This is a genomic window from Streptomyces sp. NPDC058308 (genome assembly GCF_042880275.1).
GTDB lineage: Bacteria > Actinomycetota > Actinomycetes > Streptomycetales > Streptomycetaceae > Streptomyces.
On record NZ_JBHVZA010000002.1, the window covers coordinates 111,760 to 167,064 of the forward strand.

At 71.1% G+C, this 55,305-nt stretch carries 54 protein-coding genes; 16 read left to right on the plus strand and 38 right to left on the minus strand.

Annotated features, from left to right (window positions below; genetic code table 11):
* Nucleotides 1-104: 104 nt before the first annotated feature.
* Both ACFVYL_RS03095 and ACFVYL_RS03100 read right to left on the minus strand, forming a co-directional pair.
* Complete coding sequence (locus ACFVYL_RS03095) at nucleotides 105-332, minus strand: CarD family transcriptional regulator (RefSeq protein ID WP_055564387.1); 228 nt, start codon at nucleotides 330-332, stop codon at nucleotides 105-107.
* 206 nt (nucleotides 333-538) lie between these two features.
* The gene (locus ACFVYL_RS03100) at nucleotides 539-2,125 is read right to left on the minus strand and encodes a TROVE domain-containing protein (protein ID WP_389712562.1); all 1,587 of its coding nucleotides are present in this window, start codon (nucleotides 2,123-2,125) and stop codon (nucleotides 539-541) included.
* 635 nt (nucleotides 2,126-2,760) lie between these two features.
* Between ACFVYL_RS03100 and ACFVYL_RS03105 the strand changes: the two genes are divergently transcribed.
* On the plus strand, nucleotides 2,761-3,978 hold the full coding sequence (locus ACFVYL_RS03105; RefSeq protein WP_389712563.1) for a protein kinase: 1,218 nt from the start codon (nucleotides 2,761-2,763) through the stop codon (nucleotides 3,976-3,978).
* A gap of 39 nt (nucleotides 3,979-4,017) precedes the next feature.
* On the opposite strand, the gene ACFVYL_RS03110 is transcribed toward ACFVYL_RS03105, so the two are convergent.
* Complete coding sequence (locus tag ACFVYL_RS03110) at nucleotides 4,018-5,532, minus strand: alkaline phosphatase PhoX (RefSeq protein WP_389712564.1); 1,515 nt, start codon at nucleotides 5,530-5,532, stop codon at nucleotides 4,018-4,020.
* Between the two features lie 259 nt (nucleotides 5,533-5,791).
* On the opposite strand from ACFVYL_RS03110, the gene ACFVYL_RS03115 reads away from it, so the two are divergent.
* From ACFVYL_RS03115 to ACFVYL_RS03125, 3 genes are all read left to right on the plus strand, one after another.
* On the plus strand, nucleotides 5,792-6,031 hold the full coding sequence (locus ACFVYL_RS03115; RefSeq protein ID WP_361727140.1) for a hypothetical protein: 240 nt from the start codon (nucleotides 5,792-5,794) through the stop codon (nucleotides 6,029-6,031).
* A gap of 66 nt (nucleotides 6,032-6,097) precedes the next feature.
* A complete protein-coding gene (locus ACFVYL_RS03120; protein ID WP_389712565.1) occupies nucleotides 6,098-7,264 on the plus strand; it encodes a hypothetical protein in 1,167 nt (388 codons plus the stop codon).
* 26 nt (nucleotides 7,265-7,290) lie between these two features.
* Nucleotides 7,291-7,746: a hypothetical protein gene (locus tag ACFVYL_RS03125; RefSeq protein WP_389712566.1), complete on the plus strand. Its 456-nt coding sequence runs from the start codon at nucleotides 7,291-7,293 to the stop codon at nucleotides 7,744-7,746.
* 130 nt (nucleotides 7,747-7,876) lie between these two features.
* Here the strand turns inward: ACFVYL_RS03125 and ACFVYL_RS03130 are convergent, their stop codons facing one another.
* Nucleotides 7,877-9,334, minus strand: coding sequence for a hypothetical protein (locus ACFVYL_RS03130; protein ID WP_389712567.1), 1,458 nt, complete (start codon nucleotides 9,332-9,334; stop codon nucleotides 7,877-7,879).
* 232 nt (nucleotides 9,335-9,566) lie between these two features.
* On the opposite strand from ACFVYL_RS03130, the gene ACFVYL_RS03135 reads away from it, so the two are divergent.
* Nucleotides 9,567-11,420, plus strand: a complete 1,854-nt coding sequence (locus ACFVYL_RS03135; protein ID WP_389712568.1) for an endonuclease/exonuclease/phosphatase family protein — start codon at nucleotides 9,567-9,569, stop codon at nucleotides 11,418-11,420.
* Between the two features lie 22 nt (nucleotides 11,421-11,442).
* Here ACFVYL_RS03135 and ACFVYL_RS03140 read toward each other — a convergent pair whose 3' ends face one another.
* From ACFVYL_RS03140 to ACFVYL_RS03175, 8 genes are all read right to left on the minus strand, one after another.
* The gene (locus ACFVYL_RS03140) at nucleotides 11,443-12,204 is read right to left on the minus strand and encodes an SRPBCC domain-containing protein (protein WP_389712989.1); all 762 of its coding nucleotides are present in this window, start codon (nucleotides 12,202-12,204) and stop codon (nucleotides 11,443-11,445) included.
* A 220-nt stretch (nucleotides 12,205-12,424) separates the two neighbouring features.
* Complete coding sequence (locus ACFVYL_RS03145) at nucleotides 12,425-13,108, minus strand: antibiotic biosynthesis monooxygenase (RefSeq protein ID WP_389712569.1); 684 nt, start codon at nucleotides 13,106-13,108, stop codon at nucleotides 12,425-12,427.
* Nucleotides 13,109-13,236: 128 nt separating this feature from the next.
* Nucleotides 13,237-14,028 (minus strand): SDR family NAD(P)-dependent oxidoreductase, encoded by a 792-nt coding sequence (locus ACFVYL_RS03150; RefSeq protein WP_389712570.1) that lies wholly within the window; start codon nucleotides 14,026-14,028, stop codon nucleotides 13,237-13,239.
* A 106-nt stretch (nucleotides 14,029-14,134) separates the two neighbouring features.
* The gene (locus ACFVYL_RS03155; protein ID WP_389712571.1) at nucleotides 14,135-14,401 is read right to left on the minus strand and encodes a DUF4235 domain-containing protein; all 267 of its coding nucleotides are present in this window, start codon (nucleotides 14,399-14,401) and stop codon (nucleotides 14,135-14,137) included.
* Complete coding sequence (locus ACFVYL_RS03160; RefSeq protein WP_389712572.1) at nucleotides 14,398-15,000, minus strand: DUF3618 domain-containing protein; 603 nt, start codon at nucleotides 14,998-15,000, stop codon at nucleotides 14,398-14,400. Before ACFVYL_RS03160 ends, ACFVYL_RS03155 begins: the two co-directional genes overlap by 4 nt.
* Nucleotides 14,997-15,419, minus strand: a complete 423-nt coding sequence (locus ACFVYL_RS03165; protein ID WP_389712573.1) for a phage holin family protein — start codon at nucleotides 15,417-15,419, stop codon at nucleotides 14,997-14,999. The genes ACFVYL_RS03160 and ACFVYL_RS03165 overlap by 4 nt, the downstream gene beginning before the upstream one ends.
* 50 nt (nucleotides 15,420-15,469) lie before the next feature.
* Nucleotides 15,470-16,135 (minus strand): hypothetical protein, encoded by a 666-nt coding sequence (locus ACFVYL_RS03170; RefSeq protein ID WP_389712574.1) that lies wholly within the window; start codon nucleotides 16,133-16,135, stop codon nucleotides 15,470-15,472.
* A complete protein-coding gene (locus ACFVYL_RS03175) occupies nucleotides 16,132-16,341 on the minus strand; it encodes a hypothetical protein (protein ID WP_389712575.1) in 210 nt (69 codons plus the stop codon). The genes ACFVYL_RS03170 and ACFVYL_RS03175 overlap by 4 nt, the downstream gene beginning before the upstream one ends.
* A 148-nt stretch (nucleotides 16,342-16,489) precedes the next feature.
* Between ACFVYL_RS03175 and dapA the strand changes: the two genes are divergently transcribed.
* Nucleotides 16,490-17,392 (plus strand): 4-hydroxy-tetrahydrodipicolinate synthase, encoded by a 903-nt coding sequence (dapA, locus tag ACFVYL_RS03180; protein WP_389712576.1) that lies wholly within the window; start codon nucleotides 16,490-16,492, stop codon nucleotides 17,390-17,392.
* Here the strand turns inward: dapA and ACFVYL_RS03185 are convergent, their stop codons facing one another.
* From ACFVYL_RS03185 to ACFVYL_RS03255, 15 genes are all read right to left on the minus strand, one after another.
* Nucleotides 17,393-18,628: a WD40 repeat domain-containing protein gene (locus tag ACFVYL_RS03185; protein ID WP_389712577.1), complete on the minus strand. Its 1,236-nt coding sequence runs from the start codon at nucleotides 18,626-18,628 to the stop codon at nucleotides 17,393-17,395. It lies immediately after the preceding gene.
* Complete coding sequence (locus ACFVYL_RS03190) at nucleotides 18,625-19,185, minus strand: SigE family RNA polymerase sigma factor (protein ID WP_389712578.1); 561 nt, start codon at nucleotides 19,183-19,185, stop codon at nucleotides 18,625-18,627. Before ACFVYL_RS03190 ends, ACFVYL_RS03185 begins: the two co-directional genes overlap by 4 nt.
* A 176-nt stretch (nucleotides 19,186-19,361) precedes the next feature.
* Nucleotides 19,362-19,970: a hypothetical protein gene (locus ACFVYL_RS03195; protein WP_389712579.1), complete on the minus strand. Its 609-nt coding sequence runs from the start codon at nucleotides 19,968-19,970 to the stop codon at nucleotides 19,362-19,364.
* A 48-nt stretch (nucleotides 19,971-20,018) separates the two neighbouring features.
* Nucleotides 20,019-21,008 (minus strand): 2,3,4,5-tetrahydropyridine-2,6-dicarboxylate N-succinyltransferase, encoded by a 990-nt coding sequence (gene dapD, locus ACFVYL_RS03200; protein ID WP_389712580.1) that lies wholly within the window; start codon nucleotides 21,006-21,008, stop codon nucleotides 20,019-20,021.
* A 477-nt stretch (nucleotides 21,009-21,485) separates the two neighbouring features.
* Nucleotides 21,486-21,986, minus strand: a complete 501-nt coding sequence (locus ACFVYL_RS03205; RefSeq protein WP_389712990.1) for a hypothetical protein — start codon at nucleotides 21,984-21,986, stop codon at nucleotides 21,486-21,488.
* 129 nt (nucleotides 21,987-22,115) lie between these two features.
* Nucleotides 22,116-22,688 (minus strand): TetR/AcrR family transcriptional regulator, encoded by a 573-nt coding sequence (locus ACFVYL_RS03210; RefSeq protein WP_389712581.1) that lies wholly within the window; start codon nucleotides 22,686-22,688, stop codon nucleotides 22,116-22,118.
* Nucleotides 22,688-23,008, minus strand: a complete 321-nt coding sequence (locus tag ACFVYL_RS03215) for a DMT family transporter (protein WP_389712582.1) — start codon at nucleotides 23,006-23,008, stop codon at nucleotides 22,688-22,690. Before ACFVYL_RS03215 ends, ACFVYL_RS03210 begins: the two co-directional genes overlap by 1 nt.
* Before the next feature lie 118 nt (nucleotides 23,009-23,126).
* Nucleotides 23,127-23,465, minus strand: coding sequence for a metal-sulfur cluster assembly factor (locus tag ACFVYL_RS03220; RefSeq protein ID WP_030358830.1), 339 nt, complete (start codon nucleotides 23,463-23,465; stop codon nucleotides 23,127-23,129).
* Complete coding sequence (sufU, locus tag ACFVYL_RS03225; RefSeq protein WP_389712583.1) at nucleotides 23,462-23,935, minus strand: Fe-S cluster assembly sulfur transfer protein SufU; 474 nt, start codon at nucleotides 23,933-23,935, stop codon at nucleotides 23,462-23,464. The genes ACFVYL_RS03220 and sufU overlap by 4 nt, the downstream gene beginning before the upstream one ends.
* A 16-nt stretch (nucleotides 23,936-23,951) precedes the next feature.
* Entirely contained in the window at nucleotides 23,952-25,220 is a 1,269-nt protein-coding gene (locus tag ACFVYL_RS03230) for a cysteine desulfurase (RefSeq protein ID WP_389712584.1), read from the minus strand.
* Nucleotides 25,217-25,981 carry a Fe-S cluster assembly ATPase SufC gene (gene sufC / locus ACFVYL_RS03235; RefSeq protein WP_030784213.1) on the minus strand — a complete coding sequence of 255 codons (765 nt, stop codon included), beginning with the start codon at nucleotides 25,979-25,981 and terminating at the stop codon, nucleotides 25,217-25,219. Before sufC ends, ACFVYL_RS03230 begins: the two co-directional genes overlap by 4 nt.
* Before the next feature lie 7 nt (nucleotides 25,982-25,988).
* Nucleotides 25,989-26,333: a bifunctional 3-phenylpropionate/cinnamic acid dioxygenase ferredoxin subunit gene (locus ACFVYL_RS03240; protein WP_389712585.1), complete on the minus strand. Its 345-nt coding sequence runs from the start codon at nucleotides 26,331-26,333 to the stop codon at nucleotides 25,989-25,991.
* Nucleotides 26,330-27,550 carry a Fe-S cluster assembly protein SufD gene (sufD, locus tag ACFVYL_RS03245; protein ID WP_389712586.1) on the minus strand — a complete coding sequence of 407 codons (1,221 nt, stop codon included), beginning with the start codon at nucleotides 27,548-27,550 and terminating at the stop codon, nucleotides 26,330-26,332. The genes ACFVYL_RS03240 and sufD overlap by 4 nt, the downstream gene beginning before the upstream one ends.
* A 62-nt stretch (nucleotides 27,551-27,612) precedes the next feature.
* Nucleotides 27,613-29,034 (minus strand): Fe-S cluster assembly protein SufB, encoded by a 1,422-nt coding sequence (gene sufB, locus ACFVYL_RS03250; RefSeq protein ID WP_389712587.1) that lies wholly within the window; start codon nucleotides 29,032-29,034, stop codon nucleotides 27,613-27,615.
* Entirely contained in the window at nucleotides 29,031-29,771 is a 741-nt protein-coding gene (locus ACFVYL_RS03255) for a helix-turn-helix transcriptional regulator (RefSeq protein ID WP_389712588.1), read from the minus strand. Before ACFVYL_RS03255 ends, sufB begins: the two co-directional genes overlap by 4 nt.
* Nucleotides 29,772-30,097: 326 nt before the next feature.
* Here ACFVYL_RS03255 and ACFVYL_RS03260 point away from each other — a divergent pair, with 326 nt between their 5' ends.
* The 3 genes from ACFVYL_RS03260 to ACFVYL_RS03270 are packed head-to-tail and all read left to right on the plus strand — an operon-like array spanning nucleotide 30,098 to nucleotide 34,024.
* A complete protein-coding gene (locus ACFVYL_RS03260; protein ID WP_389712589.1) occupies nucleotides 30,098-31,021 on the plus strand; it encodes an ABC transporter ATP-binding protein in 924 nt (307 codons plus the stop codon).
* Entirely contained in the window at nucleotides 31,018-31,788 is a 771-nt protein-coding gene (locus ACFVYL_RS03265; protein WP_389712590.1) for an ABC transporter permease, read from the plus strand. Before ACFVYL_RS03260 ends, ACFVYL_RS03265 begins: the two co-directional genes overlap by 4 nt.
* Before the next feature lie 40 nt (nucleotides 31,789-31,828).
* Nucleotides 31,829-34,024 (plus strand): glycogen debranching N-terminal domain-containing protein, encoded by a 2,196-nt coding sequence (locus ACFVYL_RS03270; RefSeq protein ID WP_389712591.1) that lies wholly within the window; start codon nucleotides 31,829-31,831, stop codon nucleotides 34,022-34,024.
* Here the strand turns inward: ACFVYL_RS03270 and ACFVYL_RS03275 are convergent.
* A complete protein-coding gene (locus ACFVYL_RS03275; RefSeq protein WP_389712592.1) occupies nucleotides 33,983-35,221 on the minus strand; it encodes a glycosyltransferase family 4 protein in 1,239 nt (412 codons plus the stop codon). The two genes, ACFVYL_RS03270 and ACFVYL_RS03275, sit on opposite strands and share 42 nt — an antisense overlap.
* Before the next feature lie 140 nt (nucleotides 35,222-35,361).
* Between ACFVYL_RS03275 and ACFVYL_RS03280 the strand changes: the two genes are divergently transcribed.
* Nucleotides 35,362-38,076, plus strand: coding sequence for a hypothetical protein (locus tag ACFVYL_RS03280; RefSeq protein WP_389712593.1), 2,715 nt, complete (start codon nucleotides 35,362-35,364; stop codon nucleotides 38,074-38,076).
* Nucleotides 38,077-38,080: 4 nt separating this feature from the next.
* Nucleotides 38,081-39,109 (plus strand): heme A synthase, encoded by a 1,029-nt coding sequence (locus ACFVYL_RS03285; protein ID WP_389712594.1) that lies wholly within the window; start codon nucleotides 38,081-38,083, stop codon nucleotides 39,107-39,109.
* Between the two features lie 36 nt (nucleotides 39,110-39,145).
* On the opposite strand, the gene ACFVYL_RS03290 is transcribed toward ACFVYL_RS03285, so the two are convergent.
* From ACFVYL_RS03290 to ACFVYL_RS03300, 3 genes are all read right to left on the minus strand, one after another.
* Entirely contained in the window at nucleotides 39,146-40,243 is a 1,098-nt protein-coding gene (locus tag ACFVYL_RS03290; protein ID WP_389712595.1) for an amidohydrolase family protein, read from the minus strand.
* A 101-nt stretch (nucleotides 40,244-40,344) separates the two neighbouring features.
* Entirely contained in the window at nucleotides 40,345-40,692 is a 348-nt protein-coding gene (locus ACFVYL_RS03295; protein WP_389712596.1) for a hypothetical protein, read from the minus strand.
* A 71-nt stretch (nucleotides 40,693-40,763) separates the two neighbouring features.
* Nucleotides 40,764-41,717, minus strand: a complete 954-nt coding sequence (locus ACFVYL_RS03300; protein ID WP_389712991.1) for a heme o synthase — start codon at nucleotides 41,715-41,717, stop codon at nucleotides 40,764-40,766.
* A gap of 419 nt (nucleotides 41,718-42,136) precedes the next feature.
* On the opposite strand from ACFVYL_RS03300, the gene tkt reads away from it, so the two are divergent.
* The 5 genes from tkt to pgl are packed head-to-tail and all read left to right on the plus strand — an operon-like array spanning nucleotide 42,137 to nucleotide 48,735.
* Nucleotides 42,137-44,239 (plus strand): transketolase, encoded by a 2,103-nt coding sequence (gene tkt, locus ACFVYL_RS03305; RefSeq protein ID WP_389712597.1) that lies wholly within the window; start codon nucleotides 42,137-42,139, stop codon nucleotides 44,237-44,239.
* Nucleotides 44,240-44,273: 34 nt separating this feature from the next.
* Complete coding sequence (tal, locus tag ACFVYL_RS03310) at nucleotides 44,274-45,392, plus strand: transaldolase (protein ID WP_389712598.1); 1,119 nt, start codon at nucleotides 44,274-44,276, stop codon at nucleotides 45,390-45,392.
* Nucleotides 45,393-45,398: 6 nt separating this feature from the next.
* Nucleotides 45,399-46,922, plus strand: a complete 1,524-nt coding sequence (gene zwf / locus ACFVYL_RS03315; protein WP_389712599.1) for a glucose-6-phosphate dehydrogenase — start codon at nucleotides 45,399-45,401, stop codon at nucleotides 46,920-46,922.
* Complete coding sequence (opcA, locus tag ACFVYL_RS03320; protein ID WP_389712600.1) at nucleotides 46,919-47,959, plus strand: glucose-6-phosphate dehydrogenase assembly protein OpcA; 1,041 nt, start codon at nucleotides 46,919-46,921, stop codon at nucleotides 47,957-47,959. The genes zwf and opcA overlap by 4 nt, the downstream gene beginning before the upstream one ends.
* Nucleotides 47,956-48,735 (plus strand): 6-phosphogluconolactonase, encoded by a 780-nt coding sequence (gene pgl, locus ACFVYL_RS03325; protein WP_389712601.1) that lies wholly within the window; start codon nucleotides 47,956-47,958, stop codon nucleotides 48,733-48,735. Before opcA ends, pgl begins: the two co-directional genes overlap by 4 nt.
* A 52-nt stretch (nucleotides 48,736-48,787) precedes the next feature.
* Here pgl and ACFVYL_RS03330 read toward each other — a convergent pair whose 3' ends face one another.
* From ACFVYL_RS03330 to gap, 7 genes are all read right to left on the minus strand, one after another.
* On the minus strand, nucleotides 48,788-49,276 hold the full coding sequence (locus ACFVYL_RS03330) for a DUF2087 domain-containing protein (protein WP_389712602.1): 489 nt from the start codon (nucleotides 49,274-49,276) through the stop codon (nucleotides 48,788-48,790).
* Nucleotides 49,277-49,390: 114 nt separating this feature from the next.
* Nucleotides 49,391-51,043, minus strand: coding sequence for a glucose-6-phosphate isomerase (gene pgi / locus ACFVYL_RS03335; protein ID WP_389712603.1), 1,653 nt, complete (start codon nucleotides 51,041-51,043; stop codon nucleotides 49,391-49,393).
* 168 nt (nucleotides 51,044-51,211) lie between these two features.
* The gene (locus tag ACFVYL_RS03340) at nucleotides 51,212-51,547 is read right to left on the minus strand and encodes an RNA polymerase-binding protein RbpA (protein ID WP_361727066.1); all 336 of its coding nucleotides are present in this window, start codon (nucleotides 51,545-51,547) and stop codon (nucleotides 51,212-51,214) included.
* Between the two features lie 159 nt (nucleotides 51,548-51,706).
* Nucleotides 51,707-51,937 carry a preprotein translocase subunit SecG gene (gene secG, locus ACFVYL_RS03345; RefSeq protein WP_055702100.1) on the minus strand — a complete coding sequence of 77 codons (231 nt, stop codon included), beginning with the start codon at nucleotides 51,935-51,937 and terminating at the stop codon, nucleotides 51,707-51,709.
* 132 nt (nucleotides 51,938-52,069) lie between these two features.
* The gene (gene tpiA, locus ACFVYL_RS03350; RefSeq protein ID WP_389712604.1) at nucleotides 52,070-52,846 is read right to left on the minus strand and encodes a triose-phosphate isomerase; all 777 of its coding nucleotides are present in this window, start codon (nucleotides 52,844-52,846) and stop codon (nucleotides 52,070-52,072) included.
* Nucleotides 52,847-52,852: 6 nt separating this feature from the next.
* Nucleotides 52,853-54,064 (minus strand): phosphoglycerate kinase, encoded by a 1,212-nt coding sequence (locus ACFVYL_RS03355; protein ID WP_389712605.1) that lies wholly within the window; start codon nucleotides 54,062-54,064, stop codon nucleotides 52,853-52,855.
* Between the two features lie 101 nt (nucleotides 54,065-54,165).
* Entirely contained in the window at nucleotides 54,166-55,176 is a 1,011-nt protein-coding gene (gene gap / locus ACFVYL_RS03360; protein WP_389712606.1) for a type I glyceraldehyde-3-phosphate dehydrogenase, read from the minus strand.
* Nucleotides 55,177-55,305 lie beyond the last annotated feature (129 nt).

The following is a 55,305-nucleotide window of genomic DNA, read 5'->3' on the forward strand; positions in this document are numbered from 1 at the left end:
GCCGGCGCTGTGTGTTTGCCGCGGCGGCCTGTTCGTTTCGTGGGGGGGGCCGCCCCCGCGCGCCCCCCCCCCCGCCCCTCACTCGTATCAAATCGTTATAAGGATCAGAGCTTGGCCAGCTTCGGATAGGGGCTCAGGAACCGTCCCTGGCGGCCCGCGAAGTCGATGACGACCGCGTCCTCTCCCTCGACGCCCACGATCCTTCCGAGGCCGTACTGGTCATGGGAGACCCTGTCACCCACCTCGAAGTGCTCCACGGGTGGCGCGGGCGGGGCGGGCACGTTGAAGGGACTGTTCGGCAGGTGGCGGCGCGAGCCGGGGGGCCTCGTCATATTCGCAGTATGGGGCTTCGGGCGGGCGCGGCACCATGCTCCGTACTCACACTGCCCTCACATCGGTATGGAACAGACACACAAGCCACGGTGTGCGGCACCCGCACCGGCGGGTGGAGACGACCCGAACGGGGGATGCGGGTCACGCACCGCCCCCCTTCGGACACCGGCTGTGACCGAAGGGGTGCGGGCGCCGGTCCCGTGGCTCAGGCCGCGCCGGCCCAGGGCCAGTCGGCGTGCTGTCCCGCCTCCAGGAGCCGCACCATGCGGAACGCCGCGTCCGAGAGGCCGCCGAAGACGTGCCGGTTGCCCTTGCCGGACGCGCCGTGGCCCGCGCGGTATCCCGCCAGGTTCCAGGTGTAGACGGGCACGTCCGCCGGGATCTGCTCGGTCGGGTCGCCGTGGTGGTGGTACGCCGCCTGCTCGTCGGTGACGATCAGCACCCGGTCGTGCTTCTTGTAGAAGCGGCGCACCGCCTCGGTGGTGTTCGTGCCGCCGAGGTCGCCGAAGCGGCCGAGGACCTTCAGGACGGACTCCCCCGCGCGGTACTTCACCCGTGCGCTGCTGGAGCCGAACTCGACCAGGTCCGCGTCGGCGGCCCGCATCGCGAGGGCCGTGCCGAAGACCGCGGCCGCGTCGGCGCGGTTGAGCTGCGAGCGGTCCGACAGCGGCGACCACATCGAGCCGGAGCGGTCGACCAGGATCAGCGTCCGGCCCGGCAGCGACGGCACGTTCGCGAGCGAGTGGCCGAGCGCCTGCTCCAGCGGGTACGACCAGCGCAGCGACGGCGCGTGCCGGTACGCGGCGAGATAGCGGAACGGGAACTGCCGCGACCTCGCGACGGCCTCGGGGTCGGCGAGCCTGGCCGCGACGGTCGCCGCGACCTCGTCACTGACGCCCGCCCCGTCGAAGTTCCGCAGGTTGCGGACGAGCGCCATGGCGCCCATCGAAGGGATGACGGCCTCCCAGGCGGCCCGGTCCATCGGCCCCTGCAGCCAGCCCGCCAGCGCCTCCCAGGTGAGGCCCGCGGCGGCGAGCCGCTCGGCGCCGCCCTCGCCGGTGACCACCGCGCGCCGCTCCGCGACGGGCAGCGCCATCAGCTCGCGGTGCGCGGCGAGCACGCGCGCGCTCCGGGGCGGCACGGCGGTCTCCGGGTGGTGGCGGCGGTCCAGCGCGTACCGGAACAGGTCGCCCTGCCACGGCTTGGCCGGGTCGGGCGACGCGTGCACCAGGTTGAGGACGTCGCCGAAGCGGTAGCCCTTCGACGCCGTGTCGTACTTCAGCAGCGCCTTCTCGTCGTAGAGGCGGCGCACGGCGTCGGCGACGCCGCGCTTCACGGCCTTGGGGACGGCGCGGCCGTACGTCGCCGTCCAGTAGGCGAGGAGCTCGCCGGGCTCGTCGGGCCTGCGCAGCACGGACGCGACGACCTGGCGGCCCGTGGGGCCGTCCGTGACGTGCGCGTCGAGGCGTGCCCTGACGTACTCGGCGGCGCCGACGAGCGAGGCCGTACGCAGGTGGCCGTCGCCGCGCAGCCAGCGGAGCAGGCCCGCGGTCCACTGCGGGTCCTCGACGGCGAGGCGGCGCACGAGCGTGGCGAACCGGTCGTCGCGGCGGTCGCCCGGCTCGTAGAAGGTCTGCTGGGAGACGAAGTTCGCGACCGCGAGCAGGAAGAGCTCGGAGCGGGCGTCGCGCTCGTGTCCGCGGCCGCCCTCGTACGTGTGCGGGGCGTGGCCGGTCGACTTCACCGGCGAGGTGACGAAAGCCTTGACGGACTTGGTGTTGAAACGCGCCATGAGAATTCCCCCGAATTCATGTCGTGCGGCGGTGTCGCGAATCTTTACGCGCATACGTACGGGGGAGACGGGCGGCAGGAGTGTGCCCGAGATCGAAAGCGGCGACGGACTTGTGTCGGATGCTCTACCCAATTGAGCTACACCGGCCCTGGGCCGATGACGGGACTCGAACCCGCAACCGTCTGATCCATGAAGTAACCGTTGCCTGCGCACCGGGCACACACCGGCTGCTGCCTCCCGAGATCAGGATGGCCGCGGTCTGTTTCATGAAAGGAAGGATCCGCTGCCGGCGCACCGGGAGGTGCGAGGAAATGCATGAAATTGTGGTGTCCAGAGTTCATTTCGGCGGAACCGACGATGGCGCTCTGCCACTGAGCTACACCGGCATGTGAGTACCGGCGGCGGGAATCGAACCCGCGGCCTCCCCATGAGGAGTGGAAGTAGGTCCTGCCTTCGCACCTGGACGAGTCTCACTTTAGGAGAGTGAACTGACGGGGCGCCAAGGGTTTTCCCGCACCCTGATTTCCCGGCGGCCGCAACCGTACGATGCCTCCCGGGCGTCGCACAGTACGTACAGGTCTTCCTGTCGCCCTGTCGTCCCGAGGGTCTCCTCGGGGTCTCTGGAAGGAGCATCCGTGGAGGTCGGCGGGTATCGGATCGTCGCATCGCTCAGCGAGGGCGGAAGGGGCCGCGTCCAGCTGGCGCGGTCCGCGTCCGGGCGGCCGGTGGCCGTCAAGACGGTGCACGGGCGGTTGGCCGCGGATGCAGAGTTCCGTGCGCGCTTTCGCCGCGAGGCGGCCGCCGTGCGCACCGTCACGGGCCGGTACGCCACCGCCGTGCTCGACGCCGACCCGGATGCCGCCCAGCCGTGGTACGCCGTCGAGTTCTGCGCGGGCCCCGGTCTGCCGAAGGCGGTGGCCGCGCACGGCCCGCTCGACGGCGCCGAACTCGCCGCGCTGGGCGCCGCGCTCGCCGAGGCGCTCGCGGCCCTGCACGCGGCGCGCCTGGTGCACCGGGACGTGAAGCCGTCCCATGTCGTCATCACGCGCGACGGGCCCAGGATCATCGGCTTCGGCCTCGCGAGGAGCGCGGCCGACGAGGGCCCCACCGCCGACGGCCGGGCCGTCGGCTCGCCCGGCTTCGTCTCCCCCGAGCGGCTGACGCCGGGCGTCCGGCCGGGTCCCGCGGCCGACGTCTTCGCGCTCGGCGCTGTCCTCGCCGTGGCGGCGACCGGGCGCGGCCCCTTCGGGTCGGGCGGCGCCCCCGAGGTCCTGCACTGCACGCTGCACGACGAACCGGACCTGGTGGGCGTGCCCGACGCCGCCTGGCAGGACTTCCTCGGCCGCTGCCTGGCCCGCGACCCCGCGGACCGGCCGACGGCCGCGCAGGTGCTCGCCTGGTGCGCCGGGCGGGCGGCCGGGGAGCCGTGGTGGCAGCAGGAGCCGGTCGCCGGGCAGATCCGGCGCCAGGAGGACAAGGTCGCGGAGCTGCTGCGGCAGGCGGCGCCGGAGGACGGACAGGAGGGCGGGCAGGACGACGGGGCGGGAGGCGCGCCGGGCGACCCGGCGGACGGCGTCACGGGGTGGGGCCCCTACGGCGGCCCGCCCCCGGCCGACCCCGGCCCGCCGCCGCCTCCCGGACCACCGCCGCCTCCCGGCCACGGCCGCGGCCCCGGAACCCCCGTGGACACCCACCCCGCCGACCCGCCGGACGACACCCCGCCGCCCCCGCACCGCACCTCCCGGCGCCGTCTCTTCGGCTGGGGCAGTGCGGCGCTCGCGGCCGTGGGCGCCACCGCGGCGGCCGTCCTCCTCGGCGACGAGGGCGGGCCCGGCGCCGGGGGCGACGGCTGACGGGCCGTACTCAAGGGCAGGCTCTCAGAGCCCAGGCTCTCAGCGCCGCTGGCGCCGCCACGGTCCGGTGATCGCGAGCATGATGCCGGGCGTCTGGATGTTGGCGTAGAGCGTCCTGCCGTCGGGCGAGAACGTGACACCCGTGAACTCGCTGTACTCGGGCTTCTCCGGCGTCCCCGCGTTGAGTTCGTTGCGCGCGATCGGATACGTACGGCCGCTCTCGGTCGCGCCGAAGAGGTGCTGGACGCCCTCGCCGTCCTCGGCGATGACCAGCCCGCCGTAGGGGGAGACGGTGATGTTGTCGGGGCCGTCGAAGGCGCCGTCCTTGCCCGGGTCGGGGTTCACGCCGAGCAGCACCTTGAGGGTCAGGGTGCGGCGGCCCGGGTGGTAGAACCACACCTGTCCGTCGTGCCGGACGGGGCTCTCGCCGCGGGCGAACGAGGAGACGATGTAGACGCCGCCGTCGCCCCACCACATGCCTTCGAGCTTGCGGGCGCGCGTGATGTCGCCGTCGTCGAACTGCTGGCGCACGGGCACGGTCCGCGCGTCGCGGTCGGGGACCTCGACCCAGTCCACGCCGTACACCGTGCCAATCTTCGTGGCGCGGGACAGGTCGTCGACGAAGCGGCCGCCGGAGTCGAAGCACTTGGGGGCCTGCAGGACGCCCGCGTCGTCGGCGAGGGCGCGCAGCCTGCCGCGGCCGTGCTCGAAGCCGTGCGGCGGGGTCCAGCGGTAGAGGAGGCCGTTGGGGCCCGAGGCGTCCTCGGTGAGGTAGAGGTGGCCGCGCTTGGGATCGACGACGACGGCCTCGTGGGCGTAGCGGCCGAGCGCCTTGATGGGCTTGGGGGCGCGGTTGGCGAGGGAGGTCTCCCCTGCCCGGACGGAGTCGCGAGCCTGGGGGTGGTCGAAGGGGTCGACCTCGAAGACGTAGCCGTGGTCCTTGGTCATGCCGTTCCGGCCGGCTCTGTCCTCGGTCTCCTCGCAGGTGAGCCAGGTGCCCCAAGGGGTGCTGCCGCCCGCGCAGTTGGTGGCGGTGCCCGCGACGCCGACCCACTCGGCGACGTGCCCGTCCGGGCGGACCTCGACGACGGTGCAGCCGCCGGACGCGGCCGGGTCGTAGACCAGGCCCTCGGTGAGCGGCACGGGGTGCTGCCACTTGCTGCGGGGGCCGCCCAGCTCGTGGTTGTTGACGAGGAGGGTGGCGCCGCGGGGGCCGCGGAAGGCGGCGGTGCCGTCGTGGTTCGAGGGGGTGAACTCGCCGCTCTCCAGTCTCGTCTTCCCGCTGTGCGTGAGGACGCGGTACGAGAATCCGGCGGGCAGCGCGAGCAGGCCCTCCGGGTCGGGGATCAGCGGACCGTAGCCGGGGCCGTGGTGACCGCGGCCCGGGGCGTCGTCCGCCGTCTCCCGGACGTCCTGGGCCTCCTGGACCTCCTGGAAGTCCGTCGCGGCCAGCGCGCCGGGCGCGGTGGCCAGCGCGCCGACGCTGCCGGCCAGCGCTATGCCCGCGCCGGTGGCTGCGGTGCGTCCGGCGAAATCCCTGCGGGTGAGCGTCACGGTTACTCCTGAGGGCGCGTGGGCGGGTGCGTACGGCCGGGCTGCTTCCGGCGCCACCGTCGCGCTCGCGCGTGAACGGGGGTTGAACCCCGCCCGACGACGGAAGGTCGCGTTCCATGAACCTGCCGGACCTGTCCCCCCGCGCCTGCTCCTTCGCCAGGAAAGCGAAGAATCACCGCAGAACACCTTGACCCGCGATGCCCACGGCAATAGACAGCACGTACGTGCACACGCACCACCGCGCGGGGAGGCGAGCCGAGTGGACGCACATCAGGCACGCAGCCTCCATGAGGGCCGGCTGATGCGGCTGGCCAATGTCACCGGAGTCGGCACCGGCAGGGATGAGCACTCGGGCCAGGACGTGATCGTCGTCTTTGTCACGCACCGAGTGCCCCGGGACCGCCTCCGGGACGAAGACGTGGTTCCGGACACGCTCGACGGCGTCCCCGTACGCGTACTCGCCATCGGCGAAGTCGACGCGCAGGACGGCGGGTCGTAGCGAGAGCGACGCCCGTGCGCGCACCGGAGCTCCCACCCTTCGAAGGGGAAGAGGTGGTCTGGCGTGGTGAGCCAGCCCGAACTGATGCGAGGACCCACCGGCGGTCAGCTGAGCGACAGCTCCCGTCAGCAGGCGATGTCCGACTTCCTGCGGCCCCAGCAGCCGCTGGCCAACGTCGTCGGCTTCGGCCACGGCGTGAAGTGGAGCGACGGGGAGCCCACCGGCGAACCCGCCGTCATCGTGTTCGTCACCCAGAAGGTCCCGGAGTCCATGCTCCCGGAGCGGGACGTGGTCCCGCGCCAGATGGACGACGGCACCCCGACCGACATCGTCGCGGTGGGCCACATCGCGGCGCAGCGCAGCAGGCAGAGCAGGCCCGGCGGCCGGCGGGCCGAGGACCGCGCGCCGGGGGCGTACGACCCGGACGTCAGCATCAGCGAGCAGCTCTCGGGGCTCGGGCAGCCACAGCTCGAAGAGCTCGCCGGACACGGCGCGTTCGAGCCGCAGCTCCTCAAGCGCCGGATGCGGCCGTGCCCCTCCGGGTTCTCGGTCGGCAACGTCCGGGTGACCGCGGGCACGCTCGGCAGCGTGGTCTACGACTTCCTGCCCGGTGCCTCGGTCGACCCGCCGGGCTCCGGTCTCGGCGTCCCGGCGAAGTTCTACATCCTCTCCAACAACCACGTGCTCGCCGACTCCAACCGGGCGCAGCTGGGCAGCGCGATCGTGCAGCCGGGCGTCTTCGACGGCGGGCAGGACCCGGCGGACCGCATCGCGACCCTGGAGCGCTTCATCACCATCCAGTTCGCGCCGCAGATCCCGCTGGAGCGGCACAACAACGTGGTGGACGCGGCGCTCGGCGCGGTCGACTTCCAGGACGCGACGCGGGAGCAGTACTTCAGCGGCGCCCCGCGCGCCTGGCGGCGCAAGGCCAACGTGGCCGTCGGCGACCAGGTGAAGAAGTCCGGCAGGACGACGAACATCAGCTTCGGCCGGATCATCGCGGTCGACGCGACCATCGACGTGAACTACGGCACCGCGGGCACGGCCCGGTTCAAGGACCAGATCGTCACGACGAACATCTCGGCGGGCGGCGACTCCGGTTCGCTGGTCACCTCGCAGGACGACGTCGCGGTGGGTCTGCTCTTCGCCGGTTCCTCGGTCGCGACGATCGTCAACCACATCGAGAACGTCCGCGCGCTGCTGCGCGTGGAGATCGCCGAGCTGCTGGCCTGACGGTCAGGACGGAAGGAGGGTTACCCATGACCACTCAGGCACGCAAGCAGAAGGGCGGCCAGTCGCGGACGTCGGAGCACCGCTTCCACAATCCGCAGGGCGCCGAGGTCAAGACGCGTGACGAGGCGTTCGCCGCGCCGATGGCCGAGGTGTCGGCCGAGGCGCTGTCGACGGACTGCAAGCTGACGCTCCACAACGGCGCCGTCACCTTCGCCATCACGGTGAAGTACAACCCCAACACCTATCCGCACGTGGTGACCGGCGGCCAGATCACGTCCGGCATCTGCGGCGCGCCGTGGAACATCACGGGCGGCACGGTCGGCGAGACGATCCGGCTCGACGCCAAGCGTGCCGGGCAGGGCTCGTGCGCGAACACGATCACGATCGTGGGCGAGTTCCAGAATCCGCCGGCCTACCGGGGGACGTACGGGTTCGACGGCGCGTCGTCGTCGTTCAAGCACACGACGCGGTACGAGTGCTGACGCCTTTGGCGGGGTGAGCGGACCCCGGGTGGGCCTGAACTGTCGGGCCCACCCGGGGTGCTGCCTGTCGCCCTTCGGGCTCGTCCTCAAACGCCGGACGGGCTTCAAGGTGCCCGCGACGGGCTGACGATCACAGGCCCTGCTGCGACCTCGCCTTGAACGCCGCCTTGCGGGCCTCCTTCGCCACCTTCTTGTCCGGGTGCAGGCGGCCCATCGCCTCCAGGACGTCCGCCGTGGCGGGGTGCTCGACCCGCCAGGCCGTGGCGAAGAAGCCGCTGTGCTGCTGTGCGAGGCCCTCGACCAGGCCCTGCAGCTCGTCCGAGTTGCCCTCGGCGGCGAGCTGCGCGGCGAGCGTGTCGATGGTCAGCCAGAAGATGAGGCCCTCGGAGGGCGCGGGCACGTCCGCGGCATCGTGCTCGGCGAGCCAGACCCGGGCGAGACCGCCGAGCTCCGGGTCGTCGAGGACCTCGCGCAGCGCGGGCTCCGCCTCGTTCCCGATCAGGGAGAGCGCCTGCTGGCAGCGGAGCCTGCGCAGCGGCGCGCCCTCGTCGCCGCCGCGCGCCGCGGACAGCAACTCACCGGCTGCGCCCAGCGGTTCGTGCCGGGAGAGCCACTGCTCGATCTCCGCCTGCGCGGCGTGCTGCGGGAAGCCGGAGGTGCCGGCGAGCAGCGCGTCGGCGCCCTTGTCCGCGAGGTCGCCGACGGCGGGCGCGTCGACGCCGGCCTCCAGCATGCGGGCGCGCACGCCGTACAGGCCGAGGGGGGTGAGGCGGACCATGCCGTAGCGGCTGACGTCCTCCTCGTCGAGCGGGGCGGGCTCTTCGGCGCTCTGGTCGTCGATGTCGGCCATGAGTGCCTCGTCGACCGGCTGGTACTCGACGAGCCCGAGCGGTTCGAAGAGCCGGAACTGGTCGTCGAGCTTCATCATCGCGTCCGACACCTGTTCCAGGACGTCGTCCGTGGGCTCGCCCATGTCGTCGGGGACGATCATCGAGGCGGCGAGTGCGGGCAGCGGCACCGGGCCCCCGCCGCCCGCGGCGTCGCCCACGGTGAGCAGGTAGAGGTTGCCGAGGACGCCGTCCAGGAAGTCCGCCTCGGCCTGCGGGTCCCAGCCGAGCTCGCCGAAGTCGACCTCGCCGTTCTCCTCAAGGACGTCCAGGAGGTTCTCCATGTCGGGCACGGTGGCGTCCGCGTACACGGTGTCGAGGGCGCCGAGCCAGACGCCGAGAACGTCCTGCGGGCTGCCCGCGGAGAGCACCGCGAGGTCCTCGCCCTGGGTGACGGTGCCGTCCGCGCCTTCCTCCTCCGCGTCCGTGACCTCGACGAGGCCGGTGTCCACCGCGACCCGCCAGGCCTCGCTCGCGTACGCGGCGGCGTCCGGGTCGTCCGACGAGAGCCCCAGCTCGGCCGCGGCCGCCGGGAGCTGTGCGTCGACGAGCTCGCCGCCCGCGCCGACCCGGGTCCCCGGCCCCGCCCAGCGGGCGAGCCGCACGGCGCGGGACAGCAGCGGAGTGGCGAGCGCGGCCCGCGCGAGTTCCGCTTCGGAGTGCAGCAGCACCGGCGGCAGGGTGGCGGGACTTACGGACATCGTCTGGTTCTCCTCCGAAGGGGCGGGGCGCCGAGTGTTCGGGTCGGCAGAGCGCAAGCCTAGACAATTTGGCAGCATGCCGCCCGGTTCATGTCCCTGTCAGAAGACGTACAGGTAATGCGCCCCCGGAGAACCTTGACAACTCCCCTGGTCACGCAAGAGATTGACGCGCGTAGAGCACCCGTCAGGGCGCCTGCTGTCCTCTCCGCCTTCCCTCACCCGGAGTTTCCCGATGCCGCACATACCGTCGCCCCGCGCCCCGAGATCCGCCGCCGTCGGCGCCGTGGTCGCCACCGCCCTCGCGGCGGGCCTGCTCGTAACCGGCTCCCCGGCCGCCTCCGCCGACGGGGTCCGCGTCCACGACATCCAGGGCACCACCCGCGTCTCACCCCTCGCGGGGCAGCAGGTCACGGATGTCGCCGGCATCGTGACCGGCGTCCGCGGCTACGGCTCCAAGGGCTTCTGGATCCAGTCGGCCGACGGCGACGCCGACGGGAACCCGGCCACCAGCGAGGCGGTCTTCGTCTTCACCGGCTCGGCGGCGCTCACGGTCAAGCCGGGGGACGCGGTCCGGGTCTCCGGGACGGTCGGGGAGTACGTCCCCGGGGGCGCCGGCTCCGGCAACCAGTCCCTCACCCAGATCACCAAGCCGACGGTGACCGTGGAGTCGTCCGGCAACCCGCTGCCCGCGCCGGTCACCCTCGACGCGAAGTCCGTGCCCGCCGCGTACGCGCCCGTCGGCGACCCCGCGCAGGGCGGCAGCATCAACGCGCTGCCGCTGAAGCCCCGTTCGTACGCCCTCGACCTGTACGAGTCCCTGGAGGGCATGAACGTACGGGTCGGCAGCTCGCGCGTGGTCGGCGCGACCGACGCGCACAACGAGCTGTGGGTGACGGTGAAGAAGCACGAGCACCCCAGCCGGCGCGGCGGCACCGTCTACGGCTCGTACGACGCGCAGAACGGCGGACGGCTGCAGATCCAGCAGCTCGCCCCCGTCTCCGAGCGGCCCTTCCCCAAGGCGGACGTCGGCGACGTGCTGCGGGGCGGCGCCGAAGGGCCCCTGGACTTCAACCAGTTCGGCGGCTACACCCTCGCGGCCCGGGACCTCGGCGAGGTCGCGGGCAAGGGCCTCACCCGCGAGAAGACGCGGCGCCAGGCCAGGGGCGAGCTCGCCGTGGCCACGTACAACGTCGAGAACCTCGACCCGACCGACCCGCAGAAGAAGTTCGACGCGCTCGCCGCGGCCGTCGTCTCGAACCTCTCCTCGCCCGACATCGTCGCCCTTGAGGAGATCCAGGACGACAACGGCGCGAAGAACGACGGCACGGTCTCCGCGGAGGCGACCCTGAAGAAGTTCACCGACGCGGTCGTCGCGGCGGGCGGGCCGCGCTACGCGTGGCGCTCCGTCGACCCGGTGAACAACAAGGACGGCGGCGAGCCGGGCGGCAACATTCGGCAGGTCTTCCTCTACAACCCCGAGCGGGTCTCCTTCACCGAGCGCGCGCCCGGCGACGCCACGACCCCCACCGAGGTCGTGCGCGAGGGGAAGCGGGCCGCGCTGAGCCACTCCCCGGGGCGCGTGGACCCCGCGAACGCGGCGTGGGAGGACAGCCGCAAGCCGCTGGCCGGCGAGTTCGTCTTCCGCGGCCGCACGGTCTTCGTGATCGCCAACCACTTCGGGTCCAAGGGCGGCGACGAGGGGCTGACCTCGCACCACCAGCCGCCGAAGCGTTCCTCCGAGGCCAAGCGGCTCCTGCAGGCGCAGGCCGTGAACGGCTTCGTGAAGGACCTCCGCAAGGTCCAGCGCAACGCCGACGTCGTCGTGCTCGGCGACATCAACGACTTCGAGTTCTCGGCGACCACCAAGGCCCTTGAGGACGGCGGCGCCCTGCGCTCGGCCGTCAGGTCGCTGCCCAGGAGCGAGCGCTACTCGTACGTCTACCAGGGCAACGCGCAGGTCCTCGACCAGATCCTGACCAGCCCGGGGGTGGGGGACGACTTCGGCTACGACAGCGTGCACATCAACGCGGAGTTCGCCGAGCAGAACAGCGATCACGACCCGCAAGTGCTGCGCTTCCGGCCGTAGTCCCGGGGGCTGTCGGACCGCCTCAGCCGTAGAGGTGGTCCAGCCAGTCCTGCCAGGCCAGTTCGGCGCCCTTGGCGTCCGCGTGCGCGCCGAAGTCGTGGACGCTGATGCCGACCGGGGCGCCGAAGTGGTTGCGGCCGAAGAACCGGTGGAGCGTCTCGTCCGTGCGCAGGCCGATGAAGTACCGGCTGCGGAAGTCGATCACCGCGTCCAGTTCCCCGCCGGGTGCCTGGGCGCGGACGCGGGCGCCCTCCGTGGCGTCGTCGGGCAGGCCGAGGGCGCGGGCGAGCCTGCCGAAGGCGTCCGGGGCGAGGGAGGCGAGCGGGCCGTTGACGGCGGAGAAGGCGACGGTCCGGCCCGCGAAGTACGCCATGTACTGGCCCAGGGTGTGCAGGTGGAAGTCGGCGTGCCGGACGGCGCTCTCGTACCGCGTGTCCGCGCCGGCGGTGAAGATGCCGCTGCGGGCGTAGCGCAGCAAGGAGCGGCGCCCGCCGTCGCGGGGCTCGATGGTGTGGTCGAGCTGGCTGAGGGTCTGGCCCGGTACGCCGTCGGGGTCCTCGACGCGGGCGGTGAGGCGGTGGGGCGGGTCCCAGCGGGTGACGGTGCCGCCGAAGGGGGCGGCGCCGCCCTCGCGGGGTTCGTACTCCATGGGCCACAGCCAGCCGGCGGTGCCGGTGGTCAGGGCGGCCCAGAGCTGGGCCGGGGTCCCCTCGACCTCGAACTCCCTGACGATCTCGAAGGCCTCACCGGCGCCGTCGGCCGCGCCGGTCCCCTCGGCGGCCATGGACCGGGCGGCACCGGCCTTCCCCCGGCCGGGCCTGCGCCGGGGAGTCCTGCCGGGCCTGCCCCGGCCCGCCCTGTCGTCTCCGCTCATACCGGCCCCCCGGGGGCGGTACCGGGGTACGGGTGCGGAGCAGCGGTGACGTCCAGCATGCCTCCACCGTCCCGCCGACCCCATGCGCTGTCCAGGCGAGCGGGGCGGGAGGCGGGAGGGTGCCGGGAAACTACGCCTTGCTCGGTACGAAGCCGTACGCGAACCGGTACCGGGCGACCGCTCCGTCGCGGGCTTCGTCCCGCGCCCCCTCCTGCGCCGCGTGGGCCTCCTCGCTCTCCCACTCGGCGTAATTGAGGACGCGCCCGCCGTCCGTGCTGAGGTGGAAGTGGGCCGCGTAAAGGCCGCGCCCGTCGGCCGGCCCTGCGTCCAGGGCCTCGATCGCCGCGTCCGCCCAGGCCCGCGGCCGGCCGTCGCCGGGACCCTCGAAGTCGGCCTGCGCGACCACGATCGCGCCGGGCTCGCGCCCCTCGCGCCCGCCGCCGTCGGTCCAACTGCGGTACAGCCGGGTCTTGTTCAGGCCGAGCCGCTCGATGCCCGGCACGGCCGCGTCGATGTCGGTGTTCCTGGCGTCCCTGCCGTTCCCGGAGCTCGCGAAGAAGTCCTGGTAGGCCGCATCGTCCCGCCACTGCGAGCGGTGCATGACGGTCGAGCCGTCGACGCCTGCGTACACCGTGTAGGAGAGCAGCCCCTCGTGGGGCCAGGGGCGGGACTCCCAGGCCTTCGCGATGGCGTCCAGGGTGGCCTGCTGCCGCTCGGGCGTGCCGGTGCTCCAGGTGCTGAGGAAGGTGAGGCCGCCGTCCTGGCGGGCCGGGTCGGGGAGGGTCCGGGTGCGGTGGGTGGAGATCGCGGGCATGGCGGTCCGTCCGTCTCGGTGGTGTCGGTGCCGGGCCGGGCCGTGGCCCGGCCCGGCGGGCCACGGACAACTCTGTGACCTCAACCAAGGTTGAGGTCAAGCCCGTCCGCGGCCCCACCGCCACCGGGTCACAGCAGGTGGCCGCCGCCGTCCACGAGCAGCACTTCCCCGGTGATGTACGAGGAGTCGACCAGGTCGGCCACCGCTCCCGCGATGTCCTCGGGGCGCCCCACCCGGCCCAGCGGGACACGGTCCGCGACCGCCGCCATGGAGGCCTCGACGCCCTCGACGCCGTCGAACCAGGGGGTGTCGATCATGCCGGGGGCCACCGCGTTGACCCGTACGGCCGGGCCGAGCGTCTTGGCGAGCAGCTTCGTCATGTGGTTCACGGCGGCCTTGCTGACCGCGTACGGGATCGAGCTGCCGTTGGGCCGCACGCCCGCCTGCGAGGAGATGGTGACGATGCTGCCCGCGCCGCTCGCCCGCAGGTGCGGGACGGCCGCCGTGATGGTCTGCCACACGCCGATGACGTTGACGTCGTACAGCTCGCGCCACACCTCGGGGCGGGCGGCAGCGAGGTCGTCGTGGTCGATGAACCGGGTGGTACCGGCGCAGTTGACCAGGATGTCCAGGCGGCCGTACGTGTCGACGGCGCTCCGCACGAGACGTGCGGCGTCCGCTTCGTCGGCGACGTTCGCCTGTACGTAGACGGCGTCCGGCAGTTCGTCCGCGAGCTTCTGGCCCGCCTCCACCGACCGGGCGGAGTTGACCACCACACGGATGCCGGCGGCGGCGAAGCGGCGGGCGACGGCCGCGCCGATCCCGGAGGAGGAGCCGGTCACCAGCGCGACCCGCCGCTCGGCACCCTCGCTGCTGCTGTTGTTACTGCTGCTGTTGCTGCTGTCGTTGTTGCCGTTCATCGAGCCTCAAGCCTCTGTGTCCGTCCGGCCTGTCGGCGCCCGCGTCGATCATGCCAGACGGTCGCGGACGAACGGTCGATCGCGGACGAACGGCCGGTCGCGGACGTCAGCCCGGCCAGCGGCCGGTCAGGCGCCGCACGCCGACCGCGCCGCCGCGGTCCACGGCGGCCTTGACCACGGCGAAGATCGCGCCCTGCAGCGCCGCGGCGGCGAGGATCTCGCCCCAGGCACGGTCCTCGTCGTGCGCGTCCGGGGCGTCGTCCTCGCCCGCCACCGCCTTCCAGGTGCGCTGGAACAGCGCGCTCGCGGCCAGGCCGCCCACCATGCCGAAGGCCATGCCGAGCGGCTTGTAGAGCAGCCGGACCCCGCTCATCGGCGGCCCGCCCGCCTGCGACGGCGCAGCGCCGCGTAGGCGATCAGGACGCCCGCTCCCGCCGCGAGGAAGGCCCTCGGGTGGCGCCCGCCGGTCCGTACGACGCCGCTCGCGGCGGCCCGCACGGGCTCGGGCGTGCCGCCCTGCACCCGGCGCGCGGCCTCGGCCACCTTCTCCTCGGCCTGCACCACGGCGCGGTGCTGTTCCGCGCGTGCCTTGCCGTCGAGCACGGCTCCCTTGGCCCGCTCGGCGCCCTGTGCCGCCTTGTCCTTGACCAGGGCCGCGCCTTCGGCCGCCTTGCCCTTGGCGCGCGCCGCGCCCTCGGCCGTCACGCTCTTCGCGTGCTCCGCCTCGTCCGCCGCCTTGCCCTTCGCGCGCGCCGCCTGTTCCGTCACCTTGTCCTTCACCTGTGCCGCCGTCCCTTGTACCTGGTCCTTGACCACTGCCGCCCGGTGCCGGGCGCGGGCCTTCACGTCCGCTTTCACCGCCAGTTCCTCGACGGTCTCGCCGAGGCGCCCGCGGGTGTCCTCGATCTGCCGGCGCAGTTCGTCCGGCCCCTTCACGCCCGTGTTCTCGGAGTCCTTCGGCGTATTCGTCATCGGTGCGCCCTTCCCTTGATCTCTTCGACGTCCGCCTTGACGCTGTTCATCGCCTCCTGCGGCACGGGCGGTACCGCGCGGGCCAGTTGGCCGCGGCCCACCACCGCGAGTACCGCCGCCACGACGAAGAGCACGCCGGTGACGATCAGCGCGGCGGCCCATACGGGCATCGCCAGGGAGAGGGCCGCGGCCGCCGTGGCCGACAGCGCCATGAGGCCGACGTACGAGACCGCGCCAGCCGCTCCGAGGAGTCCTCCGCCGCGCCCCGCCCGTTTGCCCTTCTCGGTCATCTCCTGGGCGGCGAGCCGCATTTCCTGTCGTACGAGTTCCGAAATCTGCGCGGTGGCCTGCTCGACGAGCTCTCCCACCGAGTGCTGCGCACGGTCGTGCGTGGGCTGCTCACCCATGGTCCCGGTCACAGTTTCGCCTCCCTCCTTCTGGGAGGCCCGGGTACCCGGGCAGGGCCGCGCTATCCCCGCTGATCCCCGGTGAACCGCGCCAATTCCGCTTGGAACCAGTCCAGTCGTGCCTGCAGGAGCGCCGCCTCGGCCACCAGCTCGGGCACGCCGAGTCCGGCCGGGGCGCTCCCGGTCGGGGGCGGCGCGGCCGCGTCCACCCGCAGCCCCTCCCCCGCGAGCCGGGCGAACTCCGCGACGGACAGCGCCTGTCGCCCGCCCCGGCACCGCCCGCACGCCGCCTCGACCACCCGCCAGCCGGGCACGCCACGGCCGGCGTCGGCGAGCAGCGGGGCCGTGGCGCCGCACGGGCAGGGCGGCAGGGTCGCGCCGCGCACCCGCTGCCTCGCGTACCGGAAGCCGCGTTCGAAGCGGATGTACGCGCCGAGCACCGTCACTTCGAGGACGGCCGCCCCGCGGTGCTCGGCGGTGCACAGCAGAGCCTCGGCGGTGGCGCGGTCATGGACGCAGTGGAAGCCGCAGTCGCAGCGGCGGTGCGGGGCGCGGTGCCGTCTGCCGTAGCCGCAGCTCGCCTCGTCGAGCACGCCGTACGGCAGGGCCGCGCCGAGGGAGACGCCGGTGAAGCCGGCCCGGGTGCCGTCGTGGGACAGCACCGGGCGGGCGATCTTGTATCCGGTGGGCGGCTCCGTCGGGCGTTCCTCCGGGAGCCGCAGCCTCATCGGGCTGCCGTGGCCTCGACCGGCCCTTCCCGCACGGCCTGCTCGCGCTGTTCCGTATCGGGTGCGGGCACGGCCTTTTCGGACTCCGCGAGCCGCTCCTCGTACTGTTCCTCGCACTGCACCTCGTACCGCTCCTCGTGCCGCGCCTCGTGCCGCGAGGGCCGCTCTTCGGCGATGCCGGTGGAGAGTGCCTTGCCGAGCTTCATGACGCCTCCTGGGGCCGACTGTTCCGCCATAGTGGCCCACACGGGGGCGAGTTGGCACTAGTGCCTGCCCCATCGCGTAGCTCTTCTGTCCATTACCTCGTAGAAGAATTAAGTGGAGCTTCAGCGACGGTGTCCCGAGACTGCACTCATGACCTCCCGAGCCGCAGCACCCCTCGGTCGCGCCCTCTGCGCGATGATCACTCCCTTCACCGCCGAGGGCCTTCTCGACCTCGACGGCGCCCAGCGCCTCGCCGACCACCTGGTGTCCGGGGGCTGCGACGGACTCGTCCTGTCCGGCACGACCGGTGAGTCGCCGACCACCTCCGACGACGAGAAGGCGGCGCTCGTCCGGGCCGTGGCCGACGCGGTCGGCGACCGCGCGTCCGTCGTCGCGGGCGTCGCCAGCAACGACACCCGGCACGCCGTCGAGCTGGCGCGGGAGGCCGAGAAGGCGGGCGCCGACGGCCTGTTGGTCCTCACGCCGTACTACAGCCTGCCGCCGCAGGACGCCGTCGAGGCGCACTTCCGCACGGTCACCGACGCCTGCGGGCTCCCGGTCCTGCTCTACGACATCCCGGGCCGCACCGGCACGCGCATCGCGACACAGACGGTGCTGCGGCTCGCGGACCACCCGCGGATCGTCGGCGTGAAGGACTGCGCGTACGACCTGCTCGGCAGTCAGAAGGCAATGAACGAGACGGAGTTGGCGTATTACGCGGGCTGCGACGAGTTCAATCTCGCGCTGTACGCGGTGGGCGGCGCCGGCTGCGTCAGCACGGTGGCCAACGCGCTGCCCGGCCTGCCGCGGGCGGTCTTCGACGCGTTCGACGCCGGTGACACGGAGCGCGCGCGGCGGCTGCAGCTGGCCGCCACCCCGCTGATCGAGGCGATGATGGCGTCGGGCCTGCCCGGCGCGGTCACGGCGAAGACCGTGCTCGGCGCGGCGGGCCTGCCCGCGGGCCCGGTCCGGGCACCGCTGCTGCCCGCCGGCCGCGCGACGACCGACGGGCTGCTGGCCGTGTACGAGGAGGCGCGGGCCGCGGTGCGGTGATCAGCGCCGGGCGAAGACCGGCGTCCAGCGTCCGACGCCGTCGGCCTTCGACGAGCGGTAGCCGCTGAGCGGGACGGTCTTCTTGCTCCCGACGGTGACGAGGACGAGTCGACTGCGGTACTCGCTCGTGCCGGGCGCGATGTCCCAGGCGATGAGCCGCTTGTCGTCGGCCCAGGCGAGGAGCTGCTGGCCGGGCAGCTTGGCGACCCGCTTGCCGGTGAGAGGGTCGAGGACCTCGGTGGCGGTGGTCCCGCCGCTGCCCGCGAAGTCACCGGCGGCGAGCTTCCCGTCCGGGGAGAGCCGGGCCTCGACGACCCAGGACAGGTGCCTCTCCCGCGCGGGCGCACTCTTCTTCCGCCCCGCGAAGTCGTAGTACTGCTCGCTCGGTTCGCGGATGCGGCCCGAGTGGACCAGCGAGCCGTCCTGGCTGAAGTCGAAGTCCTGCCGGGTGTTGATGTCCGACATCCCCCATCCGCCGGGCTTGGTCTTCACGGTCTTCACCTCGCTCCAACTGCCTTTGCCGGAGGCCACGTCGAGGACGTAGAAGCCGGTCCTGGTCGGATCGGCCGGCCCCGGCTCCTCGTGCTTGCCGTCGTTGATCGGCCGGTCCTTGTCTAGCCGGTCGGGGTCGTCCGCGTACGTCGTCGCGACGAGCTTCCTGCCGTCGGGCGAGAACTCGACGCCACCGACCCCGTGGTCCACCGGGATCCAGCGCTCGACCTCGCCGGTGATCAGGTTCAGCAGGCCGATCCGCCGGGTCGGCAGGCCGCGTTCCAGGACGGCGGCGGTCCGCATGCCGGGCGCGATGTCGAGCCAGGACCAGCGGGGGGCCGCGCGGTAGGTGCCGGTCCGCTGGTCGAGGAGCCGGTAGGTGCGGGTGATGACGGCGTCACCGTCGGGCTCCTCGACCCTCTTGCTCGTGCTGTACGCGGCGAGGGCCGTGTCACCGGCGGCGATCAACTCCCGAGGCGGCGTCTGGCCGGGATGCGCGACGACGTCGTCGCCCTGAAGCTCGCTTGCCGGGCGCGGCTCCTGACTCCCGGAGTCGTGTCCGAGGACCGGCACCGCCACCGCGACGACGGCGGCCGTCGCCGCGACGAGCGAGGTGCCCACGACCGCCCGGCTCCTGCGCCGCTTGCGCGCGGCGAGCACGCGGTCGGCGAAGTCCCCCGGCATGGGCGCCCCTTGGTCCGCCTGTTCGCGCAACGCGTCGCGCACCAGATCTGCCACGTTCACGGTCGTACCTCCAGAGGTGAGAAGTCGGCGGACGCGGGCCGCTCGGCGGTGTCATGGCGGTCGAGGTGCGCGAGCTCGGGCGCGAGGCCCCGCAGCCGGGCGAGGGAACGGTGCGTGGTGCTGCGCACGGTGCCGACGGAGCAGCCGAGGACGGCGGCCACCTCCGCCTCCGGCAGGTCCTCGAAGTAGCGCAGCACGAGCACGGTCCGCTGCCGGGCGGTGAGCTTGGCGAGGGCCCCGCGCATCACGATGCGCAGCTCCGCCGCGGACGTGCCGTCCCCCGACGCGGCACGTTCCGGCGGTTCGGCGACGGCCAGTTCGCGTCGCGGCCACTTCAGCCGCCACCTGCTGACCTGCTGCCGGTACAGGATCCGGCGGACGTACGCCTCCGGCTCGTCGATGCGCTGCCACCGCCCCGCCGCCTTGACGAGCGCGGTCTGCAGCAGGTCCTCGCCCGCGTGCCGGTCGCCCCCGCTGAGCAGTACGGCGGTCTTCAGCAGCGCCGACGATCTGGTCTCCACGAACTCCCGGAAACTTTCCTGCTCATGGGCATCCATCGTCACCTTCGCTCCCTGGTGGGCCTGTTGCCCTCCCGCATGGATGTGGACGGGTCCGGGTGCCTCCCGCTATGCCTGTGTGCGCGGAAAATCCGTGCGCGGAAAATCCGTGACACGCGAAAGGAGCGGCCGCCCCACGTGGGGCGGCCGCTCCTTTCGCGTGTCGAGCGGGCGTCTCAGGCTCCGGCAGGGAAGCCCGCCGCCCTGGTCCAGCGCAGCGTCTCGTCACCCCTGCTGAAGGTGACCTTCTTGCCTCCGGGGGCGACGGCGATCTTCTCCCAGCCGTCGAAGTTCTTCCTGAGGTGCCACGCCCACTTCGTCAGCGGTCCGACGGCGACCGCGGCGACCGACTCGGTCGGCGGCTCGCCGTCCGCGCAGTACGGACCGAAGTCACCGAAGGCCGCGACGGTGCCGTCCTTGGCCTTGAGGGTGATGCCCTGGCAGGCGTCGGTCTTGGTCCTGTACACGACGGCCGGCTTGGACCACCCCTTGGCTCGGGGGCTGTAGTCCTGCACGTAGAGGCCCTTGCCCCGCAGGTAGTACATGGCCACGCGACGCTTGTCGGCGAGCTCGACCGACGCGTTGAACGGGCTCGGGCTGCCGCTCCACGGGATGTCGCTCCTGCCCAGCCGATGGCTGTGGTCACCGGTCGTCGCCCGGCTCACCACCTGCGCCGCGCCGCGGACGTCGTCCCGGGGCTGCCCCACGCTCTGTCCGCACCCGGCGACCAGGCCGAGCACCGCGACGGCGCCGAGGGCCAGGGCCCGTGCACCCGTTCTGTTCATGTCGCTCCCCCTGTGGGACCCGCTGCGGACCCGTGGACCTCACGGGCCTCAGTTGTGGCTGTGCAGTACGTCGTTCAGGCCGCCCCACACCGCGTTGTTCGGGCGGGCCTCGACGGCGCCGGTGACCGAGTTGCGGCGGAAGAGGATGTTCGAGGCGCCGGAGAGCTCGCGGGCCTTGACGATCTGTCCGTCGGGCATGGTCACGCGGGTGCCCGCGGTGACGTACAGACCGGCCTCGACGACGCACTCGTCGCCCAGCGCGATGCCGACGCCCGCCTCGGCGCCGATCAGGCAGCGCTCGCCGATGACGATGCGGACGTTGCCGCCGCCGGAGAGCGTGCCCATCGTGGAGGCGCCGCCACCGATGTCCGAGCCGTCGCCGACGACGACACCGGCGGAGATGCGGCCCTCGACCATGGAGGTGCCGAGCGTGCCCGCGTTGAAGTTCACGAAGCCCTCGTGCATGACCGTGGTGCCCTCGGCGAGGTGCGCGCCGAGGCGCACCCGGTCGGCGTCGGCGATACGGACGCCCTTCGGCGTGACGTAGTCCGTCATGCGCGGGAACTTGTCGACGGAGGTCACCGCGAGGTGCAGGCCCTCGGCGCGGGCGTTGAGCCGCACCTTCTCGACGTCGTCCACGGCGACCGGGCCGAGCGAGGTCCAGGCGACGTTGGCGAGGAAGGCGAACTGGCCGTCAAGGTTCACGCCGTGCGGCTTGACCAGGCGGTGGCTGAGCAGGTGCAGGCGCAGGTAGACGTCGTGGGCGTCCAGCGGCTTGTCGTCGAGGGACGCGATGACCGTACGTACGGCGATGATCTCCACGCCACGGCGGGCGTCCGGACCGATGGCCTTCGCGGCGCCCTCGCCGAGCAGTTCCACGGCGCGCTCGGCGGTCAGCCGCTCGCTGCCGGCGGGGCCGGGCTCGGCGGTGAGCTCGGGCGCGGGGAACCAGGTGTCGAGGACGGTGCCGTCGGCGGTGACGGTGGCGAGGCCTGCGGCGACGGCGCCGGTGGTGCGGGAAGCGTTCGTGTCGGTCATGGGTGAAACCTAACCGGAGGTGCCGCGCGCGGGCGAACCGGTCTCAGCGTCCGGGCCGCCCGCGGCGGCCGTCCGGGCCACCTGCGGCGGAGAGCCCGCGTCGGCGGCCGCGAACCGGGTTTACGCAAAGCCCCGGCGTCCCGCACCGGCACACGCTCAGCCGGTGCGGGACGCCGGGGGAGGCGGACGCCCCTCACCGCGAAAAGATCCAGATGCCCCTCACCGCGAAGGGATCCAGACGCCCTTCAGCGCGAATGTTCGTGTTCGCGCGGCGAATGTCCGCGTGCCCGCATATGGAGGCGGCCGAAGCAGAGCATTCCCACTGCTCCACCCGCCGCACCGACGGCGCACAGTACAGTCGCCCATTGCGCCATTTCCTGCGTCATCCACAGCAAACTCACTGCGAGCAATGCGAGGGAAAGCAGAAAACGCTCCCCATATCCCGGACCGCGGCGCCCCATCAGCGCGTACGCCCCGTCAGTCCCTGCTCGCGGTGCACGAGTACTTGACGCCCTTCATTTTGATGGTCCGCCATCCCGCCATCACCCCTACCGTCGTATTGACCGGGGCGACATCGGTTCCGCCACCGCCGCCACCGCCTTGCTTCCGGCAGTAATAGCCGAGTGCATCAAGCTTCTTGATGTCACTCATGGCCTGGTACTTCTTGTACGACTTGATCATGGCCGCGCGCTTCTGCGCAGGCGTCGCCTGCTTCGCCTTCGTGTACGCGTAGCACCCGACGCTGGCGCCGATCCCTACCCACGATGCCCCCTTGGCCAGCGCCTTGGCAAGGCCCGCCGCCCCACTGCCGATCCCCAGGACGGCACAGATCTCATCCGCGCCCAGAGCCTGGCGGTCCGTCGCCGACGGCGCGGCCACCGCATTCCCCTCGTCGTGCGCCGCAGCCGCGAACGCCGTATTACCCGCCACCCCGGTCAAGGCGCAGGCAATCACGACGGAAATCCCCTTGTTGCGCATGCTCACGGATCGATCCCCCAACTTCCCGCAATTGCTTGGTCAATGCAGTCGGGACGCTACCAGCGGGTACTCGCCATATGCAATGCCCTTGTTTGCACAGCGGGGTTCAGCGGGGTTCAGCGGGATTTCTTAACGAGGTCCATTCGGCGGGGCGTCCGACACCAGCAGCCGGCCGAGCACTTCCCGCGCATACTCCTCGTCGTACTCGCCGCCCGTGAGCAGCACTTGCAGGCTGATCCCGTCCATCAGGGCGACGAGGGCGCGCGCGGTGACCGGGTCGGTGCGCAGTTCGAGGACGTCGGTGAGACCCGCGCACCATTCGGCGGCCACGGGCCGCAGCGCGGGCCTGCGCAGGGCGGCGAGATAGAGCTCGTACTCCAGCTCGACCCCGGACCGCTCCCCCGCGAACCACTCGCCCAGGACCCGGGCGAGCCCGCGGGCCAGGTCCGCGGGACCGGCCGCCGCGTCCTCGAACACATCGCTGGCGGCCATCACCTTCGCGAAGCCCTCGTTGCTCTGCCGCAGGGCGGCCGTCAGGAGCTCGTCGAGCGTCTTGAAGTGGTACGTCGTCGAGCCGAGCGGCACGTCCGCCTCGGCGGCGACCGAGCGGTGACTGAGCCCGCCGATCCCCTTCGCCCCGACGACGCGGATCGCGGCGTCGATGATCCGCTGGCGGCGCTCGGGGTCGTAACGGCGGGCCATCAGTGGGCCCCTCCCAGGTTGAGCACGACGACACCCGCGATGACGAGCGCGATGCCCGCGACCTTGACCAGGTTGGCCGACTCCCCCAGGAAGATCATGCCGATGGCGGCCACGGCCGCGGTGCCGATGCCGGCCCAGATCGCGTAGGCGGTGCCTACGGAGAGGGTCTTCAGGGTCTGCGCGAGCAGCGTGAACGCGAGCAGATAGCCCACGACGGTGATGAGCGAGGGCCACAGCTTGCTGAACCCCTCGCTGTACTTCATGGCCGTGGTCCCGGCCACCTCCGCCGCGATCGCCGCGGCCAGCAGTGTGTACCCCATGCGTACGAGTGTACATATCGATGTGTACGCCCGTACGCAGGAAGCACGAGCGAGCACGACGAAGCCCCCCGGAGATTCTCCGGGGGGCTTCGCGAGCGGCGGTGCCGTCAGACGTCGGTCAGACGTTGAACCCCAGCGCCCGCAGCTGCTCGCGCCCGTCGTCCGTGATCTTGTCCGGGCCCCACGGCGGCATCCAGACCCAGTTGATCCGCAGTTCGTTGACGATGCCCTCCGTCGCCGACTTCGCCTGGTCCTCGATGACGTCGGTCAGCGGGCAGGCCGCGGACGTCAGCGTCATGTCGATCGTGGCGATGTTGGCGTCGTCGATGTGCACGCCGTAGATCAGGCCGAGGTTGACGACGTCGATGCCCAGCTCGGGGTCGACGACGTCGTACAGCGCCTCGCGGACCTCTTCCTCCGAAGCGGGCTTCGTCGTGAGTGTCTCGTTCTCGCTCATGCCGTCTTCCTTTCAGCGGCCCCGTCGGTCTCGCCCAGTGCCTGGGCCGTCGCGTCCTTCCAGGCCATCCAGCTCAGCAGGGCGCACTTCACGCGCGCCGGGTACTTGGAGACGCCGGCGAACGCGACCGCGTCCTCAAGGACCTCCTCCATCGCGTCGTCCGGCTCCAGCTTGCCCTTGGACTGCATCAGTTCCAGGAAGACTTCCTGGATCTTCCGCGCCTCGGCGAGCTCCTTGCCGACCAGGAGGTCGTTCAGGACGGACGCGCTGGCCTGGCTGATGGAGCAGCCCTGCCCCTCGTACGACACGTCGGCGATCGTCGACCCGTCGTACTTCACGCGCAGCGTGATCTCGTCGCCACACGTCGGGTTGACGTGGTGCACCTCGGCGTCGCCATCGCGCAGACCACGCCCGTGCGGGTGCTTGTAGTGGTCCAGGATGACTTCCTGGTACATCGAATCCAGCTTCACGTTCCCGGTCAGCCCCTCAGCCGAAGAAGTTCCGTACGTGCTCCAGACCGTCGACGAGCGCGTCGATCTCGCCGGGCGTGGAGTACAGATAGAACGACGCTCGCGTGGTCGCAGGAATTCCGTAGCGCAGGCAGACGGGGCGCGCGCAGTGGTGGCCGACCCGGACCGCGATGCCTTCCTCGTCGAGCACCTGGCCCACGTCGTGCGGGTGGATGTCGCCGAGCACGAAGGAGATCGCGGCGCCGCGCTCCTCGGCCGTCGTCGGGCCGATGATGCGCAGGTCCGGGACCTCGAGGAGACGCTTGACCGCGTACTCGGTGATCGCGTGCTCGTGCGCGGCGATCTTGTCCATGCCGATGGCGGACAGGTAGTCCACGGCCGCGCCCAGGCCCACGGCCTGGGAGACCGGGGGCGTGCCCGCCTCGAACTTGTGCGGCGCGGGAGCGTACGTCGACGAGTTCATCGACACGGTCTCGATCATCTCGCCGCCGCCGAGGAAGGGCGGGAGGTCCTCCAGGAGCTCCTGGCGTCCCCACAGAACGCCGATGCCCGTCGGGCCGCACATCTTGTGGCCGGTGAAGGCCACGAAGTCGGCCTGCAGCGCCTGCACGTCGAGCGGCATGTGCGGAGCGGCCTGCGAGGCGTCGATCAGGACGAGCGCGCCGACCTCCTGGGCGCGGCGCACGATCGCCTCGACCGGGTTGTGCGTGCCCAGGATGTTGGAGACAAGCACGAAGGAGACGATCTTCGTCTTCTCGGTGATGATCTCGTCGATGTTGGACAGGTCGAGGCGGCCGTCGTCGGTGAGGCCGAACCACTTCAGCTTCGCGCCGGTGCGCTGCGAGAGCAGCTGCCACGGAACGATGTTGGAGTGGTGCTCCATCTCCGTGATGACGATCTCGGTCTCGTGGTCCACGCGGTAGGGCTCATCGGCCCAGCCGAGCATGTTGGCCACGAGGTTCAGCGACTCCGAGGCGTTCTTGGTGAAGATCACCTCGTCGCGGCTGGGCGCGTTGATGAACGCCGCGACCTTGTCACGGGCGCCTTCGTACAGCGCCGTGGCCTCCTCGGCGAGGACGTGCACGCCGCGGTGAACGTTGGCGTTGTGCTGCTCGTAGTACTCGTTCAGTACGTCGAGGACCTGGCGCGGTGTCTGCGAGGTGGCCGCGTTGTCCAGGTACACGAGCTTCTTGCCGTCGTGGATCGTGCGATCCAGGATCGGGAAGTCCTTGCGGATCGCCTCGGTGTCGAGGAGGCCGGAAAGCCCCTGGTGGGCCACTGTCACGCGGATGCGCCACCCTTCGTGTAGGCCTCGTAGCCCTCGGCCTCGAGCTTGTCGGCGAGCTCGGCGCCGCCGGACTCGGCGATGCGGCCGTTCGCGAAGACGTGCACGAAGTCGGGCTTGATGTAGCGCAGGATGCGCGTGTAGTGGGTGATCAGCAGCGTGCCGACCTCACCCGTCTCGCGGACGCGGTTGACGCCGTCGGAGACCTGGCGCAGCGCGTCGACGTCGAGGCCGGAGTCCGTCTCGTCGAGGATCGCGATCTTCGGCTTGAGGAGCTCCATCTGGAGGATCTCGTGGCGCTTCTTCTCACCGCCGGAGAAGCCCTCGTTCACGTTGCGCTCGGCGAAGGCCGGGTCCATCTGGAGCTGCTCCATCGCGGACTTGACCTCCTTCACCCAGGTGCGCAGCTTGGGGGCCTCGCCGCGGATCGCCGTCGCCGACGTGCGCAGGAAGTTGGAGACCGAGACGCCGGGGACCTCGACCGGGTACTGCATGGCGAGGAACATGCCGGCGCGGGCACGCTCGTCGACGGACATCTCCAGGACGTCCTCGCCGTCGAGGGTCACGGTGCCCTGCGTGATCGTGTACTTGGGGTGACCCGCGATGGAGTAGGCGAGCGTCGACTTGCCGGAGCCGTTCGGGCCCATGATGGCGTGGGTCTCGCCCTGCTTCACGGTCAGGTCGACGCCCTTGAGGATCTCCTTGGTGGAGTTGTCGGCCTCGACGGTGACGTGCAGGTCCTTGATTTCAAGCGTTGCCATGGGTGCCTCAGGACTCCTGGGAAGGGGAGGCGTGCACGTCAACGAGTACATCGCCCCCTTCGATCTTTACGGGGTATACGGGTACGGGGCGCGTCGCGGGCAGGCCGGAGGGCTTGCCGGTGCGCAGGTCGAAGCTGGAGCCGTGCAGCCAGCACTCGATCTGGCAGTCCTCCACCTCGCCCTCGGAGAGGGAGACGTTCGCGTGCGAGCAGATGTCGTGGATCGCGTACACCTCGCCCTCGGTGTGGACGACCGAGACGGGCGTGCCGTCGAGTTCCACCCGCTTGGGGGTGTCCTCCTCCAGCTCGCTCAGTCCGCAGGCCCGAAGGAAGCGGGCTTGGTCGAGGCTCATGCGACCGTCGCCTCCAGCTCCTCTTCGATCTTCGCGAGGAGGCGCTCCTCGACGTCCGGCAGACCGATCTGCTGGACCAGCTCGGCGAAGAAGCCGCGGACGACCAAGCGCCGCGCGTCCTCCTCCGAGATACCGCGCGACTGCAGGTAGAAGAGCTGCTCGTCGTCGAAGCGGCCGGTCGCCGAGGCGTGGCCCGCGCCGACGATCTCGCCGGTCTCGATCTCCAGGTTCGGGACCGAGTCCACGCGGGCGCCGTCGGTCAGCACGAGGTTGCGGTTCATCTCGTACGTGTCCGTGCCCTCGGCGGCGGCCTCGATGAGGACGTCGCCGATCCACACCGCGTGGGCGTCGTCGCCCTGGAGCGCGCCCTTGTAGACGACGTTGGACTTGCAGTGCGGGGTGTTGTGGTCGACCAGGAGGCGGTGCTCCTGGTGCTGGCCCGCGTCGGTGATGTACAGGCCGAAGAGCTCGGCCTCGCCGCCGGTGCCCGCGTAGGTGACGCGCGGGTGGAGGCGGACCAGGTCGCCGCCGAAGGTGACGACGACGGACTTGAAGGAGGCGTCACGGCCGATCAGCGCGTTGTGCTGGGCGACGTGCACCGCCTTGTCGTCCCAGTCCTGGACGGAGACGACGGTGAGCTTGGCGCCGTCGCCGACGACGAAGTCGACGTTGGCGGCGAGCACGGCGTCACCGGTGTGGTCGATGACGACCAGGGCCTCGGCGAACGCACCCAGCTCGATGACCTGGTGCGCGAAGGCGGTGCCGCCCTCGCCGTGCACGGCGATGCGGATCGGCTCGGTCAGGACCGTCTCCTTGGGGACGGTCACGACCGAGGCCTTCTCGAAGGACGAGTAGGCCTGGGCGGCGACGCGGTCGACGGGCTTGCCCGCCTTGCCGACGCGCGCGTCGTCCCGGCCGACGGTCTCCTGGATGACACCCTCGGGGGCGCTCACCTCGACGCGGATGCCGCCATCGGCGACCGCGTTGCCGTCGTGCAGCCCGCGCAGGCGCTCCAGCGGCGTGAACCGCCACTCCTCCTCGCGGCCGTGCGGCACCGGGAAGCTGTCCACGTCGTAGGACGGGGGAGCGCTCATGCGCGTGGCTACGGTGGACTCGGCGGCCACCGCGATGGATCCGGCGGTCGTCGACCCGAGCGGTGGGGGTCCCCCCTGCCCGAGCGAAGTCGAGGACTTGGGGGAGTTCTGAGCCTCAGCCATGGCTGTCGTCGTGCTCTCTCTCTGCGTAAGAAGTCAGTCGCTGCGGAGGATGGTCGCCGGAATTAACCGACCGAACCCTCCATCTGCAGCTCGATCAGCCGGTTCAGCTCCAGGGCGTACTCCATGGGCAGCTCCTTGGCGATCGGCTCGACGAAGCCGCGCACGATCATCGCCATGGCCTCGAACTCCGTCATCCCGCGGCTCATCAGGTAGAAGAGCTGGTCGTCGGAGACCTTGGAGACGGTGGCCTCGTGCCCCATGGAGACGTCGTCCTCGCGGACGTCGACGTAGGGGTAGGTGTCCGAGCGGGAGATCGTGTCGACGAGCAGCGCGTCGCAGAGCACGTTCGACTTCGAGCCGTGAGCGCCCTCGCCGATCTCGACGAGACCGCGGTACGACGTACGGCCACCGCCGCGCGCCACCGACTTGGAGACGATGTTGGAGGACGTGTTCGGCGCCATGTGGACCATCTTGGAGCCGGCGTCCTGGTGCTGGCCCTCGCCCGCGAAGGCGATGGACAGGGTCTCGCCCTTGGCGTGCTCGCCCATGAGGTAGACGGCGGGGTACTTCATCGTCACCTTGGAGCCGATGTTGCCGTCGATCCACTCCATGGTCGCGCCCTCGTACGCCACGGCGCGCTTGGTGACCAGGTTGTAGACGTTGTTCGACCAGTTCTGGATCGTCGTGTAGCGGCAGCGGCCGCCCTTCTTCACGATGATCTCGACGACGGCGGAGTGCAGCGAGTCCGACTTGTAGATCGGCGCGGTGCAGCCCTCGACGTAGTGCACGTAGGCACCCTCGTCGACGATGATCAGGGTCCGCTCGAACTGGCCCATGTTCTCCGTGTTGATGCGGAAGTAGGCCTGGAGCGGGATCTCGACCTGCACGCCCTTGGGGACGTAGATGAACGAGCCACCGGACCAGACGGCGCTGTTCAGCGAGGCGAACTTGTTGTCACCGACGGGGATGACGGTCCCGAAGTACTCCTTGAAGAGCTCCGGGTGCTCCTTCAGCGCCGTGTCGGTGTCCAGGAAGATGACGCCCTGCTCCTCCAGGTCCTCGCGGATCTGGTGGTAGACGACCTCGGACTCGTACTGCGCGGCGACACCGGCGACCAGGCGCTGCTTCTCCGCCTCGGGGATGCCGAGCTTGTCGTACGTGTTCTTGATGTCCTCGGGCAGGTCCTCCCAGGACTCCGCCTGCTTCTCCGTGGAGCGCACGAAGTACTTGATGTTGTCGAAGTCGATGCCGGAGAGGTCCGAGCCCCAGTTCGGCATGGGCTTCTTGTCGAAGAGGCGCAGACCCTTCAGGCGCAGCTTCGTCATCCACTCAGGCTCGGACTTCTTGGCCGAGATGTCCCGGACGACGTCCTCGCTGATGCCGCGCTTGGCAGAGGCACCCGCCGCGTCGGAGTCGGCCCAGCCGTATTCGTAGTTGCCCAGACCCTCGAGCTCAGGGTGGGCAGTCTCCGTGGGGAGAGTCATGCGGGGTTCCTCCCGGCCGTGCTTGCTGATGCTGATGTGGTGGTCCGTGTGGTGCTGTCGCCGCCGCTGCCACTGCGCGGGATGAACGTCGTACAGACGCCGTCTCCGTGCGCGATCGTGGCGAGGCGCTGCACATGCGTGCCGAGCAGCGCGGAGAAGATCTCCGTCTCCGCCTCGCACAGCTGCGGGTACTGCTCGGCGACATGGGCGACAGGGCAGTGGTGCTGACAGAGCTGCTCGCCGACCGGTGCGCTACGCGCCGTAGCAGCGTACCCGTCGGCGGTCAATGCCTTCGCGAGAGCCTCGGTGCGCTGTTCGGCGGGCGCGGCGGCCATCGCCTTGCGGTACGTCTCGGCCTGGGCGGCGAACCTCGCCCGGGCGAATTCGACGACCGCGCCCTCGCCGTGGTGCTCGGTGATCCACCGGAGCGCGTCCGCGGCCAGCTTGTCGTACGACTGGTCGAAGGCGTCGCGCCCGCAGTCGGTCAGGGCGAAGACCTTGGCGGGCCTGCCCCGGGTCCGGGCTCCATAAACGCGCTGCTCACGGGGCTCGACGACGTTCTCATGGGCGAGGGCGTCGAGGTGCCTGCGGACGGCCGCCTGGGTGAGGCCGAGGCGCTTCGCGAGGTCGGCGACGGTGGACGGGCCGTGATCCAGGATGGACCGCGCGACCCGGTTGCGCGTCGAACGCTCACCGGTCGCGAGTTCCTCCTGCGGAGCCTCGCCAACGTTTTTCACAACGCCATTGTTGCGTAATTCCTCAGAGCCTGACAACCCGCGTCCCGAGCGACCCCTGGTGCACTACATCACTTAGGCATACCTAAGCTGACCTGCGGAAACGATCACCGATCGATCAACCCGGTGGCGTCCCCGAACCCCGCCCAGCAGACCCGGAAACCATGCCGACACCCCCTCCGACCGGCCCTTTGTGTACGCGCGTGGCGGACGCCGTGGCCTACGCCGAACGGTGGCCGGCCGGGAACCGGCCGCGGACGTAGCGGGGCTGCGGAACTCCGCCGCCCCGCCCGACCGGGGCCCCGGCCGCGTCCCTAGACTGGCTCACCATGCGAAACGAGCCCGTCGTCCAGATCCGGAATCTGGTCAAGCGGTACGGAACCAAGACCGCGGTGGACGGTCTCGACCTGACGGCCGGGGCGGGCATCACCGCCGTCCTCGGCCCCAACGGCGCGGGCAAGACCACCACGATAGAGACCTGCGAGGGCTACCGGAAGCCGGACTCCGGTACCGTCCGCGTCCTCGGTCTCGACCCGGTGCGCGAGGCGGACTCCCTGCGGCCCCGCATCGGCGTGATGCTCCAGTCCGGCGGCGTCTACTCCGGCGCCCGCGCCGACGAGATGCTCCGCCACGTGGCCAAGCTGCACGCACGCCCCCTGGACGTGGCCGCGCTCATCGAGCGCCTCGGCCTGGAGAGCTGCGGCCGCACCACCTACCGACGGCTTTCCGGCGGCCAGCAGCAGCGCCTCGCGCTCGCCATGGCCGTGGTCGGCAGGCCCGAGCTGGTCTTCCTCGACGAGCCGACCGCGGGCCTCGACCCGCAGGCGCGCCGGGCCACCTGGGACCTCGTACGCGATCTGCGGCGCGACGGCGTCGGCGTCATCCTCACCACGCACCACATGGACGAGGCCGAGGAGCTCGCCGACGACGTCGCGATCATCGACGCGGGCAAGGTCATCGCCCAGGGCAGCCCCGACGAGCTCTGCCGCGGCGGCGCCGAGAACACCCTGCGCTTCAGCGGCCGCCCCGGTCTGGACGTCGCCTCGCTGCTCAAGGCCCTGCCATCGGACTCGGCCGCCGCCGAACTGACCCCCGGCTCCTACCGGGTCAGCGGCACGGTCGACCCGCAGCTGCTGGCCACCGTCACCTCGTGGTGCGCGCAGCACGGCGTCATGCCGGAGAAGATCTCGGTCGAACGCCACACCCTGGAAGACGTGTACTTGGAACTCACCGGCAAGGAGCTGCGCGGATGAGCGCCGCAGGGACCTACACGCCGGAGCCGGGCGCCGCCCCGCTCCGCCGCATGATCGCCGCGCAGGCGGCGCTCGAAACGAAGATGCTGCTGCGCAACGGCGAGCAGCTGCTCCTGACGGTCGTGATCCCGACCCTCCTGCTCGTCCTCTTCAGCGCGGTCGACATCGTCGACACGGGCGACGGCGACGCGGTCGACTTCCTCGCGCCCGGCATCCTCGCGCTCGCCGTGATGTCGACGGCCTTCACCGGCCAGGCCATCGCGACGGGCTTCGAGCGCCGCTACGGCGTGCTCAAGCGGCTCGGCGCCTCGCCGCTCCCGCGCTGGGGCCTGATGACCGCCAAGACCCTCTCGGTCCTGGTCACCGAGGTCCTGCAGATCGTGCTGCTCACGGTCATCGCGTTCGCCCTCGGCTGGTCGCCGCACGGCAACCCCGTCTCGGTGCTCCTGCTCCTGGTGCTCGGCACGGCCGCGTTCTCCGGCCTCGGCCTGCTGATGGCGGGCACCCTCAAGGCCGAGGCGACGCTCGCCGCCGCGAACCTCGTCTTCCTGCTCCTCCTCATGGGCGGCGGCGTCATCGTCCCCCTGGACAAGTTCCCCGACGCGACGCAGACGGTGCTCGGCCTGCTCCCCATCTCGGCCCTCTCCGACGGGCTGCGCGACGTCCTGCAGCACGGTGCGGGCATGCCGTGGGGGGACCTCGGGATCCTCGCGGTGTGGGCGGTGCTCGGGCTGGGCGCGGCGGCGAAGTTCTTCCGCTGGGAGTGACGGCGGCATGACGTGAGGGCGCAGCGGGCACTCCCGTTCCGTGGCCGACACCCCGGAATTACCCGCACCGCGCCGGGCCCTCGCCCTGCAGCCGCTGCTGCACGACGTGGTGATCTGCGTCGCGGCCCCCGCCTTCACCGCGTCGGGCCGTGACGGCCAGCTCCGCGGCGCACGGGCCGACGGCTTCTACGACCACGACCGGCGGCTCCTGCACACCCTGGTGCTGCTGATCGACGGCCGGGAGCCGGAGCCCGTCGGCGTCCAGCCGCTCGGCCCCGACCGGGTCCGCTTCACCGCCGTGCACCGCTACCCGGGAGACGGCACGGACGACCCGACGCTGATCGTCGAGCGCGTGCGCACCGCCGGTGAGGGCGAGACGGTCCTGCTGCGCAACGTCGGCACCCTGACCCACACCGTGCGCGTCGAGCTGGCCGCCGCCACCGACCTCGCCGACATCGCCGACGTGAAGCACGGGCTCACCGGCCCGGCCGTGCCGCCGTCCGCCGCGCGGACCGGCGCGGCGGCGCTCTCCTGGTGCTCCCCCACGGGCCGCGCCAGGATCCTCGTCGCCGGGTGCCCCGCGCGCGCCAGGACCTCCGCGGGCCCGGCGTGCGGCACCTTCACCTGGTCCCGGGTCGACGTGCCGCCGGGCGGCTCCTGGCTGATCCGGCTCGCCGTCACGGGCCGCGCCGTCCCCGCCCCGCCGGGCCACCCGGTCGCCGCCTCCCCGCACGTGCCCTGGTCGGAGCCGGTGGTCCACGGCGACCGGCGGCTGGTCGCGCTGGTCCGCCAGGGGCTCGCCGATCTGCGGGCGCTGCGCCTCGCGGACGGCGCGGGCGGCCGGTCGGCGCCCCACGACGACCAGTTCATCGCCGCCGGCTGCCCCTGGTACCTGACGCTGTTCGGCAGGGACTCGATCTGGTCGGCCCGCATGCTGCTGCCGCTCGGCACCGAACTGGCCCGCGGCACGCTGTGGACCCTCGCCCGACGCCAGGGCACGGTCCACGACGACTTCCGCGAGGAGGCGCCGGGGCGCATCCTGCACGAGCTGCGGCCCGGGCAGTCGCAGCACGGCCACGGCCTGCTGCTCCCCTCCCACTACTACGGCTCCGTCGACGCGACCCCGCTCTTCGTCTCGCTCCTCGTCGACGCCTGGCGCTGGGGCCTGCCCGCGGCCGACGTCGACGGCCTCCTGCCGTACGCGGAGCGCGCGATGGACTGGATCGTCGCCGTCTGCGGCAAGGACAAGGACGGGCTGCTGCGCTACTACCCGCGCCCCGGCGGGCTGCTCCACCAGTCGTGGAAGGACTCCGCCGACGCGGTGCGCGACGCGGCGGGCCGCCGCGTCGAACCCCCGCTGGCCCTCTGCGAGGTGCAGGGATACGCCTACGAGGCGGCGACGGGCCTCGCCGCCCTCCTGGACTCCCGCGGAGCCGCCTGGCGCGCCCGCGAGCTGCGTGCCTGGGCCGCGGCCCTCCGCGACCGTTTCGCGGACGCCTTCTGGATCACCGGCAAGGAAGGCCCCGCTCCCCGCTACGCGGCCATCGCGGTCGGCCGGGACCTCGACCCGGTCACCGGCCCCGCCTCCAACATGGGCCAGCTGCTCGCCACCGGCATCCTCGACGCGGACGGCTGCGCCGACGTCGCCGCCTGGCTGGCCTCCCCCGAGCTGAACTCCGGCTGGGGGCTGCGCAGCCGGTCGGCCGCCGTGCCCGGCTTCAACCCGCTGAGCTACCACGGCGGTTCGGTGTGGACCCACGACACGGCGATCGCCGTGCAGGGCCTGTGCGCGTCGGGCCGCCAGGCCGAGGCCGCGGCGCTCGCCGACGGCCTGCTGGACGCCGCGGTGCACTTCTCGTACCGGATGCCGGAGCTGTACGGCGGCGACGCGCGGACCGAGACCTCGCCCGCCCCGCTCGCCTACCCGGCCGCCTGCCGCCCGCAGGGCTGGTCTGCGGCGTCCGGTGTCGCGGTGCTCGCCGCACTCCTTGGGCTGCGTCCCGACGCGGCACGGCGCAGGCTCGCGCTGCGTCCGCTCCATCCGGCGCTGCTCGGGCCGCTCACCGTGTCGGGGCTGCGCCTCGCGGGCGCGGACCTCTCGGTACGGGTCGGCGGGGACGGGCGGACGGCGGTGGCCGGGCTGCCCGGGGGCTGGCGGGTCGACACCGCCGCGGAGGGGGGATCGGGCGCCGGTTCAGACACCGGCGCGGGCGGCGGTCCAGGCACCGTCGGCTGACGCTCCGTCCGCTCGCGAGAGCAGCGTGCGGTACTCCGCGCGCATCCGCTCCAGGTAGATCTCGCGCAGGTCGAAGTGGTCCCTGACGTGGTCCCGTCCGCGCAGCCCCATCCGGCGCCCGGTCTCGCGGTCGTCGAGCAGTTCGGCGATCCGCGCTGCGAGCTGTTCCTCGTTCCCGTCCGGCACGAGGTAGCCGATCGCTCCGTCGGCGTCGACGCCCTCGCCGAGGCCGCCCATCCGCGTCACCACCACGGGCCGCGCCGCCGCCATGGCCTCCAGCGGGGCGAGCCCCATCGGCTCCGCGAAAAGCGAGGGGTAGACGACGACCGTGGACTCGGCGTAGAGACCGGGCATTTCCTCGACGCCTGCCTCCACGAAATCCACGTACGGCTTCAGGTCGCGCCTCTCGATCTCCTTTTCGAGACTTTCCCGGAAGCCGATCTTCTCGCCGTGAAAATCGACCGTCTGGCGGGTGTCCGTGAGGACGAGCCGGGGGGCGAATGCGCACATGCGGCGCTTGACGATCAGGTCGAGTGCGGCCACCGCGAGCATCGCGCCCTTGTCCGGGATGAGCCGCGCGGGCAGCAGGACCGTGCCCTGCCGCGGTGCGCCGTCGAGCGGCGCGACCGACGTGTAGGGAGCGGTGTCGATGCCCAGGTAGGTGCGGTCCGCCCGCACGTCGAGCACGTCGGCGCAGGCGGTGCGCAGGAACTCCGAGACCGCGTAGTGCCCGTCCCACTCCGTCGCCGTGAGCGTGGATCCCCGGCTGCCCGGCGCGCCCCAGATGCTGTGATACGTGTGGCAGAGCACCAGACCGAGCGGCCCGCGCAGCGCCTGAAGGGCCTTGGCCGGGGCTCCGCTGAAGTGGTGCAGGTTGTGGCAGTGCACCACGCGTACCCCGCGCTTCACCAGGACCTCGGCGAACCACCGGGTGAGGCGGCGCAGGTCGCCGGGGTCGCGCTCCAGCCTGGCGAGATCGAGCGCCGGGTGGGTGAGCACCTCCACGCCCGGCTGGCCCGGCGTCTGCGCGTCGGGGGTGCCGGTGAGGACGGTGACGCGATGGCCCCGCTGCGCCAACAGCCGCGAATAGTCCCACAAGTGGGATTCCACCCCGCCCACACAGGGCGGAAATGACCAGTGGACCAACGCGATATGCACCCCGGCTTCCGGGGGTTGATCCTGCGCGTCGAGATCCATGCCGCCTCCGTGCCGTCGAATCCGCGAAGCGCAGACTAGCCCCGGTTTCCCCTTGCGGTCGTATTCCGGTGAGGGCGGGTTTTCCCCGAGAATGGGACTGTCCTGCGCAAAGGGCGGGTGGGGGCCGACAGGGGGAACTGATGTCCGTATTGCTTTCCGGTTTAGTCGTCGGTGCACGCAAGCGGTTCGTCCTGACGCGCAAGCGGCTCACCGTCACCATGAAGCGGCTCGCCGCCGGCGCCACCGCGCTTTCGGGGGTGGCGGTCGCCCTGGTGGCTCTCCTGAAGGACCGGACGACCGGCCCTGTGATGTGGGCCCTGGTCGGCTTCATCGTGCTGGGCATGGTCTCCCTCGTCGTCATGTCCACCCCCGCGCACGGGCGGACCGCCGGGGACACCGCGTCGGCCGCCTCTCCCCCGAACAACCTCCCCTTCCGCTCCCGCTACTTCGTGGGCCGCAAGGACGAGATGGCCCGGATCGAGCGGATCCTGCGCCCCGGCAAGGGCGCCCACGGCCGCCGCGTCTGCGTCCTGCACGGCACCGGCGGCATCGGAAAGTCCCAGCTGGCCACCGTGTACGCACACGACAAGCTCGAGGAGCACAGCCTCACCCGGTGGCTCAACGCCACCAGCGCCGACCGGCTCCTGTGCGACCTCCTCGAACTCGCCGCCCTGATCGGCATCGCCTACCACGAGTCCAAGACCGTGGTCCTTTCCCGCCTGTGGAGCTGGCTGCGCGACCACCCGGGCTGGCTTCTCGTCTACGACAACGTCCAGCTCGACGCCGCCGAGGCGAACAGCGAAGGCCCCATCGACCGCCTGGAGCGGCTGCAGCCCCTGCTGCCGCCCGAAGGGGTCGGCAAGGTGCTCATCACCACCCAGCACCGCGAGGGCTGGAGCGGCCTGTGCCCGGACCCGGTCGAACTCACCGTCTACGCCGCGGCCGAGGGCCTCGAATTCCTGCGGCTCAGGACCGGCTCGTCGGACGAGGAGCGCCTCGCCCGGCTGGGCCGGCTCCTCGGCTGGCAGCCGCTCGCCCTGGAGCAGGCCGGCGCGTACATCGAGCAGGCCGAGATCAGCGTCGAGAGCGAGGACTTCGAGGACTATCTGCAGCGGCTCTCCGAGCAGACCGCCGACAGCGACGCCAAGACCTTCGAGCTGGCGATCGAGCGGATCGGGCGCCAGCAGCCCGCCGCCGAGGACCTGCTGCGGCTCTGCTCCTTCCTCGCCTCCGAGGACGTGCCCCGCACCATGCTCTTCCGGTACCGCTCGGTCCTGCCCGACCGGCTGCGCCTGGTGATGGAGGACCAGCTCGCCTTCACCCGGCTCGTCCTCAAGCTCGTCCAGCACTCCCTGATGACCCGCCACGGCGACGGCCGCACGGAACCGGTGACGTACGGAATCCATCCCCGCGTACAGATCTTCATCCGCTCCCGCCTCACCGGCCACGAGCGCCTGGAGTGGTCGCAGGCCGCGGTCCGGCTGATCGAGGCCGCCTTCCCGCTCGCCCCCGAACAGCTCGACTCGCGCCTCGCCTGTGAACGGCTGATGCCGCACGTCGACGCGGTGACCGCCGAACCCGCCTGGGCCGAGGACGACGACGGCGAACTGGGCGCGGCCCTGGATCCGGAGGGTCTCGTGCGGCTGCTGCACCGGGCGGGCAGCTATCAGAGCCACCGCTGCGACTGGAAGAGCGCCCTGGCCTTCTTCGCCCGCGAGGTGGAATTGCGCGGCCTGGGCACCGGCTCCGAGCACAGCCTCGCGACCGCCCACCTGGCCATCGCCCGCCAGCACTACCTCCTCGCCCACCTGGACACCGCGGAGGCGGCCTGCGGCAGGGCCCTCGCCCTGTGCGACGCCCACAAGGACGATGACGCCTTCCAGCAGATACGGGCGCAGTGCTGCCGTCAGTTCGGCGGCATCCTGCGGGAGCGCAACCGCTTCCGCGAGGCGGGCGGCTATCTGGAGGCCGCCCTGCGGATCTACGAATACCAGGGTTCAGGCTGGGAGGTGAGCGACTGGGCGGTCACCGAGCAGGAGGCCGGCATGATCCACCGCAACGCGGGCCGGCTCACCGCCGCGCTCGACTGCTACCGGCGGGCCGGCGAGCTGATCAGCAGCGGCGGCTCCACCGGCCTCGAGGAGCACGTGGTGTTCCGCGCCATGCTCCGGCGCGACGTCGGCATCGTCGCGCAGGACCGCGGCGACCTGGACACCGCCCAGGCCGAGCTGGCGGCCGCGCACGCCGTCTTCCGCAGCAAGCGCGGCGAGGAGGACTTCGAGACCGCGCAGGTCGCCAAATTCCTGGCGGACGTGGAGCGCCGCAAGGGCCAGCAGTGCAAGGCAGCCTCCCGGCAGGCCCGCAGCCCCCTGCGCAAGCGCGGCCTGCGCGCCCAGGCCCAGACCCATCTCACCCGTGCGCACGAACTCCTCGGCCCCGTCCTGACCCTGCTCGGCGAGCGCCGGGCGACCGAGGCCCACACCTACGCCGCCTGTCTCAACAAGCTCGGCTCGCTGCAGTGGGCCGAAGGGCACCTCAGCAAGGCGATCGACACTCTCCGCGAGGCCGAGGGGATCTACGTCACCGCGTACGGGCCCGACCACCACTACCGGGCGAAGGCTCTGTGCCGGCTCGGCCCGGTGCTGCGGGCCGCGGGCTACCGGACCCGCGCCGAGCAGGAGCTGCGCACGGCGGAGCGTATCTTCGTCGTCAGCCTGGGCGAGGAACACCCCTCGCTCGTGGCGGTGTACGCGTTCCTCGCGGACTGCGCCGCGGACCCGGCCCACGCGGCGGAACTCCGGGGCCGGGCGGACCGCATCCACCGGTCGCTCTGGGACAACTCGTCCCCCTCGTGAAGACATGCACAAGCGGCCCCCTACGATGGTGCGCGTGCCAAAAGTGACCCGAGCCGACATCGCTTCAGCCGTGCGGAACCCGCTCGCCTTCATCGCCGAGCGCTGGACCCCCACCCAGCGGACCGTCCAGCAGGCGGCCATGATCTCCGTCGTCATGACGGTGCTCATCGTGGTGACGGGCGGCGCCGTCCGGCTGACCGGCTCCGGCCTCGGCTGCCCGACCTGGCCCAAGTGCACGGACCAGTCCCTCACCGCGACGAGCGAGATGGGCTTCCACGGCGCCATCGAGTTCGGCAACCGCATGCTGGCGTACGTGCTGAGCGCGGCCGTCGGCTGGGCGATCATCGCGGCCCGCTCGCAGAAGCCGGTGCGGCGCAGCCTCACCCGGCTCGGCTGGGCCCAGTTCTGGCTGGTGATGGGCAACGCCGTGCTCGGCGGCATCGTGGTCCTCGTCGGCCTGAACCCGTGGACGGTCGCGGCGCACTTCCTGCTCTCCTCCGCGCTGATCGCCGTCGCCATCACCATGTGGCAGCGGACCCGCGAGGGCGACGGCGAGCCGCGCCCGCTCGTCGGCAAGGCCGTGGTGCAGCTCGTATGGGTCCTCGTCGCGGCCTCCGCTCTGCTGATCGCCGTGGGCACGGTCGTCACCGGCTCGGGACCGCACGCGGGCGACTCAAGCGACGTGCCGCGGATGGGCTTCGACTGGGAGGCGGTCAGCAAGCTGCACGCCGTCCTCGCCTGGATCGTGGTGACGCTGGCGTTCGCCCTGTGGTTCGTGCTCAAGGCGGTCGACGCGCCGCCCGGCCCGCTGGCCCGTACCCGCCAGCTGTTCCTGGTCCTGCTCTCGCAGGGCGCGATCGGTTACGTCCAGTACTTCACGGACCTGCCGGAGATCCTGGTCGGCCTGCACATGCTCGGCTCGTGCCTGGTGTGGATCGCCGTGGTGCGGGTGCTGCTCTCGCTGCGGGAGCGGCCGCTCACCACGGCGGACGTGCCCGCCCAGGCGGACGACTCCCGCCTCTCGGCCGTCTGAGACCGGGCGGCCGAGGGCGGCCGGAACCGCCCGCCCTCACCGCTGCGCGCCCGCCGCGAGCCCGTAGACCCGCCGGGCGTTGCCCGCGGCGATCAGCCCCGCGACGCGCTGCGCGTCGGTGAGCGACCAGGCGCCCTCCGCGACCCAGGTGCCGAGCACGCGCCCGAGCGCCTCCCGGAACAGGTGCGCGCCGACGACGTGCAGTTCGGGCAGCCCGTGGGCGCCGCTGGAGAACAGCAGCTTGCCGAAGGGCGCGAGTTCGAGGATCTCGGCGAGCACGGCGGCCGCGCGGGCTCCGGTGCGTACGAGCGCGGGCCCGAGGTCGGCGTACACGTGCGGGAAGACGGCCGCCAGGTGCGCGGCGCTGCGGTGGTACGGATAGCCGTGCAGCAGCACCAGATCGGTGCCGAGCCCCGCGGTGGCCCGCGCGAAGTCCCCCAGGTACGTCTGCGGGTCCCCGGCCCCCGCGTGCAGCTGCAGCGGCCTGCCGGAGGCCACGGCGATCCACAGCAGGTGCCGCAGCAGGACGGGATCGGCGAGCGCCCCGCCCACCTGCCGCCCGGCCAGCCAGCGCCCGACCGCGCCCCGCACCTCGCCGGGGCCCGGCGGTTCCGGCGCGAGGGCGAGCGGATGGCGCACCCCCGCGACCGAGGTGAAGGCGACGGCGTGCACGGCGGCGGCGTGCACGGACTCGGCGAGATTGGCGAGGAACGCGTCCGCGGTGCCCGAGGTGTCGGCCACCTGTTCGGCGAGTAATTCCAGGCGGACGATCTCGCGGGCGTCGGCGTCGCCCGTGCAGGCCATCTCGGCGGGCCCCGTCAGGTCCCCCGGCAGCCCCGTGTCGACGAGGTACGTGGTGATGCCGCTGCCCCGCAGCAGGCGCCGCCCCGACTCCAGGACGCCGAGCTCGCGGCGCCGGGCGAGGTAGCGGGCCGGCGGGCAGTGCGGCTCCAGGCCGAGCAGCGGCGGACACCAGCGGCGCACCGCGAAGCCGGTCTGGGTATCGAAGAAGGTGGTGCCGGGGGCGGGCGGTCCCTCGCCCCGGCCGAGGTGGGCCTCGAAGGTGCCGAGGCCCAGCTCCGTACGGAGGACGCCATGGCAGTACTGGTCCACCAGGGACGGCGTTTCGATCATCCGGACTCCCGATGAGTGGACCTTGCTCCTACGGTCCTAACGGGTGACCCGGGCGTCAGGTGTTGCTTTCGGCCGGTCTCCGCCGAACGTACGGCGGGGCGTCAGCCGTTGCCCGGGCTGCCGAGCTGGATACCGGCCATCCGCTTCCACTCGTAGGGGCCGGTCTTCATCTTGGCCGCGAAGTCCCCGGCGAACTCCTCGTGGACGGTGACCCCGGCCTTCTCGACGGCGCTCTGCGCGATGGCACAGGTGGGCGCGACGAGGTCGCCCCAGCCGCCGTCCTCACCGACGAGGACGATCCGGGCACCCTCCTGCCCGATGTACGCGACCTGCGCCTCGGCCCCGCCGTGCGCCCGCGCGAAGGTGCCGATCTCCTTGGCGAGCCTGGCCGCCTTCCGCTCGGCACGAGCGGCCTGCTTGCTGTCCTCAACCTGCTGGATCTCTGCCATGGACAGGATGCTACCGACGGGTAGCCCACTTGGCGACAGACGGGTGACGTGGCATCTGCCACGCGGTGCGCCTAGCGGAGGAAGGGGTCCACCGCCACCGCCACGAAGAGCAGCGAGACGTACGTGATGGACCAGTGGAAGAGCCGCATCTCCTTGAGCTTGCCGCCCGTGACCTCGGCCTTGGCGCGGCTTTGCAGCCCGTGCGCCTCCCACAGCCAGAAGCCGCCGGTGACCAGCGCGACCGCCGTGTAGAACCAGCCGGTGTAGCCGAGCGGCTGGAGCAGCAGCGAGACGGCGACCATGACCCAGCTGTAGAGGACGATCTGGCGGGCGACCACCTTGTTCGAGGCGATGACCGGCAGCATCGGCACGCCGACGCGCGCGTAGTCGGCCTTGACCTTCATGGACAGCGGCCAGTAGTGCGGCGGCGTCCAGAAGAACATCACGAGGAAGAGGACGACCGGGGCCCACGACATGGAGTCGGTGACCGAGGACCAGCCGATGAGGACCGGCAGGCAGCCCGCGATGCCGCCCCAGACGATGTTCTGGGAGGTGCGCCGCTTGAGGATCATCGTGTAGACGACCACGTAGAAGAGCAGCGCGCCGAGCGAGAGCCAGGCGGAGAGCCAGTTGACGGCGAAGCCGAACAACAGGGTGGAGACGACCGCGAGGGTGATGCCGAACACGAGGCACTCGCGCGGGCTGACCATGCCGGTCACCAGCGGGCGCTGCGACGTGCGGTCCATGAGGGCGTCGATGTCGCGGTCGATGTACATGTTGAGCGCGTTGGCACCCCCCGCGGAGAGGTAGCCGCCCAGGCAGGTCACGAAGACCAGCCAGAGGTCGGGCACCCCCTGCTCGGCGAGGAACATCACCGGAACGGTGGTGATGAGCAGCAACTCGATGATTCGGGGCTTGGTCAGCGCCACGAACGCCTTGACACGAGCCCCGAACGGCCGATGGCTCGGGCTAAGGTCCGTCCCGGAAACCCCCGCTGGACGGGATTCAACGGCCGTCACGCACACCCCTGACAGAGACATCCCAGCGAGCCGACCAGCACCTTCAGACATGAAGATCCGGTAAAGCCCGCGCGTACCACGCCACTGTAGACGTTGCCCATACCCCGCCCTTCGCGGGGGTGGGGTCGTGTTGGCCCGGCCGGTCGAACGGCGCCCGTGGCGAGTTGCGCCGCCAGATGAGCGGAACCGGGCGTTCATTGAGCGGACAAATGGGCGATACCGGTGGCCTTTTGAGCGGACATATGAGCGACCCCATATTCACTTGCCTAATGCCCGCCCTTTCCTTTCGGGAGGCGCTTCCTCGTGTGTCACTGCAGTCTGGAATGACTCGAAAAAATGAACGTTCTCGCAGCGGTAGGCTCGACAGCGGCCGGTGGGATCTACGCCGCCGGCATTCGACATGTGGAGAGGAGCCCTGACTCAGGGTGAGCACCAAGCCGACCACCACAGACCTCGAGTGGACCGAACTGGACCAGCGGGCCGTTGATACCGCTCGCGTCCTGGCCATGGATTCCGTACAGAAGGTCGGCAACGGCCATCCCGGTACGGCCATGAGCCTCGCGCCCGCCGCGTACACCCTCTTCCAGAAGGTGATGCGCCACGATCCGGCGGACGCCGAGTGGACCGGCCGCGACCGGTTCGTCCTCTCTGCGGGCCACTCGTCCCTGACGCTCTACACCCAGCTCTACCTGGCCGGCTTCGGCCTGGAGCTGGACGACCTGAAGGCCTTCCGCACCTGGGGTTCGAAGACCCCGGGCCACCCGGAGTACGGCCACACGACGGGCGTGGAGACGACGACGGGCCCGCTGGGCCAGGGCGTCGCCAATGCCGTGGGCATGGCGATGGCCGCCCGCTACGAGCGCGGTCTGTTCGACCCGGAGGCGGCCGACGGCTCGTCCCCGTTCGACCACTTCATCTACGCCATCGCCGGTGACGGCTGCCTCCAGGAGGGCATCTCCGGCGAGGCCTCGTCGCTGGCCGGGCACCAGAAGCTCGGCAACCTGATCCTGCTGTGGGACGACAACCACATCTCGATCGAGGGCGACACGGAGACCGCGGTCTCCGAGGACACCATGAAGCGGTACGAGGCGTACGGCTGGCACGTCCAGCGCGTGGCGCCCAAGGAGGACGGCGACCTCGACCCGGCCGCCCTCTACGCCGCGATCCAGGCCGCCAAGGCCGAGACCGAGCGCCCCTCCTTCATCGCGATGCGCTCGATCATCGCCTGGCCCGCCCCGAACGCGCAGAACACCGAGGCCGCCCACGGCTCGGCGCTCGGCGACGAGGAAGTGGCCGCCACCAAGCGCGTCCTCGGCTTCGACCCGGAGCAGAACTTCGAGGTCTCCGACGAGGTCCTCGCGCACACCCGCAAGGCCCTCGACCGGGGCCGCGAGGCCAAGGCCGAGTGGGAGAAGGGCTTCGCCGCCTGGCGCACCGCCAACGCCGAGCGCGCCGCCGAGTTCGACCGCGTCCGCGCGGGCGAGCTGCCCGCGGGCTGGGAGGAGAAGCTCCCCGAGTTCGAGACCGGCAAGGGTGTCGCCACCCGCGCCGCGTCCGGCAAGGTCCTGCAGGCGCTCGGCGCGGTCATCCCCGAGCTGTGGGGCGGCTCCGCCGACCTCGCGGGCTCGAACAACACGACGATCGACAAGACGTCGTCGTTCCTGCCCGCGGGCAACCCGCTGCCCGAGGCCGACCCGTACGGCCGTACGGTCCACTTCGGCATCCGCGAGCACTCCATGGCCGCGGAGATGAACGGCATCGCGCTGCACGGCAACACGCGCATCTTCGGTGGCACCTTCCTGGTGTTCTCCGACTACATGCGCAACGCCGTCCGCCTGTCCGCGCTGATGCACCTCCCGGTGACGTACGTGTGGACGCACGACTCCATCGGCCTCGGCGAGGACGGTCCGACCCACCAGCCGGTCGAGCACCTGGCCTCCCTGCGCGCCATCCCGGGCCTGAACGTCGTGCGCCCGGCCGACGCCAACGAGACCGTCATCGCGTGGCGCGAGATCCTCAAGCGCTACACCAAGGAGTTCGGCAAGGGGGCCCCGCACGGCCTCGCGCTGACCCGCCAGGGCGTGCCGACGTACGAGCGCAACGAGGACGCCGCCAAGGGCGGCTACGTCCTGTTCGAGGCCGAAGGGCCCGACGGGAAGAGCGCAGCGCCCGAGGTCGTGCTCATCGGCACCGGCTCCGAGGTCCAGCTCGCCGTCGAGGCGCGCGAGCAGCTGCAGGCCGCGGGCGTCCCGACGCGCGTCGTCTCGATGCCGTCGGTGGAATGGTTCGAGGAGCAGGACCAGGGGTACCGCGACAGCGTCCTGCCGCCGTCCGTCAAGGCGCGTGTGGCGGTCGAGGCCGGCATCGGTCTGACCTGGCACCGCTTCGTGGGCGACGCCGGACGCATCGTCTCGCTGGAGCACTTCGGTGCCTCGGCGGACGGCAAGGTGCTGTTCCGCGAGTTCGGGTTCACCGCCGACGCGGTGGCTCAGGCGGCGCGGGAATCGATCGCCGCCGCTCAGCGCTGACGCCCATATACGACCAAGTAGGAGATGTAATTCCATGACAGACGCACTCAAGCGCCTTTCCGAAGAAGGCGTCGCGATCTGGCTGGACGACCTGTCGCGCAAGCGGATCACGTCCGGCAACCTCGCCGAGCTGATCGACCAGCAGCACGTCGTGGGCGTCACGACCAACCCGTCGATCTTCCAGAAGGCCATCTCGCAGGGCGACGGTTACGACCAGCAGCTCTCCGACCTGGCGGCCCGTGGGGTCACCGTCGAAGAGGCCATCCGGATGATCACGACGGCGGACGTCCGTGACGCCGCCGACATCCTGCGCCCGGTCTTCGACGCGACGGGCGGCCAGGACGGCCGGGTGTCCATCGAGGTCGACCCGCGCCTGGCGCACAACACCAAGGCCACGACGGCCGAGGCCAAGCAGCTCGCCTGGCTGGTGGACCGGCCGAACGCGCTCATCAAGATCCCGGCCACCGAGGCGGGCATCCCGGCGATCACCGAGGTCATCGGCCTCGGCATCAGCGTCAACGTCACGCTGATCTTCTCGCTCGAGCGCTACCGCATGGTCATGGACGCCTACCTCGCGGGCCTGGAGAAGGCCAAGGAGCGCGGCCTGGACCTCTCGAAGATCCACTCGGTGGCGTCCTTCTTCGTGTCCCGCGTGGACACCGAGATCGACAAGCGCCTGGACGGCATCGGCACGGACGAGGCCAAGTCCCTCAAGGGCAAGGCCGCTCTCGCCAACGCCCGCCTCGCCTACGAGGCCTACGAGGAGGTCTTCTCCTCGGACCGCTGGGCCGCCCTGGACAAGGCGCAGGCCAACAAGCAGCGTCCGCTGTGGGCCTCGACCGGCGTCAAGGACCCGGCGTACAAGGACACCCTGTACGTCGACGACCTGGTCGCGCCGAACACCGTGAACACGATGCCGGAGGCCACCCTGGAGGCCACCGCCGACCACGGGTCGATCACCGGCAACACCATCGCGGGCACCTACGACCAGTCGCGCGCCGAGATCGCCGCGGTGGAGAAGCTCGGCATCTCCTACGACGAGGTCGTGCAGCTGCTCGAGGACGAGGGCGTCGAGAAGTTCGAGGCGTCCTGGACCGACCTGCTCAAGTCGACCGAGGCCGAGCTCGAGCGCCTCGCTCCTTCGAAGGGCTGACCCACTTTGTCAAGCAGCAATCCGCTGCGTGACGCCGCAGACCGACGGCTCCCGCGTATCGCGGGGCCGTCGGGCCTGGTCATCTTTGGCGTCACGGGCGATTTGTCCCGTAAAAAGTTGATGCCTGCCGTCTACGACCTCGCCAACAGAGGCCTGTTGCCGCCGGGCTTCTCGCTCATCGGCTTCGCGCGTCGCGACTGGGAGAACGAGGACTTCGCCCAGGTCGTCCACGACGCGGTCAAGGAGCACTCGCGCACGCCGTTCCGCGAAGAGGTCTGGCAGCAGCTCATCCAGGGCATGCGCTTCGTCCAGGGCAACTTCGACGACGACGAGGCCTTCGAGCAGCTCAAGGCCACCATCCAGGAGCTCGACAAGGCTCAGGGCACCGGCGGCAACTTCGCGTTCTACCTCTCGGTGCCGCCGAAGTTCTTCCCGCAGGTCGTCCAGCAGCTGAAGAAGCACGAGCTCGCGGACGCCCCGGAGGGCTCCTGGCGCCGTGCGGTCATCGAGAAGCCGTTCGGCCACGACCTGGCGTCGGCCCAGGAGCTGAACGCGATCGTGCACGAGGTGTTCGCCCCGGACCAGGTGTTCCGGATCGACCACTACCTCGGCAAGGAGACCGTCCAGAACATCCTGGCGCTCCGCTTCGCCAACCAGATGTTCGAGCCGATCTGGAACCGGTCGTACGTCGACCACGTGCAGATCACCATGGCCGAGGACATCGGCATCGGCGGCCGCGCCGGCTACTACGACGGCATCGGCGCCGCCCGCGACGTCATCCAGAACCACCTGCTCCAGCTGATGGCGCTCACCGCGATGGAGGAGCCCGCCTCCTTCGACGCCAACGCGCTGGTCGCCGAGAAGGCCAAGGTCCTGGGCGCCGTCCGGCTCCCCAAGGACCTCGGCAGGAACACGGTCCGCGGGCAGTACTCCGCGGGGTGGCAGGGCGGCGAGAAGGCCGTCGGCTACCTGCAGGAAGAGGGCATCGACGCCAAGTCGAAGACCGACACCTACGCGGCCGTCAAGCTGGAGGTGGACAACCGCCGCTGGGCGGGTGTGCCCTTCTACCTGCGTACGGGCAAGCGCCTCGGCCGCCGGGTCACCGAGATCGCGGTGGTCTTCCAGCGCGCGCCCCACTCCCCCTTCGACCACACCGCCACCGAGGAGCTCGGGCAGAACGCGATCGTCATCCGCGTCCAGCCGGACGAGGGCATCACGGTCCGGTTCGGCTCGAAGGTGCCCGGCACCTCCATGGAGATCCGGGACGTCTCGATGGACTTCGCCTACGGCGAGTCCTTCACCGAGTCCAGCCCGGAGGCGTACGAGCGCCTGATCCTGGACGTCCTGCTCGGCGACGCCAACCTCTTCCCGCGCACGGAGGAGGTCGAGCTGTCCTGGAACATCCTCGACCCGATCGAGGAGTACTGGGACAAGCACGGCAAGCCCGCGCAGTACCCGGCCGGCACCTGGGGCCCGACCGAGGCGGACGAAATGCTCGCACGAGACGGACGGAGCTGGCGTCGGCCATGAAGATCGACCTTACGGACACCACGTCCAGCAAGATCAACAAGGCGCTCGTGCAGGGCCGCAGGGCGATCGGCACCCCCGCCGTCGGCATGGTGCTCACCCTCGTCATCGTCACCGACGAGGAGAACGCCTACGACGCCCTGAAGGCGGCCAACGACGCCTCCCGCGAGCACCCCTCGCGCACCCTCGTGGTCATCAAGCGGGCCGCGCGCTCGCCCCGTGACCGCACCACCTCGCGCCTGGACGCCGAGGTACGGGTCGGCGTCGAGGCCGGCACCGGCGAGACGGTGGTCCTGCGCCTGTACGGCGAGGTCATCAACCACGCCCAGTCGGTCGTGCTCCCGCTGCTGCTGCCCGACGCCCCGGTGGTCGTCTGGTGGCCGGTGAACGCCCCGCTGGACCCGGCGAACGACCCGCTCGGCGCCCTGGCGCAGCGACGCGTCACGGACACCTACGCGGCCGAGGAGCCGATCCACGAGCTGACCGCCCGCGCCGAGGCCTACCACCCCGGCGACACGGACCTGTCCTGGACCCGCATCACCCCGTGGCGCTCCATGCTCGCCGCGGCCCTGGACCAGGTCACGTGCAAGGTCACCGAAGTGCAGGTGGACGGCGAGGAGTTCAACCCGAGCTGCGAGCTGCTCGCCATGTGGCTGGCGGACCGCCTCGACGTGCCGGTCAAGCGCGCGCTGTCGGCGGGCCCCGGCCTGACCGGCGTCCGGATGGAGACCACCTGCGGTCCCATCGTGCTCGACCGGGCCGACGGCTCGCTCGCCACGCTCTCCATCCAGGGGCAGCCCGACCGCGCGGTGGCGCTCAAGCGCCGCGAGACGGCCGAGCTGATCGCGGAGGAGCTGCGGCGCCTCGACCCGGACGACACCTACGCCTCGGCGCTGAAGTACGGCGTGGACCGCCTGGCGGCCCCGCCGTCGCAGCCGGTGACCGAGACGGCGGAAGAGGCCAAGGGCGCCGAGGAGAGCGCCGCGCCGAAGAAGGCCCCGGCGAAGAAGGCTCCGGCCAAGAAGGCGGCCGCGAAGTGAGCGCGACCCCGCAGCTCGTCGTGCACCGCGACAAGGAGCTGATGGCACAGGCCGCGGCGGCCCGCCTCATCACGAAGATCGTCGACGCGCAGGCCGCCCGCGGCAGCGCGTCGGTGGTCCTCACCGGCGGCCGCAACGGCAACGGCCTCCTCGCGGCGCTGGGTTCGTCCCCCGCCCGGGACGCGATCGACTGGTCGCGCCTGGACCTGTGGTGGGGCGACGAGCGCTTCCTGCCGGACGGCGACCCGGAGCGCAACTACACCCAGGCCAAGGAGGCACTGCTCGACTCGGTGCCCCTGAACCCGGCCCGGGTGCACCCGATGCCCGCGTCGGACGGCGCGTACGAGGTGGACGCGGCGGCGGAGATCTACGCCGCCGAACTCACCGCGGCCGCCGGCCCGGAGGACCACGGTCCGGTGCCGACCTTCGACGTCCTGATGCTCGGCGTCGGCCCGGACACGCACATCGCGTCGCTCTTCCCCGAGCTGCCCGCGGTGCGCGAGACGGTGCGCACGGTGGTCGGTGTGCACGGCGCGCCGAAGCCCCCGCCGACCCGCATCTCGCTCACGCTCCCGGCGATCCGCTCGGCGCGTGAGGTGTGGCTGCTCGCGGCGGGCGAGGACAAGGCGCGGGCCGCGGCCATCGCCCTGTCGGGCGCGGGCGAGGTGCAGGCCCCCGCGGCCGGTGCCTACGGGCGCTCGCGCACGCTGTGGCTGCTGGACTCCGCGGCGGCCTCCGAGCTGCCTCCGGAGCTGTACCCGCCGGCCGTGGCGTAGCCGCTTCCCGTCGTACGCCTGAGGGCCCCCGCACCAGCCGGTGTGGGGGCCCTCAGGCGTCGACGAGGACGCGTCGGTAGCTGCTGCCGTCCTGGTCGCGCTCCAGGAGGCCGTCGCAGACGCAGTGCCTGCGCAGCGCGGCGGTGTCGTCGTGGACGGTGCCGAACGCGTCGTTGACCTCGCGCTCGCTGTAGCTGCGGCCGGTGTCGAAGAGGGTGTCCGTGAGGTGGACGAGGAGTTCGTGGCGTACGACGGGGCGTACGGGGATCGCGGTGAGGCGGCCGTGCGCGAAGAAGCCGGCGAGGCGGCGCGGCACGGTGGGGTGGGCGTCCACGGGGCCGGGGACCCGCCGGAAGACGGCCGGGTCGGCCCGCAGCGACCCGTCGGGCAGCCGCTCCACGAGGCCGGCGGCGAGCAGGCGCCCCAGATGTCTGCGGGCGACGGCGGAGTCGGCCTCGCGCGGCGGCAGGTCGTCCAGGACTATGCGCGCGTACAGCCTGAGTCTCTCGGGGTCGGCGAGCACGGCGAGCAGCTGGTCCATGACGGGGTCCCTCCCGGCGGGTGACAGAGCCGAAGCAGTGTCACCCGCCGGGCGGTGCGCCCGCACCCGATTAACGCCGGGCGCCGCTCAGCCGCCGAGAACAGCCGTCGTGGCTCAACGGCCGCGTAGATCCCGGTACTTGTCGACCAGGGCCGTGGTCGACCCGTCCAGGTCCGGCACCTCGGCGCCCTCGGTCAGCGCGGGCTCGACGCGCTTGGCGAGGACCTTGCCGAGCTCGACGCCCCACTGGTCGAAGGAGTCGATGTTCCAGACGGCGCCCTGGACGAAGACCTTGTGCTCGTAGAGCGCGACGAGCTGACCGAGGACCGAGGGCGTCAGCTCCTTGGCGAGGATCGTCGTCGTCGGGTGGTTGCCCTTGAAGGTCTTGTGCGGGACGAGCTCCTCCGGAACGCCCTCGGCCCGCACCTCGTCGGGCGTCTTGCCGAACGCCAGCGCCTGGGTCTGCGCGAAGAAGTTGGCCATCAGCAGGTCGTGCTGGGCGACGAGGCCGGGCAGCAGGTCGGCGACGGGCTGCGCGAAGCCGATGAAGTCCGCCGGGATCAGCTTCGTGCCCTGGTGGATGAGCTGGTAGTAGGCGTGCTGGCCGTTGGTGCCCGGGGTGCCCCAGACGACCGGGCCCGTCTGCCAGTCGACCTCTTCGCCGTCCCGTCCGACGTACTTGCCGTTGGACTCCATGTCCAGCTGCTGCAGATACGCGGTGAACTTGGAGAGGTAGTGGGAGTACGGCAGGACGGCGTGCGACTGCGCGTCGTGGAAGTTGCCGTACCAGATGCCCAACAGGCCCATCAGGAGCGGCACGTTGGACTCGGCGGGCGCGGTGCGGAAGTGCTCGTCGACGAGGTGGAAGCCGTCGAGCATCTCGCGGAAGCGGTCGGGCCCGATGGCGATCATCAGGGAGAGGCCGATCGCCGAGTCGTAGGAGTAGCGGCCGCCGACCCAGTCCCAGAACTCGAACATGTTGTCCGTGTCGATGCCGAAGTCGGAGACCTTCTCGGCGTTGGTCGACAGGGCCACGAAGTGCTTGGCGACGGCGTCCTGCCCCGCCCCCAGCTGCGTGAGCAGCCAGTCGCGCGCGGACGTGGCGTTCGTGATCGTCTCGATGGTGGTGAAGGTCTTCGAGGCGATGATGAACAGCGTCTCGGCGGCGTCCAGGTCCCGCACGGCCTCGTGCAGGTCCGCGCCGTCCACGTTCGACACGAAGCGGACCGTGAGCCCGCGGTCGGTGAAGGCGCGCAGCGCCTCGTACGCCATGGCCGGACCGAGGTCGGAGCCGCCGATGCCGATGTTGACGACGTTCTTGATGCGCTTGCCGGTGTGACCGGTCCACTCGCCGGAGCGGACCTTCTGCGAGAAGGCGCTCATCTTGTCGAGGACGGCGTGCACCGCGGGCACCACGTTCTCGCCGTCGACCTCGATGACGGCGTCGCGCGGAGCGCGCAGCGCCGTGTGCAGGACCGCACGGTCCTCGGTGGTGTTGATCTTCTCGCCGCGGAACATGGCGTCCCTGAGCCCGAAGACATCCGTCGCGGCGGCGAGCTCACGCAGCAGCCGCAGCGTCTCCTCCGTGACGAGGTGCTTGGAGTAATCGAGGTGCAGGTCGCCGACCTGGAGGGTGTAGGCCGTGCCGCGTGCCGGATCGGCGGCGAACAGATCGCGCAGCTGCACCTCCCCGAGCTGTTCGCGGTGCTTGGTGAGCGCCGTCCACTCGGGCGTCTGATTGAGCCTGGCGCGGCTATCTGCATTCATCTCGGACTTCAGCCTTCTCTCGTACCCATGTACGTGTATTGCCCCGCTGCACTCTCCAACCTAATGGATCGATGAGCGATATGAGATGTCTGAAACTGATCGTCCGCACACGTGCCGGGATAAAGAAACCGGCCGGACACCTCTCGGTGTCCGGCCGGTTCTCAAGTACTAGATCTCGCCCCGCAGTTTGGCGAGTGCTTCCGCGAGGATGGCCTCTCCGTCCTCGTCGCTGCGCCGCTCACGTACGTACGCCAGGTGCGTCTTGTACGGCTCGGTGCGCGGCGGGTCCGGCGGGCTGTCCCGGTCCTGACCTGCCGGAAAGCCGCAGCGGGGACAGTCCCACGTATCGGGGACCTGCGCGTCGCTGGCGAAGCTCGGCTGCGTCTCGTGCCCGTTCGAGCACCAGAAGGAGATGCGCAGTCGCGGCGCGGACTCACCGCGCTCGGCCTCGCCCATCGGCCCCGCCCCGACCCGACTTCCTCGGATCGCGTTGCCACTTGCCACGGTCGTAACTCCCTGCGTGATGGTGCTGCTGCGGGCGCCTCAGTTTACGTAAGGCCCAACGCGCGTCCAGTGTCGGGAGTTACACCCCACCCCCGGACGCAAGCCCCATGATAAGCCGCACACGCGGGCTCGCACCGGACAAGCGACCAGTGCCTGGCGCTAGTTGTTCGCCTTCATCAGCAGACCCAGCGCGACAATGCACGCGAACCACAGCAGACCGACCACGACCGTGATGCGGTCGAGGTTGCGCTCCGCGACGGAGGAGCCACCGACGGACGACTGCATGCCGCCACCGAACATGTCGGAGAGACCGCCGCCCTTGCCCTTGTGCATCAGCACCAGCAGCATCATCAGCAGGCTGAAGACGATGAGGGCGATCGAGAACCCCATAACCACGGCTGGACCAACTTCCTCGGATCTGAATCGACGGCGGGGGCCGGGGGCTTTGTGTGCGAGCTTTCAAGCCAGCTTCGAGAGCCTCCGACCCCCGCAAGGGTACGACGTATCGCCGCTACCGCATACTCACTGGTCGCGGAACCGGACGATCTTGACGAACTCGTCCGAGTCCAGCGCCGCGCCGCCCACCAGGGCACCGTCGACGTCGGGCTGCGCCATGATGTCGGCGACGTTCTTCGCCTTCACGGAGCCGCCGTACTGGATGCGGACCTTGTCGGCCAGCTCCTGCGAGTACAGCTCGGCGAGACGGCCGCGGATCGCGCCGCAGACCTCCTGCGCGTCCTCGGGGGTCGCGACCTCGCCGGTGCCGATCGCCCAGACCGGCTCGTAGGCGATGACGATGGTCTCGGCCTGCTCGGCCGGGAGGTCCTTCAGGCCGCCGTCGAGCTGGTTCAGCGTGTACTGGACCTGCTGTCCCGCCTTGCGGATGTCCAGACCCTCGCCGATGCAGAGGATCGGGGTCAGGCCGTGCTTGTAGGCGGCCTTCACCTTGGCGTTGCAGATCTCGTCGGTCTCGTTGTGGTACTGGCGGCGCTCGGAGTGGCCCACGGCGACGTAGGTGCACTTCAGCTTGGCCAGCATCGGGCCCGAGATCTCGCCGGTGTAGGCACCGGAGTCCTGCGCCGAGATGTCCTGGGCGCCGTACTTGATCTTGAGCTTGTCGCCGTCGACCAGCGTCTGCACGGAGCGCAGGTCGGTGAAGGGCGGCAGGACGGCGACCTCGCAGGCGTCGTAGTCCTTGTCGGCCAGGGCGAAGGCGAGCTTCTGGACGTGGGCGATGGCCTCGAGGTGGTTGAGGTTCATCTTCCAGTTGCCCGCCATCAGCGGGGTACGCGTAGTCATCAGGTCTCAGTTCTCCAGTGCGGCGAGGCCGGGGAGCGTCTTGCCCTCGAGGTATTCGAGGGAGGCGCCGCCGCCGGTCGAGATGTGGCCGAAGGCATTCTCGTCGAAGCCCAGGTTGCGGACGGCCGCGGCGGAGTCGCCGCCGCCGACCACGGTGAAACCGTCGCAGTTGAGCAGGGCTCGCGCGACGGCGGACGTGCCCCCGGCGTAGTCGGGGTGCTCGGCGACGCCGACCGGGCCGTTCCAGAAGACGGTCTCGGCGTCGGCGATCTTCTCGGCGAAGAGCTCGCGGGTCTTGGGGCCGATGTCCAGGCCCTCCATGTCCGCGGGGATCCCGTCCGCGTCGACCGTCTTGAAGTCGGCCGGAGCCTTCGTCTTCAGGTCGGGGAAGTCCGTGGAGACCAGGACGTCGACGGGCAGGACGAGCTCGACGCCGTTCTTCTCGGCGCGCTCCATGTACTCCGTGACGACCGGGATCTGGTCCTCCTGGAGGAGGGAGATGCCGACCTCGTACCCCTTGGCCTTGAGGAAGGTGTACGCCATGCCGCCACCGATCAGCAGACGGTCGGCCTTGCCGAGCAGCTCGTCGATGACGGCGAGCTTGTCGGACACCTTGGCGCCGCCGAGGATGACGGTGTACGGGCGCTTGACGTCCTCGGTGAGCTTCTTCAGGACGCCGACCTCGGTGGCGATGAGGTAGCCGGCGTAGTGCGGCAGCTTGGCCGGCAGGTCGTACACGGACGCGTGCTTGCGGTGCACGGCGCCGAAGCCGTCGCCCACGTAGACGTCCGCGAGGGCCGCCAGCCGATCGGCGAACTCGGCGCGCTCGGCGTCGTCCTTCGAGGTCTCGCCCGCGTTGAAGCGGAGGTTCTCGATGACGGCGACCTGGCCGGACTGCAGGCCGTCCACCGCGTCGTGCGCGGCCGGGCCGACGGTGTCCTGCGCGAACGCGACCGGCGCGCCCAGGAGTTCACCGAGCCGCTCGGCGGCGGGCAGCAGCGAGAACGCCGGGTCCGGGGCGCCCTTGGGGCGGCCCAGGTGCGAGGCCACGACCACCTTGGCGCCGGCGTCGGCGAGGGCCTTGACTGTCGGCAGGACGGCGCGGATGCGGCCGTCGTCGGTGATGGTGCCCTCGGCGAGCGGCACGTTGAGGTCGGCGCGGACGAAGACCCGCTTGCCGTCGACTCCTTCGCCGAGAAGTTCGTCGATCGTCTTCATGAACTGGACTCCTTGGGTGGGCTGACGCACAACAGGGCCCGGAGCGCGCGGCGTTGCGCGGTCCGGACCCTGTGCTCACATCTAGGTGCCTGCTCTGATGGTTAGAGCTGACCGCCGACGAAGACGGTGAGGTCGACGAGACGGTTGGAGTAGCCCCACTCGTTGTCGTACCAGCCGAGGATCTTCACCGACTTGCCGTCCTGGACCATCGTCATGGCCGAGTCGAAGGTGCAGGAGGCGGGGTCGCTGACGATGTCGGACGACACGATCGGGTCCTCGGTGTAGAAGAGGTAGCCCTTCAGGTCGCCGTCGTCGGCAGCCTTCTTGAACGCGGCGTTGACCTCGTCCTTGGTGACCTCGCGCGACACCTCGACGACCAGGTCGGTGGCCGAGCCGGTCGGGACCGGGACGCGCATCGCGATGCCGTCGAGCTTGCCCTTGAGCTGGGGCAGGACCAGAGCGGTGGCCTTGGCGGCACCGGTCGTGGTCGGAATGATGTTCTCGGCGGCGGCACGGGCGCGGCGCAGGTCCGAGTGCGGGAAGTCCAGGATGCGCTGGTCGTTGGTGTACGCGTGGACCGTGGTCATCAGGCCCTTGACGATGCCGAAGTTCTCGTCGAGAACCTTCGCCATCGGCGCCACACAGTTGGTGGTGCAGGAGGCGTTCGAGATGACGTGGTGGTTGGCCGCGTCGTACTTGTCCTGGTTGACGCCCATCACGATGGTGATGTCCTCGTCCTTGGCCGGAGCCGAGATCAGGACCTTCTTGGCGCCACCGGCGATGTGCTTCTCGGCATCGGCCTTCTTGGTGAAGATGCCGGTGGACTCGATCACGATGTCGACGCCCAGCTGGCCCCACGGAATGTCGGCGGGGTTGCGCTCGGACAGCACCTTGATGGTGCGGCCGTCGACGGTGATGGTGTCCTCGGTGTGCGACACCTCGGCCTTGAGGCGGCCAAGGATGGTGTCGTACTTCAGAAGGTGTGCGGTGGTCGCGGTGTCACCCAGGTCGTTGACAGCCACGATCTCGATGTCCGCACCCTGCTCAAGCAGCGCGCGGAAGTAGTTACGACCGATGCGGCCAAAGCCGTTGATGCCTACGCGGATCGTCACGAAACCGATCTCCTCGTTGGTACGCCGGTTTTAGACGCCGGCGAGTTGTATGGGATGTCCCCGACCGCCTCCGACCCTACCTCTCTGAAGGCCCTGAAGTGACATCGAGAGGGGCCACGGGCGACACAG

Excerpts from the sequence above, each read along its gene's own strand:
- ACFVYL_RS03095 (WP_055564387.1), bottom strand. The coding sequence starts at position 332 with ATGACGAGGCCCCCCGGCTCGCGCCGCCACCTGCCGAACAGTCCCTTC.
- ACFVYL_RS03100 (WP_389712562.1), bottom strand. The coding sequence starts at position 2,125 with ATGGCGCGTTTCAACACCAAGTCCGTCAAGGCTTTCGTCACCTCGCCG.
- ACFVYL_RS03125 (WP_389712566.1), top strand. The coding sequence starts at position 7,291 with ATGACCACTCAGGCACGCAAGCAGAAGGGCGGCCAGTCGCGGACGTCG.
- ACFVYL_RS03130 (WP_389712567.1), bottom strand. The coding sequence starts at position 9,334 with ATGTCCGTAAGTCCCGCCACCCTGCCGCCGGTGCTGCTGCACTCCGAA.
- ACFVYL_RS03135 (WP_389712568.1), top strand. The coding sequence starts at position 9,567 with ATGCCGCACATACCGTCGCCCCGCGCCCCGAGATCCGCCGCCGTCGGC.
- ACFVYL_RS03140 (WP_389712989.1), bottom strand. The coding sequence starts at position 12,204 with ATGGCCGCCGAGGGGACCGGCGCGGCCGACGGCGCCGGTGAGGCCTTC.
- ACFVYL_RS03145 (WP_389712569.1), bottom strand. The coding sequence starts at position 13,108 with ATGCCCGCGATCTCCACCCACCGCACCCGGACCCTCCCCGACCCGGCC.
- ACFVYL_RS03150 (WP_389712570.1), bottom strand. The coding sequence starts at position 14,028 with ATGAACGGCAACAACGACAGCAGCAACAGCAGCAGTAACAACAGCAGC.
- ACFVYL_RS03155 (WP_389712571.1), bottom strand. The coding sequence starts at position 14,401 with ATGAGCGGGGTCCGGCTGCTCTACAAGCCGCTCGGCATGGCCTTCGGC.
- ACFVYL_RS03160 (WP_389712572.1), bottom strand. The coding sequence starts at position 15,000 with ATGACGAATACGCCGAAGGACTCCGAGAACACGGGCGTGAAGGGGCCG.
- ACFVYL_RS03170 (WP_389712574.1), bottom strand. The coding sequence starts at position 16,135 with ATGAGGCTGCGGCTCCCGGAGGAACGCCCGACGGAGCCGCCCACCGGA.
- ACFVYL_RS03175 (WP_389712575.1), bottom strand. The coding sequence starts at position 16,341 with ATGAAGCTCGGCAAGGCACTCTCCACCGGCATCGCCGAAGAGCGGCCC.
- dapA (WP_389712576.1), top strand. The coding sequence starts at position 16,490 with ATGACCTCCCGAGCCGCAGCACCCCTCGGTCGCGCCCTCTGCGCGATG.
- ACFVYL_RS03190 (WP_389712578.1), bottom strand. The coding sequence starts at position 19,185 with ATGGATGCCCATGAGCAGGAAAGTTTCCGGGAGTTCGTGGAGACCAGA.
- ACFVYL_RS03195 (WP_389712579.1), bottom strand. The coding sequence starts at position 19,970 with ATGAACAGAACGGGTGCACGGGCCCTGGCCCTCGGCGCCGTCGCGGTG.
- dapD (WP_389712580.1), bottom strand. The coding sequence starts at position 21,008 with ATGACCGACACGAACGCTTCCCGCACCACCGGCGCCGTCGCCGCAGGC.
- ACFVYL_RS03205 (WP_389712990.1), bottom strand. The coding sequence starts at position 21,986 with ATGCGCAACAAGGGGATTTCCGTCGTGATTGCCTGCGCCTTGACCGGG.
- ACFVYL_RS03210 (WP_389712581.1), bottom strand. The coding sequence starts at position 22,688 with ATGGCCCGCCGTTACGACCCCGAGCGCCGCCAGCGGATCATCGACGCC.
- ACFVYL_RS03215 (WP_389712582.1), bottom strand. The coding sequence starts at position 23,008 with ATGGGGTACACACTGCTGGCCGCGGCGATCGCGGCGGAGGTGGCCGGG.
- ACFVYL_RS03220 (WP_030358830.1), bottom strand. The coding sequence starts at position 23,465 with ATGAGCGAGAACGAGACACTCACGACGAAGCCCGCTTCGGAGGAAGAG.
- sufC (WP_030784213.1), bottom strand. The coding sequence starts at position 25,981 with ATGGCAACGCTTGAAATCAAGGACCTGCACGTCACCGTCGAGGCCGAC.
- ACFVYL_RS03240 (WP_389712585.1), bottom strand. The coding sequence starts at position 26,333 with ATGAGCCTCGACCAAGCCCGCTTCCTTCGGGCCTGCGGACTGAGCGAG.
- sufD (WP_389712586.1), bottom strand. The coding sequence starts at position 27,550 with ATGGCTGAGGCTCAGAACTCCCCCAAGTCCTCGACTTCGCTCGGGCAG.
- sufB (WP_389712587.1), bottom strand. The coding sequence starts at position 29,034 with ATGACTCTCCCCACGGAGACTGCCCACCCTGAGCTCGAGGGTCTGGGC.
- ACFVYL_RS03260 (WP_389712589.1), top strand. The coding sequence starts at position 30,098 with ATGCGAAACGAGCCCGTCGTCCAGATCCGGAATCTGGTCAAGCGGTAC.
- ACFVYL_RS03265 (WP_389712590.1), top strand. The coding sequence starts at position 31,018 with ATGAGCGCCGCAGGGACCTACACGCCGGAGCCGGGCGCCGCCCCGCTC.
- ACFVYL_RS03275 (WP_389712592.1), bottom strand. The coding sequence starts at position 35,221 with ATGGATCTCGACGCGCAGGATCAACCCCCGGAAGCCGGGGTGCATATC.
- ACFVYL_RS03280 (WP_389712593.1), top strand. The coding sequence starts at position 35,362 with ATGTCCGTATTGCTTTCCGGTTTAGTCGTCGGTGCACGCAAGCGGTTC.
- ACFVYL_RS03285 (WP_389712594.1), top strand. The coding sequence starts at position 38,081 with ATGCACAAGCGGCCCCCTACGATGGTGCGCGTGCCAAAAGTGACCCGA.
- ACFVYL_RS03290 (WP_389712595.1), bottom strand. The coding sequence starts at position 40,243 with ATGATCGAAACGCCGTCCCTGGTGGACCAGTACTGCCATGGCGTCCTC.
- ACFVYL_RS03295 (WP_389712596.1), bottom strand. The coding sequence starts at position 40,692 with ATGGCAGAGATCCAGCAGGTTGAGGACAGCAAGCAGGCCGCTCGTGCC.
- tal (WP_389712598.1), top strand. The coding sequence starts at position 44,274 with ATGACAGACGCACTCAAGCGCCTTTCCGAAGAAGGCGTCGCGATCTGG.
- opcA (WP_389712600.1), top strand. The coding sequence starts at position 46,919 with ATGAAGATCGACCTTACGGACACCACGTCCAGCAAGATCAACAAGGCG.
- ACFVYL_RS03330 (WP_389712602.1), bottom strand. The coding sequence starts at position 49,276 with ATGGACCAGCTGCTCGCCGTGCTCGCCGACCCCGAGAGACTCAGGCTG.
- pgi (WP_389712603.1), bottom strand. The coding sequence starts at position 51,043 with ATGAATGCAGATAGCCGCGCCAGGCTCAATCAGACGCCCGAGTGGACG.
- secG (WP_055702100.1), bottom strand. The coding sequence starts at position 51,937 with ATGGGGTTCTCGATCGCCCTCATCGTCTTCAGCCTGCTGATGATGCTG.
- tpiA (WP_389712604.1), bottom strand. The coding sequence starts at position 52,846 with ATGACTACGCGTACCCCGCTGATGGCGGGCAACTGGAAGATGAACCTC.
- ACFVYL_RS03355 (WP_389712605.1), bottom strand. The coding sequence starts at position 54,064 with ATGAAGACGATCGACGAACTTCTCGGCGAAGGAGTCGACGGCAAGCGG.